The 55805-nt window shown below is 41.4% G+C and carries 62 protein-coding genes and 2 pseudogenes (2 of these 64 cut by a window edge); 56 read left to right on the top strand and 8 right to left on the bottom strand.

Annotation, left to right across the window (positions count from 1 at the left end; translation table 11 throughout):
- Window positions 1-183: the start of an MFS transporter gene (locus ACVC7Q_RS04165; RefSeq protein ID WP_447264949.1), read on the bottom strand. The gene continues 1212 nt to the left of window position 1, outside the view; only the first 183 of its 1395 coding nucleotides appear in the window; its start codon is at window positions 181-183; the stop codon falls past the left edge of the window.
- A 311-nt stretch (window positions 184-494) separates the two neighbouring features.
- Here ACVC7Q_RS04165 and ACVC7Q_RS04160 point away from each other — a divergent pair, with 311 nt between their 5' ends.
- From ACVC7Q_RS04160 to ACVC7Q_RS04135, 6 genes are all read left to right on the top strand, one after another.
- Window positions 495-1787, top strand: coding sequence for a PTS transporter subunit EIIC (locus ACVC7Q_RS04160; protein WP_447264948.1), 1293 nt, complete (start codon window positions 495-497; stop codon window positions 1785-1787).
- Window positions 1774-2631, top strand: coding sequence for an alpha/beta hydrolase (locus tag ACVC7Q_RS04155; protein WP_447264947.1), 858 nt, complete (start codon window positions 1774-1776; stop codon window positions 2629-2631). The genes ACVC7Q_RS04160 and ACVC7Q_RS04155 overlap by 14 nt, the downstream gene beginning before the upstream one ends.
- A gap of 83 nt (window positions 2632-2714) precedes the next feature.
- Window positions 2715-3833, top strand: a complete 1119-nt coding sequence (locus ACVC7Q_RS04150) for a DUF4767 domain-containing protein (RefSeq protein WP_447264946.1) — start codon at window positions 2715-2717, stop codon at window positions 3831-3833.
- 214 nt (window positions 3834-4047) lie between these two features.
- A complete protein-coding gene (locus ACVC7Q_RS04145; RefSeq protein ID WP_447264945.1) occupies window positions 4048-4608 on the top strand; it encodes a hypothetical protein in 561 nt (186 codons plus the stop codon).
- 328 nt (window positions 4609-4936) lie between these two features.
- A complete protein-coding gene (locus ACVC7Q_RS04140) occupies window positions 4937-5704 on the top strand; it encodes an ABC transporter ATP-binding protein (RefSeq protein WP_049489044.1) in 768 nt (255 codons plus the stop codon).
- Window positions 5697-7700, top strand: coding sequence for an FtsX-like permease family protein (locus ACVC7Q_RS04135; protein WP_447265036.1), 2004 nt, complete (start codon window positions 5697-5699; stop codon window positions 7698-7700). The genes ACVC7Q_RS04140 and ACVC7Q_RS04135 overlap by 8 nt, the downstream gene beginning before the upstream one ends.
- Window positions 7701-8032: 332 nt before the next feature.
- On the opposite strand, the gene ACVC7Q_RS04130 is transcribed toward ACVC7Q_RS04135, so the two are convergent.
- The gene (locus ACVC7Q_RS04130; RefSeq protein ID WP_447264944.1) at window positions 8033-9997 is read right to left on the bottom strand and encodes a peptide ABC transporter substrate-binding protein; all 1965 of its coding nucleotides are present in this window, start codon (window positions 9995-9997) and stop codon (window positions 8033-8035) included.
- Window positions 9998-10256: 259 nt separating this feature from the next.
- Between ACVC7Q_RS04130 and ACVC7Q_RS04125 the strand changes: the two genes are divergently transcribed.
- The 34 genes and pseudogenes from ACVC7Q_RS04125 (at window position 10257) to ACVC7Q_RS03960 (ending at window position 33904) form a co-directional block, all read left to right on the top strand.
- A complete protein-coding gene (locus ACVC7Q_RS04125; RefSeq protein WP_023917534.1) occupies window positions 10257-10586 on the top strand; it encodes a PadR family transcriptional regulator in 330 nt (109 codons plus the stop codon).
- Window positions 10580-11380: a hypothetical protein gene (locus ACVC7Q_RS04120; protein ID WP_447264943.1), complete on the top strand. Its 801-nt coding sequence runs from the start codon at window positions 10580-10582 to the stop codon at window positions 11378-11380. Before ACVC7Q_RS04125 ends, ACVC7Q_RS04120 begins: the two co-directional genes overlap by 7 nt.
- Entirely contained in the window at window positions 11377-12207 is an 831-nt protein-coding gene (locus ACVC7Q_RS04115; protein ID WP_447264942.1) for a hypothetical protein, read from the top strand. Before ACVC7Q_RS04120 ends, ACVC7Q_RS04115 begins: the two co-directional genes overlap by 4 nt.
- A gap of 221 nt (window positions 12208-12428) precedes the next feature.
- On the top strand, window positions 12429-13820 hold the full coding sequence (locus ACVC7Q_RS04110) for an amino acid permease (protein ID WP_447264941.1): 1392 nt from the start codon (window positions 12429-12431) through the stop codon (window positions 13818-13820).
- A 104-nt stretch (window positions 13821-13924) separates the two neighbouring features.
- Entirely contained in the window at window positions 13925-14161 is a 237-nt protein-coding gene (locus tag ACVC7Q_RS04105; protein ID WP_000141913.1) for a DUF2829 domain-containing protein, read from the top strand.
- Window positions 14154-14852 carry a 3-oxoacyl-ACP reductase gene (locus ACVC7Q_RS04100; RefSeq protein WP_447264940.1) on the top strand — a complete coding sequence of 233 codons (699 nt, stop codon included), beginning with the start codon at window positions 14154-14156 and terminating at the stop codon, window positions 14850-14852. The genes ACVC7Q_RS04105 and ACVC7Q_RS04100 overlap by 8 nt, the downstream gene beginning before the upstream one ends.
- A 36-nt stretch (window positions 14853-14888) precedes the next feature.
- A complete protein-coding gene (locus ACVC7Q_RS04095; RefSeq protein WP_447264939.1) occupies window positions 14889-15224 on the top strand; it encodes a hypothetical protein in 336 nt (111 codons plus the stop codon).
- A gap of 18 nt (window positions 15225-15242) precedes the next feature.
- On the top strand, window positions 15243-15662 hold the full coding sequence (locus tag ACVC7Q_RS04090; protein ID WP_447264938.1) for an SMI1/KNR4 family protein: 420 nt from the start codon (window positions 15243-15245) through the stop codon (window positions 15660-15662).
- Window positions 15663-15680: 18 nt separating this feature from the next.
- The gene (locus ACVC7Q_RS04085; RefSeq protein WP_447264937.1) at window positions 15681-16019 is read left to right on the top strand and encodes a DUF7716 domain-containing protein; all 339 of its coding nucleotides are present in this window, start codon (window positions 15681-15683) and stop codon (window positions 16017-16019) included.
- 133 nt (window positions 16020-16152) lie between these two features.
- Window positions 16153-16713, top strand: coding sequence for an immunity protein (locus ACVC7Q_RS04080; protein WP_447264936.1), 561 nt, complete (start codon window positions 16153-16155; stop codon window positions 16711-16713).
- A gap of 31 nt (window positions 16714-16744) precedes the next feature.
- Window positions 16745-17371 carry a hypothetical protein gene (locus tag ACVC7Q_RS04075; protein ID WP_447264935.1) on the top strand — a complete coding sequence of 209 codons (627 nt, stop codon included), beginning with the start codon at window positions 16745-16747 and terminating at the stop codon, window positions 17369-17371.
- 66 nt (window positions 17372-17437) lie between these two features.
- On the top strand, window positions 17438-17575 hold the full coding sequence (locus ACVC7Q_RS04070) for a hypothetical protein (protein ID WP_447264934.1): 138 nt from the start codon (window positions 17438-17440) through the stop codon (window positions 17573-17575).
- A gap of 329 nt (window positions 17576-17904) precedes the next feature.
- The gene (locus ACVC7Q_RS04065) at window positions 17905-18453 is read left to right on the top strand and encodes a hypothetical protein (RefSeq protein WP_447264933.1); all 549 of its coding nucleotides are present in this window, start codon (window positions 17905-17907) and stop codon (window positions 18451-18453) included.
- Window positions 18454-19003: 550 nt separating this feature from the next.
- The gene (locus ACVC7Q_RS04060) at window positions 19004-19288 is read left to right on the top strand and encodes a hypothetical protein (protein WP_447264932.1); all 285 of its coding nucleotides are present in this window, start codon (window positions 19004-19006) and stop codon (window positions 19286-19288) included.
- Window positions 19289-19342: 54 nt separating this feature from the next.
- Window positions 19343-19906 (top strand): hypothetical protein, encoded by a 564-nt coding sequence (locus ACVC7Q_RS04055; RefSeq protein ID WP_447264931.1) that lies wholly within the window; start codon window positions 19343-19345, stop codon window positions 19904-19906.
- A 33-nt stretch (window positions 19907-19939) separates the two neighbouring features.
- Window positions 19940-20629: an SMI1/KNR4 family protein gene (locus ACVC7Q_RS04050; RefSeq protein WP_447264930.1), complete on the top strand. Its 690-nt coding sequence runs from the start codon at window positions 19940-19942 to the stop codon at window positions 20627-20629.
- Between the two features lie 48 nt (window positions 20630-20677).
- The gene (locus ACVC7Q_RS04045; protein WP_447264929.1) at window positions 20678-21370 is read left to right on the top strand and encodes a hypothetical protein; all 693 of its coding nucleotides are present in this window, start codon (window positions 20678-20680) and stop codon (window positions 21368-21370) included.
- Window positions 21371-21559: 189 nt separating this feature from the next.
- The gene (locus tag ACVC7Q_RS04040; RefSeq protein WP_447264928.1) at window positions 21560-21829 is read left to right on the top strand and encodes a hypothetical protein; all 270 of its coding nucleotides are present in this window, start codon (window positions 21560-21562) and stop codon (window positions 21827-21829) included.
- Window positions 21830-21900: 71 nt separating this feature from the next.
- Window positions 21901-22221 carry a hypothetical protein gene (locus ACVC7Q_RS04035; RefSeq protein WP_447264927.1) on the top strand — a complete coding sequence of 107 codons (321 nt, stop codon included), beginning with the start codon at window positions 21901-21903 and terminating at the stop codon, window positions 22219-22221.
- Window positions 22222-22261: 40 nt separating this feature from the next.
- Entirely contained in the window at window positions 22262-22807 is a 546-nt protein-coding gene (locus tag ACVC7Q_RS04030) for a DUF4304 domain-containing protein (protein WP_447264926.1), read from the top strand.
- 170 nt (window positions 22808-22977) lie between these two features.
- Window positions 22978-23289: a hypothetical protein gene (locus ACVC7Q_RS04025; RefSeq protein ID WP_447264925.1), complete on the top strand. Its 312-nt coding sequence runs from the start codon at window positions 22978-22980 to the stop codon at window positions 23287-23289.
- Window positions 23290-23497: 208 nt separating this feature from the next.
- A complete protein-coding gene (locus tag ACVC7Q_RS04020) occupies window positions 23498-23857 on the top strand; it encodes a hypothetical protein (RefSeq protein WP_447264924.1) in 360 nt (119 codons plus the stop codon).
- Between the two features lie 33 nt (window positions 23858-23890).
- Window positions 23891-24496, top strand: a complete 606-nt coding sequence (locus ACVC7Q_RS04015) for a DUF6707 family protein (RefSeq protein ID WP_447264923.1) — start codon at window positions 23891-23893, stop codon at window positions 24494-24496.
- Between the two features lie 40 nt (window positions 24497-24536).
- Entirely contained in the window at window positions 24537-25016 is a 480-nt protein-coding gene (locus tag ACVC7Q_RS04010) for an NUDIX hydrolase (RefSeq protein ID WP_447264922.1), read from the top strand.
- A gap of 7 nt (window positions 25017-25023) precedes the next feature.
- Window positions 25024-25752: a GNAT family N-acetyltransferase gene (locus tag ACVC7Q_RS04005; protein ID WP_447264921.1), complete on the top strand. Its 729-nt coding sequence runs from the start codon at window positions 25024-25026 to the stop codon at window positions 25750-25752.
- A 41-nt stretch (window positions 25753-25793) separates the two neighbouring features.
- Window positions 25794-26697, top strand: a pseudogene (locus ACVC7Q_RS04000) (putative PEP-binding protein).
- The gene (locus tag ACVC7Q_RS03995) at window positions 26639-27079 is read left to right on the top strand and encodes an ASCH domain-containing protein (RefSeq protein ID WP_447264920.1); all 441 of its coding nucleotides are present in this window, start codon (window positions 26639-26641) and stop codon (window positions 27077-27079) included. The pseudogene ACVC7Q_RS04000 and the gene ACVC7Q_RS03995 overlap by 59 nt, the downstream one beginning before the upstream one ends.
- 382 nt (window positions 27080-27461) lie before the next feature.
- Window positions 27462-28841: a bifunctional UDP-N-acetylglucosamine diphosphorylase/glucosamine-1-phosphate N-acetyltransferase GlmU gene (gene glmU, locus ACVC7Q_RS03990; protein ID WP_447264919.1), complete on the top strand. Its 1380-nt coding sequence runs from the start codon at window positions 27462-27464 to the stop codon at window positions 28839-28841.
- Between the two features lie 9 nt (window positions 28842-28850).
- Entirely contained in the window at window positions 28851-29396 is a 546-nt protein-coding gene (locus ACVC7Q_RS03985) for an NUDIX hydrolase (RefSeq protein WP_447264918.1), read from the top strand.
- 11 nt (window positions 29397-29407) lie between these two features.
- Window positions 29408-29743, top strand: coding sequence for a cell wall synthase accessory phosphoprotein MacP (gene macP / locus ACVC7Q_RS03980; RefSeq protein ID WP_155171489.1), 336 nt, complete (start codon window positions 29408-29410; stop codon window positions 29741-29743).
- Window positions 29744-29767: 24 nt separating this feature from the next.
- Window positions 29768-30460 carry a 5'-methylthioadenosine/adenosylhomocysteine nucleosidase gene (locus ACVC7Q_RS03975; RefSeq protein WP_447264917.1) on the top strand — a complete coding sequence of 231 codons (693 nt, stop codon included), beginning with the start codon at window positions 29768-29770 and terminating at the stop codon, window positions 30458-30460.
- A gap of 21 nt (window positions 30461-30481) precedes the next feature.
- Complete coding sequence (locus ACVC7Q_RS03970; RefSeq protein ID WP_447264916.1) at window positions 30482-30790, top strand: hypothetical protein; 309 nt, start codon at window positions 30482-30484, stop codon at window positions 30788-30790.
- Window positions 30791-31047: 257 nt separating this feature from the next.
- Entirely contained in the window at window positions 31048-31671 is a 624-nt protein-coding gene (gene nth / locus ACVC7Q_RS03965) for an endonuclease III (protein ID WP_049506625.1), read from the top strand.
- 265 nt (window positions 31672-31936) lie between these two features.
- The gene (locus ACVC7Q_RS03960; protein WP_447264915.1) at window positions 31937-33904 is read left to right on the top strand and encodes a peptide ABC transporter substrate-binding protein; all 1968 of its coding nucleotides are present in this window, start codon (window positions 31937-31939) and stop codon (window positions 33902-33904) included.
- 91 nt (window positions 33905-33995) lie between these two features.
- Here the strand turns inward: ACVC7Q_RS03960 and ACVC7Q_RS03955 are convergent.
- Window positions 33996-34088: pseudogene (locus ACVC7Q_RS03955) on the bottom strand (bleomycin resistance protein); the annotation flags it as partial.
- Between the two features lie 98 nt (window positions 34089-34186).
- Between ACVC7Q_RS03955 and ACVC7Q_RS03950 the strand changes: the two are divergent.
- Window positions 34187-34843 (top strand): hypothetical protein, encoded by a 657-nt coding sequence (locus ACVC7Q_RS03950; protein WP_447264914.1) that lies wholly within the window; start codon window positions 34187-34189, stop codon window positions 34841-34843.
- A 234-nt stretch (window positions 34844-35077) separates the two neighbouring features.
- Here ACVC7Q_RS03950 and ACVC7Q_RS03945 read toward each other — a convergent pair whose 3' ends face one another.
- On the bottom strand, window positions 35078-35464 hold the full coding sequence (locus ACVC7Q_RS03945) for a bleomycin resistance protein (RefSeq protein WP_447264913.1): 387 nt from the start codon (window positions 35462-35464) through the stop codon (window positions 35078-35080).
- 11 nt (window positions 35465-35475) lie between these two features.
- Window positions 35476-36303 (bottom strand): exodeoxyribonuclease III, encoded by an 828-nt coding sequence (locus ACVC7Q_RS03940; protein WP_447264912.1) that lies wholly within the window; start codon window positions 36301-36303, stop codon window positions 35476-35478.
- A gap of 135 nt (window positions 36304-36438) precedes the next feature.
- Here ACVC7Q_RS03940 and ACVC7Q_RS03935 point away from each other — a divergent pair, with 135 nt between their 5' ends.
- From ACVC7Q_RS03935 to ACVC7Q_RS03865, 15 genes are all read left to right on the top strand, one after another.
- Window positions 36439-36891, top strand: coding sequence for a DUF3290 family protein (locus ACVC7Q_RS03935; RefSeq protein WP_447264911.1), 453 nt, complete (start codon window positions 36439-36441; stop codon window positions 36889-36891).
- Complete coding sequence (locus ACVC7Q_RS03930) at window positions 36888-37520, top strand: DUF421 domain-containing protein (RefSeq protein ID WP_447264910.1); 633 nt, start codon at window positions 36888-36890, stop codon at window positions 37518-37520. Before ACVC7Q_RS03935 ends, ACVC7Q_RS03930 begins: the two co-directional genes overlap by 4 nt.
- A gap of 140 nt (window positions 37521-37660) precedes the next feature.
- Window positions 37661-39712, top strand: coding sequence for a penicillin-binding protein PBP2B (gene pbp2b / locus ACVC7Q_RS03925; RefSeq protein WP_447264909.1), 2052 nt, complete (start codon window positions 37661-37663; stop codon window positions 39710-39712).
- Window positions 39713-39722: 10 nt separating this feature from the next.
- The gene (recR, locus tag ACVC7Q_RS03920; protein ID WP_021152853.1) at window positions 39723-40319 is read left to right on the top strand and encodes a recombination mediator RecR; all 597 of its coding nucleotides are present in this window, start codon (window positions 39723-39725) and stop codon (window positions 40317-40319) included.
- 76 nt (window positions 40320-40395) lie between these two features.
- On the top strand, window positions 40396-41442 hold the full coding sequence (locus tag ACVC7Q_RS03915; RefSeq protein WP_014713057.1) for a D-alanine--D-alanine ligase: 1047 nt from the start codon (window positions 40396-40398) through the stop codon (window positions 41440-41442).
- Between the two features lie 274 nt (window positions 41443-41716).
- Window positions 41717-43087 (top strand): UDP-N-acetylmuramoyl-tripeptide--D-alanyl-D-alanine ligase, encoded by a 1371-nt coding sequence (locus ACVC7Q_RS03910; protein WP_447264908.1) that lies wholly within the window; start codon window positions 41717-41719, stop codon window positions 43085-43087.
- Complete coding sequence (locus ACVC7Q_RS03905) at window positions 43077-43688, top strand: NUDIX hydrolase (RefSeq protein ID WP_003015213.1); 612 nt, start codon at window positions 43077-43079, stop codon at window positions 43686-43688. The genes ACVC7Q_RS03910 and ACVC7Q_RS03905 overlap by 11 nt, the downstream gene beginning before the upstream one ends.
- A 30-nt stretch (window positions 43689-43718) precedes the next feature.
- Window positions 43719-44414: a YwaF family protein gene (locus tag ACVC7Q_RS03900; RefSeq protein ID WP_447264907.1), complete on the top strand. Its 696-nt coding sequence runs from the start codon at window positions 43719-43721 to the stop codon at window positions 44412-44414.
- 28 nt (window positions 44415-44442) lie between these two features.
- A complete protein-coding gene (locus tag ACVC7Q_RS03895) occupies window positions 44443-45129 on the top strand; it encodes a YwaF family protein (protein ID WP_447264906.1) in 687 nt (228 codons plus the stop codon).
- A 13-nt stretch (window positions 45130-45142) separates the two neighbouring features.
- Complete coding sequence (locus ACVC7Q_RS03890) at window positions 45143-45823, top strand: YwaF family protein (protein ID WP_447264905.1); 681 nt, start codon at window positions 45143-45145, stop codon at window positions 45821-45823.
- Between the two features lie 183 nt (window positions 45824-46006).
- Window positions 46007-47554 carry a peptide chain release factor 3 gene (locus ACVC7Q_RS03885; RefSeq protein WP_070450462.1) on the top strand — a complete coding sequence of 516 codons (1548 nt, stop codon included), beginning with the start codon at window positions 46007-46009 and terminating at the stop codon, window positions 47552-47554.
- 79 nt (window positions 47555-47633) lie between these two features.
- Window positions 47634-48014, top strand: a complete 381-nt coding sequence (locus ACVC7Q_RS03880) for a PH domain-containing protein (protein WP_447264904.1) — start codon at window positions 47634-47636, stop codon at window positions 48012-48014.
- Window positions 48015-48055: 41 nt separating this feature from the next.
- Window positions 48056-48964, top strand: a complete 909-nt coding sequence (locus ACVC7Q_RS03875; RefSeq protein ID WP_447264903.1) for a magnesium transporter CorA family protein — start codon at window positions 48056-48058, stop codon at window positions 48962-48964.
- A gap of 796 nt (window positions 48965-49760) precedes the next feature.
- Window positions 49761-51332, top strand: a complete 1572-nt coding sequence (locus ACVC7Q_RS03870) for a DEAD/DEAH box helicase (protein WP_447264902.1) — start codon at window positions 49761-49763, stop codon at window positions 51330-51332.
- A 353-nt stretch (window positions 51333-51685) separates the two neighbouring features.
- Window positions 51686-52579: an aldose 1-epimerase family protein gene (locus ACVC7Q_RS03865; protein ID WP_447264901.1), complete on the top strand. Its 894-nt coding sequence runs from the start codon at window positions 51686-51688 to the stop codon at window positions 52577-52579.
- A 16-nt stretch (window positions 52580-52595) separates the two neighbouring features.
- Here ACVC7Q_RS03865 and ACVC7Q_RS03860 read toward each other — a convergent pair whose 3' ends face one another.
- The 3 genes from ACVC7Q_RS03860 to ACVC7Q_RS03850 form a co-directional block, all read right to left on the bottom strand.
- On the bottom strand, window positions 52596-52859 hold the full coding sequence (locus ACVC7Q_RS03860; RefSeq protein WP_447264900.1) for a GIY-YIG nuclease family protein: 264 nt from the start codon (window positions 52857-52859) through the stop codon (window positions 52596-52598).
- Window positions 52849-53595 (bottom strand): tRNA1(Val) (adenine(37)-N6)-methyltransferase, encoded by a 747-nt coding sequence (locus ACVC7Q_RS03855; RefSeq protein WP_070465559.1) that lies wholly within the window; start codon window positions 53593-53595, stop codon window positions 52849-52851. The genes ACVC7Q_RS03860 and ACVC7Q_RS03855 overlap by 11 nt, the downstream gene beginning before the upstream one ends.
- 80 nt (window positions 53596-53675) lie before the next feature.
- Window positions 53676-55805 carry the 3' portion of a cation-translocating P-type ATPase gene (locus ACVC7Q_RS03850; protein WP_447264899.1) on the bottom strand. Its footprint extends 210 nt past the window's final position, so only the last 2130 of its 2340 coding nucleotides appear in the window; the start codon falls outside the window, past its right edge; the stop codon is at window positions 53676-53678.

The raw sequence follows: 55805 nt of genomic DNA, 5'->3' as shown, positions 1-55805 counted from the left end.
GGCAACCACTAGAAGATAGATGGTCGTAACCCACTGGACGGTTGCGGTATTGATCTCAAATTCCTTCATCAATATCGGGAAGGTGATATTCATGGCAGTCTCTCCAGCCACCCCGCAAAAGGAAAGGATCCCTGTCGCAAAGATCGCGAACAAGACCTTGGCTGAAATTTTTTCTTGTGACATAGACGTCTGATTCCTCCTAAATCTTCCTATCATGTTGTAAAATGGAATGAAAATTCATCGTAGCGATCTGATTTTCTGTCAGACTCAATTGCTAACAGTAGAGCAAGTCCGACATCAAAATGAGTCATCATTTTACTAGCTAAGAAATAGTATAGTGGAAATGAAGAACCCTGTCAAAGAGTTTTTCAAAAATTATGAAAATTTTAAAAGTATTCTCAAAATATGATGCTTCTCCAAATGAAAGGGATTGCTCACCACTATGATATAATAAGAAGAAAGCAAGCAATGTGAACACACCAATAGGGGGCGCCATGACCAAGTATTTAGTCCAGAAGTTTTTCTGGTTACGAGAAAAAAGTTTTATTCAGATTTCCCAGAAAACCCTGGTTTCCTTATTTCCTTTTTTCTTATTTTCAGGAATCATTCGAGTGATTGCCTTATCGGTCTTTTCTGATCGAGGCTATATCCATCAGCTCTTTTCGATGGACAGTTGGTTGCCATGGAATCAAGCTATCAGCCAGGTTCTTATTAATTTTTCCAACTTTCTAGGAGGTCTAGCAGGGCCTTTAGCAACCTACTTCGCTGGGAAATATACAGCTGGGCACTATGGTCGAAGTACGGGGACAGCCGGCGTGACTGCTCTTTTGGTCAGCTTGATTGTAGGGTCTCAGGAATTGTTGGTGGGACCACTCAATGATGGGCAACTGACAAGAATTAACTTACCTGCGACGACAAATATCCTCTTAGCCATTGTTTTAGGCTATCTAATCGGACAAATCTTTCGACTATCCAAGGCTAGTGACGACCAGATTGTGGACAAAGACTTTATCTATCAGCCCAAGACTGTGCGTCCCATTTTCTTGTCCTTGGTTCTAGGGGTTAGCCTGAATATTTTCCTCCTTCTTGGCAATCAGTACCGTATTTTTCAAATGATCGGTCAATTCTTTAGTTCTCTGACTATAAGCAGTCATCATCTCCTGTCCACCTTTGTCATGGGACTCTTCAGTGGCTTATCAGCTTGGGTCGGCAACAGTCAGGCTTTTGCCCTAAACTCAATTGCGGATGACAGTTTTGCTTTAGAAAATCTGAATTACGCTGTGACCCATCATACAACGACGGGGATTCCTCATCTCTATACTTTGACCAATTTGTATCGGAGTTTTGGCATGGTAGCTGGAATTGGCGCTGTCCTAGCACTTTTGGTAGCGATCTTACTGGTCTCCCACAGTCGAAAGGACAAGAAAGTGAGTCTCCTCAGTATTTTTCCAGGCCTCTTTAATAACGGTGCCCCCTTCATGGTAGGGATTCCAGTCCTGCTCAATCTTCTATATGTGATTCCCTTCTTATTGATCCCCTTGGTCAATATGGCCATCGCTGCTGTGGCTTTGTGCTTTAAGCTTATGCCAGCAGCCGTCTATCCAGTGGCAGATGGGACTCCTAGCCTTCTCTATGCTTTCATTGGAACGGGAGGAAGTCTGAGAGCCTTAGCTGTGAGTATACTTTGTTTTGCGATAGACGTGCTCCTTTATCTACCATTTGTCCGCATGGGAAATCGTATTCGAAAAGATCTAAAAGTGAAAGGAGAAAGCGATGAAAGTCTCTAAAAAAACAGCCATCGTCCTCACTTTGGTCTGTCTTTTCTTGATCGGTTTAGCCATTCCTTCTTATAGCTGGACTCGAACCAATGTTTCAAAAATCGAGAAATTTTATAATTCCAAACTGTCGCCCATCATTATGATTCCAGGAAGCTCAGCAACAGAGAACCGCTTTGATGGTTTGGTGACCAAGCTCAACCAAGGCCGCCAAGGCACCAAGCACAGTCTTCTCAAGGTCAAGGTATGGAATGATGGGAATATCACCTATAGCGGTAGTATTGATGCCAAGGACAATGAACCAGTGATTGTGGTTGGTTTTGAAAACAACAAAGATGGCTATAGCAATATTAAAAAGCAGGCTAAACTATTCAATCAAGCCTTTGAAGCCCTTCAAGAAAAATACAATTTTAATAATTTCAAGGGCTTGGGTCATTCTAACGGGGGCTTGATTTATACAGCCTTTATCGAAAAATATCTAGAAGATTATGATGTGGATCTCAAGACACTCATGACCATCGGAACTCCCTATAATTTCACGGAAACCAATATTAAAAATAAATCTGAGATGTTGGCCGATTTTATCAAGGGAAAAAAAGCCATCCCTAATACACTTTATATGTATTCAGTAGCAGGAACCATCACCTATGATTCCGATGAGTTGGTCCCAGATGCCAGTGTTTCTGCTGGGAAATATATCTACCAAAACCAAGCTGCTAGTTATACGGAGATCACAGTGACGGGGGAAGATGCTCAGCACTCGGATCTTCCAACCAATGATGAGGTGGTTGCCTTGGTGAAAGAGCATATTGAAAGTCAAACGGATCGTAGAACCAAACCAAATAAAGAAAACTAAGTGTGAAGAAGGGATTCCTTCCTCACTCTTTTTTTAGTATAATAAAGTTCAGTATGAAAACACGGGAGACTAAAGGAGATTAGATGAAAAGAAAACAATGGATGCAGTTGGGATTAGCGGCTTCGAGTATGGTCTTGTTAACAGGATGTTACCAAAGATACCAACGCCAGTCTAGTCCCAAAAAAGAGGCTGCAACGAGCCAGACAAGCACAAAAAAACAGACGAAAAAAGCAGATAACAAACAATTATACCAGTCTGTTTTTTCAGACTATCAAAAGATTTTTGCCACTTCAAATGATGTGGATGCTATTTCAAAATTGAATGATGAATTAGCCAAAGAAGATCGGATGATCAATAGCTGGGTGATCGAGACTGTCATCAATCAGCCAGCAGCTGTTCGCTATGCCTTTAAGGACTTAAATAGCGATGGGGTAGATGAGATGATCATCGCCAACCAGCAAACCGATGGGAGCTACTTTGCGACAGGAGTCTACTACCTCAAGGACCAAAAGCCGACCTTGCTTGCAGAAGGTTTCGTCGCTGGACACGGAGGAGCGCGCAATGCGACAACTCTCTATAAGGGTGGAGATGTCTTAGAAGTCAGCTGGTTGTCGGGAACTGGCCGTGGTGTAGCCGTGCTTTCACGAATAGAAAAGACACCTCAAACCGCGACAAAAGTCCAGGAAGAAGAAGTTCAGGTACCTGGGTCAGATATGAATGCCCTTTTTGGAAAATCTGATGAGGATAAACTGGACCTCAAGAGTTTTGACTGGCAAACCTTTGACAGCACACCATCAGCGGGAAATAGCCAAAGTCAGGATAAAACACCATGGAATGCTGAAAAATCAGCAAAATTAGCAGAATTTATGAAGACCTGGGGCGAAAAGATGGGGCAACCCAACTACCAAAAAGGCATTGCTGGCGGTGATGTAGGACCAGACAACCTCTACACTCTAGGGGACAATAGCAAGATGGATGCTATTTATACAGATACTGGCCAAGGAAATGCAAAATACCGAATCGTAGAACGCTATAGCAATTGGGACAAGTATCCAGATGTGCATAGTTATTTCTTTGCCATTACAGATACGGGAGAAGCCATTGTCTTTCATTCTCCAACGACCAATGGTGGAAAGATGTATCTAAAACCAACGGACAACAAGGAACTTCAAGAAGCATTTACTCAAATCCTTCATCAGTAAGAAGGAAGAATAGACCAGAAAATAATTGTTTTCTGGTTTTCATTTATTCATAAAATGAATAAAAAACCAAATTATAAAAAGATATTTAGGAAAGAAAATATGTTAAAAGGTAGTAATAAATGCCGTTGTAAAAGTATTTAAAAACAGAAAACATTTGACAATAAAAGGGAAATCATTTAAAATATATTCAAACTTTATTTATAGGAGAATAACGATGAAAAAACTTCTTACAGCCGGTGTGGCTCTCTTGTCAGTTGCAACCTTAGCAGCATGTTCTGGTAAAACTGCTTCGGAATCATCAAGCAAAGATGCAAAGGCTTCTTCTAGCAAAGTAGAAAAATCATCTACTTCAAAAAGCAAATCAAAAAGCTCATCTAAATCATCAAAAACTTCAGTTGAAATTCCAGAAGTTGTCTTGTTGACTGATGAAGAAATCGATAATGCCAAAACAATTGGTGATATGAAAACTCTTTATAGTAAATTAGTAGATAACTATAAAAAATATGCTCAAGAGCTAGGCGATCAAATTCCAGAATCAGTGAGATCTAACTATACTCAACAAGTAGAGCCAGCTCTCAAGACATTGGACGAATCAAAAACTCAATTTGATACAGCACTTTCAACTGGTGGTTCAGATGATACAGTTGTTCCTGAACAAGGGCGTACTGCTTTTTCACAACAATTGAAATCTACACGTGACACAATGGAACAAGCTCTTAAAAATGCATATAAGATGATTGCACCCTTTATCTCTTCATCTTCATCAGATGAATAATTCATAAATGAAAATGAGAGTGGGACAGAAATCGGTAATTGGTTAGAATTCGATTTCGTCGTCCCACCTCCGCACAGTTTAGTAGGGCTGTAAAAGCTGATGAAATCAGCGTAGTAAAGCCCACTCAACCACTGCGTCTTGCTCGACAATCCAAAAACAATTAAGAGGCTAGGACTTTTGTCCCAGCCTGTTTTTTTGCTTTCTTACAAAAATGTAAGAAATAAAAGGGAAAATGTAAGGTTATGTTATGGTGAAAGCGCTTCAGTTTTAGTACAATAGACTTGTAAAAATGGATTGAAGCTTTTATCGAGCTAGAAAGGAACGGACCATGACCCTACTAGATGTTCAACATATCAAAAAAATCTACAAAACCCGCTTTCAAGGAACGCAAGTCGAAGCCTTAAAGGATATTCACTTCACTGTGGAAAAGGGCGAATACGTCGCTATCATGGGGGAATCAGGATCCGGGAAATCGACCCTCCTCAATATCCTAGCCATGCTGGATCAGCCGACCGAAGGACGGGTCTACCTCAACGGCACCGATACCTCGACCATCAAGAACAAGGATGCTTCCAGCTTCCGTCGCGAAAAACTAGGCTTTGTCTTTCAAGATTTCAACCTACTGGATACCTTGTCTGTCAAGGACAATATCCTACTGCCTCTCGTCCTCTCACGGAGACCCGTCAAGGAAATGATGAGCAAGGTGGATAGCGTGAGTCGAGAGTTGGGGATCCATCAGCTCTTAGAAAAATACCCTTATGAAATCTCTGGTGGGCAAAAACAACGGGTGGCTGTAGCACGGGCTATTATCACCTCACCTGAAATCCTCCTTGCCGATGAGCCAACAGGGGCGCTGGATTCCAAGTCTTCAGCTGCTTTGCTCGACGTCTTTGAAGATATCAATAGCATGGGCCAAACCATCCTCATGGTGACCCACTCGACTGCCGCGGCAGCTCGGGCCAAGCGCGTGCTCTTTATCAAGGACGGAATTCTTTACAACCAGATTTTCCGTGGGGAAAAAACGGAGCGTCAGATGTTCCAAGAAATCTCAGATACCTTGACGGTCATGGCGGGTAAGGAGGATCATGATGTTTAAATTAACGAGTAAATTAGCTCTTTCTAACCTCAAACAAAATCGCAAGCTCTATTATCCCTTTGCCTTGGCCGTCATTTTAACGACCATGATCCTCTATAGCTTTATCGCCCTGGCAACGACCCCTCATTTAGAGGCTTCTTACGGAGGACGAACGGCGAGATCTGTCCTTGGTTTTGGTAGTTTCGTCGTCCAGTTGGTCGTCATCATTTTAGTGGCTTATGCCAATGGCTATGTCATGAAAAATCGTTCCAAAGAACTGGGCTTGTACAGTGTTTTGGGGATGGAGAAGAAGCACCTCCTCGTCATGACCTTATGGGAATTGCTTTTCTTCTATATCCTCACGGTTGGCGCAGGACTGGGCTTGGGACTCTTGTTTGATCGCTTGATTTTTGCCCTCCTCTTAAAATGTATGGGGCTTCCAGTCGTCATTCAATCAACCTTCCAGATAGGGGCTGTGTTTAAGACTTTGTTAGGATTAGCTATTGCTTTTGCCCTCATTCTTTTGCTGAATTCTTTCCGCCTCTTGCGCTACAGTTCCCTCCACCTCATGCAGCAGAAAAAAGCAGGAGAGAAGAAGGGACGCTTCTTACTGGTCCAAACTCTTTTAGGACTAGGGCTCTTAGGAATTGCTTTCTATCTGGCGCTAACCGCAGAGCGTCCGGTTGCGGCGGTTCAAGGATTCTTTATTGCCGTCATCTTGGTCATTCTAGCGACTTATCTCTTATTCAACGCAGGATCTATTACCTTCTTAAGATTTCTCAAAGGTCGGAAATCCTACTATTACAAGCCGGAGAATTTTATATCCCTCTCTAACTTAATAGCTCGGATGCGAAAAAATGCAGCGGGCCTTGCGACCATTAGTATTCTTTCCACCATGGTCTTGGTCACCTTAACAGGGTCGCTCAATCTCTTTATTGGAGGGCAGAATTACCTAGATACTATGTACCCTTCGGACTACAATATTAGTGTGGGGCATATGACTTCAGAAGCTGAAACAGAACCGGTTATTGAGGAGGTTCAAGCACAAATTAAGAAAGTGGCCGATGCGACACATCTGTCTGATTATCAGGTGGCACAGACAACATACTGGTCAGCTGAAATTCGAAAGATTGATGGAAAGGTGTTAGAGGTTTATGACCAGTCCGATCAAGAAACTGGTCAGGAATTGAAGACAGAAGGAGTGGTCTACTTTTTTGATCAGGCAACTTATGAGCAACTGACGGGTCAAAAAGTTGAGCTTGGGGAAAATGAAATCCTAGCTTATGGGTATCAGTATCCTGGAAGACTAGACTCGCAATTAGAAATCAATGGAAAGAGCTTCGCGATTAAGCAAAAACTAGACTCCAATTTTATCCAAGGAAAACTCCCTCAAGCCGACCTGTTTCATCACCAAATGGGCTTGTACCTTGTCCTCCCTGACTTGAACCAACTGGGATTAAAAATTGATAAAAATTTGGAATTCTCTATTAGTGCTAAAAATAAAGAAAACCAAGATTTTATAGCTGGAATGGCCAAAGAGCTTTATTCGACAGACAAAATGAGTCAATATGGTGCGACTTTGTTTGGTGGGGTTGATCGATACAGCATGGAGAAGGAGTGGCGTGAATCAGCAGGGACAATCCTCTTTATTGGGATTTTCCTATCGGTGATCTTTCTATTGGCTACGGTTCTCGTGATTTACTACAAGCAGATTTCAGAGGGCTATGAGGACCGGGATAATTTTGTGATCATGCAACAAGTAGGATTGGACCAAAAGCAAACGGCCACCACCATTCGCAAACAGATTGTCACCGTCTTTTTCCTTCCATTATTCTTCTCCTTCCTCTACCTAGGAGTAGCCTACAAGATGATTGCAAAAATCGTTGCTCTCTTAGGAGCGACCAATGCTGAATTGGTCCTTCAAACAACCTTAGCCATCTGCGCTGTCTTTTTCATCTCCTATGTCCTCGTCTTTCTTCTGACTTCTAGAAGTTATCGGAAGATTGTAGTGAGATAGCGTTTGAATCTATATAAGATTAGAAATGAAAAAGACGATAAATAGACAAACTGTTTTTTACATAGGATAAGCCAAGTGTTGCGGAAAGAATTATAATAATCTATATTATTAGGCTTATTTAAATAGATACCGAAACTTTCCGCCGTGAGAAAAGTGCTAGAAATAATAGTATTTCTAGCACTCGGGAGTTTTGGAACCTTAGGTCCAAAACTAAGTTATGGAACTTCGGAGAAAGTTCGCTAACGTCCGTACTCACCTAAGGAAAGTTTCAAGGATAGGTTTTTCCTTAATCAAAAACACCGAGGATCAAATCCTCGGTGTTTTTATCGTGATTATTTCACGTGTTTTGCAAGTTCTTCTTGCGCTTTTTTGTTTGATTCTTCTTTTTCTTTCAACCAATTCTTATACGCTTTTTCGTAGTCAGCAGTTGTGACGGTCTTGTCTTGAACTTTTTGGTATTTGAAGAAGCTTGTTTCCCCTTTAATACCAATTGCAGAATTTGCTGCTGAGAATGGCGTCACCTTGGTGATAGATGGAACCCCACCCTTAGAGTAGATTGGAAGAACCATAGCATTTTCTGTCAACCAAGCTTGGGCAGCAGCGTATTTTTCATAACGTGCATTGGTATCCAATTTTTCATCATTGGCAGCATCTAGCAAGGCTTTGTATTCGTTCAAACCAATTTTCTCGATAAGCGCTTGGTCTTTCTTAGGATCAAGTCCCATACCAGTCAAGGTTGGGCCATCTGTTGGGTTTAAGATATCCAAGTAAGTGGATGGGTCTTGGAAGTCAGGTCCCCAACCAGTGATATCCATATCAAAGTCTTTTTGGTCTGGTGATTGGGCGAAGTAAGTAGCGTTGTCTGCATCGTCTGTAGACAATTTTTGTACATCGATCACGACATTGTCTTTACCAAGGGACGCTTCGATTGAGCTCTTCATAGAGTCTGCTTGTTGGACAAGAGCATTAGAAGATTGGTCTACAACATAGTCGATATGGATTGGGAATTGAACACCTTGCGATTGCAATTCAGCTTTAGCTTTTTCAAGTTCTGCTTTGGCTTTATCTGCATTATGCAAGCTATCTTGAGCATCAGCGAAGCTAACACCTTTCCACTCATCTCCTGTTGCGGCAAGTTTTTCTTCAACGAGAGTACCGAAGTCTTTCCCGTCTGCTTGCACAAATGTCGGTGGAACTAGAAGGGTACGAAGAGTTTTTGTTGCTCCGTCTTTTCCGTTAACTTGAGCGCTGTAGGAAGTTCTATCTAAAGCAAAGTTCAAAGCTTGACGGAAGTTTTTGTTTTGAAGGGCTGTCTTGGTGTTGTTCTTTTGCTCATCAGATGTCTTCTTCGTATGGCCGTAGTTTTGACGGTTGACGTTGAAGTAAGCGTAGTAAACAGTAGAATCTTGTGGGGTATAAACGATGTTATCCTTGAATTTCTTCTCAATCGTACTGTAGGTTGAGCTTGTTGGGAAGAGACGAGCAGTAGATAGGTTACCATCTGAGAAGTTACGAGCAAGATAGTCTTGGTCAGATCCATCGAAGTACGTTAATTTAACAGTATCGATGTGAACATTTTTCTTGTCGTAGTATTCAGGGTTTTTATCCAACTCAATTTGTGATTTTGAAGTGAAGGATTTCAAAATGTATGGACCGTTGTAGAGGATACCATTTGGTTTCACGCTACCAAAGTCTTTACCAGCTGATTCCAAGAATTTTTCATTGACCGGCATCATGGTAGAAGTGGTCAATTTAGAATTCCAGAAAGATTCTGGTTGGTTCAAAGTATATTGAAGAGTATGATCATCAACAGCTTTGACTCCAACAGTTGAGAAGTCTTTAGTTTTCCCGTTTACATAATCATCCAAGCCTTTGACTGAGTTTTGAACCAAGTAAAGAGCATCGGATTTTTTATCGGCTACATATTTCAGAGCTGTCACGAAATCTTTTGCAGTGACGTCAGCGTATTCGTTTCCTTCTGAATCATACCACTTCGCATCTTTTCGAAGCTTGTAGGTATATGTGAGACCGTCTTTTGAAACAGACCAGTCCTCAGCAAGAGCAGGCACTAAGTTACCGTATTGGTCGTTTTCAAACAAACCATCGACCAAGTTGGTTGTAATGTCGCTTGTAGTTGAACGATTTGAAGTCAAATAGTTCAAGGAATCAGGGTCTGTACCATACACGTATTTGTAGGTTGTTCCCTTTGATGAGTTAGAAGATGAACCACATGCAGCAAGGAAAAGCGTTGAAGCAGCGGCTACACCAGCTAAAAGAGCAAGCTTCGATTTTTTCATATTCGTGTCTCCTTTTGTATAATTTTAATTATTATACTCCAATCAATCTATAAAATAAAGTGTTTTTTGAACTTTTTTTGCATATTTACACACCAGTATACAGTGAAAGCATTGATTTTAAGGGATTTTTAAGGAATAAAATTTTTTTTAAAAAATTTACTATTTTGCTTTACATACTAGTTGAGAAAGAGTATACTGATAGTGAATAAACTAGTATGTAAAACAAACTAGTGCATATGTGAAGAAAGAGGTGAGAAGGATGAAAGAGTCCCAATTACTAAAGGGGGTCTTGGAGGGCTGTGTGCTGGAGATTATTTCCAAAAAGGCCATCTATGGCTACGAATTGATTCAAAGTCTCAAAGAGATGGGATTTGATAAGATTGTCGCTGGGACCATTTATCCCCTACTTCAAAAATTAGAAAAACAAGGAATTATTCATGGGGAAATGAGGCCGTCTCCAGATGGTCCTGATCGTAAGTATTTTTCACTCAGTGATGCTGGAAAAGAGCGTTTAGGGGAATTTTGGGACCAGTGGCAGGAGCTAGTCACAAAAGTAGAACGTATCAAGAAGGAGGGGGAAGAATGGTAGAAAGTTATACAGAAAAAATGTCAGATGAATTGATTCATTTAAATAAAGAGGATCAAGCCTATGTAAAAAAAATGGTCGCTTATATTGGGGCTAAGTCCTATTTTTATGATGATGAAGCACTCGGTGAACAACTCTACAATATGGTTTGCGACCTAAAAGTTGCTGAGAAAGAAGGCATTCGTGCAGTGGATTATTTTGGAAAGGATCCACGGGCTATGGTGGACCAAGTTCTTTCAGATTTGCCTAAACGCTCTCTAGGATCTTATGTGGGACCCGTCTTCCTACTTGGAGTGATCTTAGTTGGCATGCGTTATTTAATGGATTTTACCTGGATGACGCCACTGAAAATCGAACCCCTGACCTATGTTGTTATTTTATTCAATTTCTTGGTGTTTAGCCAGTTCATCACGTGGATATGGTCCAAACAGAGCTATGGTGAAATGAAGTGGCCTTGGGCTATTTTTATCAGTGTGATCTGCCTGATGGTATTTCTAAACATCGTACGACTATTTTCGATTTATTTTGGCCACATTGGGAGTCTCTTCTTATCAGATGGTTGGGCGGTTGTTCTTGCTGTCCTAGTCCTACTTGGGTTTGCGGTTATGGCTTATAGAAGCAGGGAGCGTTTGATGACGAGTCTACTAGTACTGGGGCTGACTTTCCTAGTTACTGGATGCTGGATTCGTCTTGTGAATCAGGAAACTGCTCATTTAATAGGCTGGCTACTTCCTCTCATAGGACTAGTCCTGACCTTCGTTGTATTTCGTCTCCAAAGAAAGGGGGAAGAAAGATGACATCAGTTATTTATTATGAAGAAACGCAGGCTTTGGTTCAAACCTTTAGCCAGGAGGACCAAGCTTATTTCCAAGATCTCTGGGATTATTTCAATTTTGCTGGTTTCTTATATGAGGAGAAAGCTTTAAGAGAGCAGGTCTATAATCTAGCGCTAGATTTTTCGCAAGCAAGCGGAGATGGATTGACGGCCAAGGACTATTTTGGACAGGATCCAAAGGGAATGGCAGACCAAATCATCGAAAATATACCCAAAGAATCGACACGGTCTGTTCTGAAATATGGGGCGATCATTTCGGGAATTGTGATTTTCTATCGCCTCTTAAGTGATTTTGCTTCGCAAGCAGTCCTGGTTCTCAAGCCACTCGTCTATCTAACGGATGGTATTTTAGGGTTTTTGGCTGTTGGGCTATTATTCTATCTCCTTCGTCGCCTCATTTTTGCAGAAGAGAAGTCAAAAAAAGCAATTTATGTAGCAGTCGTTTTCGTTCTAGGAGTCTATTTCGCTAGTGAGATAGTGGGGGTCCGTTTCTTGCCAGCTTTTGCTTGGTTGACAGTGCCGAATCCATGGGATACTCTCCTTATGACAGGAGCTAGTGGCGCCCTCATATTGTGGCAATGGAAAGATGAGATTGGCCGAGCTTTTGTCTTTCCTATTTTAGCCTTTTTAGTGGTTGGATTCTTGCATCGCTGGACCTTGGCTCAAGGAATTCAGGATCCTACAACGACCATCATTTTGCCTACGGTGATCATTGTTATAGGATTGATGATTTACTATTGGTTCACGATTCGCGCCTTGAAAAAGAATAAGACAGAAAATGGTGAATAGAATGAAAAAGAAGCTGGGCAAAAACTATCCAGCTCTTTATAGTGAATAGAAATAACTGCATGATGCAGTGGATGATTGCTCAAAGCCCTGCTTTGAGGGGGTAGATGGACTAAGTCTTGGTTCGCTTTTTAAGCTCCAAAGATGACCGATGGTAACGGAAACGATGTTTTCTTTTCTCTTCCAAGTATGATAGAATAAATTCAATAGATGGGAGAATATGCATGAATCTATTTCGAAAAAAAAGCCTTGGGCAAGTACACCCGGGCCTGAACCGTCATTTACGATTGTGGGATTTAATTATTTTAGGAATCGGTGCCATGGTGGGGACAGGGATCTTCACGATCACGGGGACTGCAGCAGCGAATTTAGCTGGCCCAGCCTTGATTGTTTCCATTGTGATTGCAGCATTTTGCGTTGGCTTATCTGCTCTCTTTTTTGCAGAATTTGCTTCGCGGATCCCTGCAACTGGAGGAGCCTATAGTTATCTCTATGCCATCTTTGGAGAGTTTCCAGCCTGGATTGCAGGTTGGTTGACCGTGATGGAATTCATGACCGCCGTATCAGGGGTAGCCTCAGGTTGGGCTGCTTATTTCAAGGGGTTGTTGGCCAATCTTGGCTGGCGTCTGCCGACGGCTTTAAATGGGACTTTTGATCCAGCTGCGGGAACTTATGTGGATCTCTTACCTATTTTGGTCATGGTCCTCGTCACAGCCTTGGTCCTTATGAATGCAAAAGCTGTCTTACGCTTCAATTCCTTGCTGGTCTTACTCAAGTTCTCAGCTCTTGCCTTGTTTATTCTTGTCGGGATTTTTCACCTAAATCCTGGCAACTGGGGAAACTTTGCCCCTTATGGCTTTGGCGAAATTTATGGTGGTCAAACAGGGGTTATAGCTGGTGCTTCGCTCATGTTCTTTGCCTTTCTTGGTTTTGAGTCCATTTCAATGGCGGTCGATGAAATCAAGGAACCACAAAAGAACGTTCCTCGCGGCATTGTCCTTAGTCTTTTGATCACAACGGTTCTTTATATCTTGGTTGCCCTGGTTTTGACCGGCATGATTCCTTTTAAGAACTTAAATGTAGATGATGCGGTTGCCTTTGCCCTCCGTCAGGTAGGAGCCGGCTGGGCAGGGAATTATGTATCGCTGGTCGCTATTTTGACCCTGATTACCGTCTGCATTTCGATGACCTTTGCCCTCTCACGGATGATTTACAGTTTGGCGCGAGATGGCCTCTTGCCAAAAGCTATGAAACAGCTCGATCCTAAAACCAGAATCCCCAAAAATGCGACCCTGGTCGCTGGATTGATGGCTGCCATTGCTGGTGGAGTTTTTCCGCTAGCTAGTATCGCTTCCTTTTTAAATATCTGTACCTTGGCTTACCTGGTTATGTTGGCCTTCGCCCTCTTGAAATTGCGCAAGGAACACGGTGCTCCTGGACCTGGTGAATTTAAAACGCCTTTGGTTCCGGTCTTGCCAATCCTATCGATTGTGGTCTGTATGTCCTTTATGACCCAGTATTCTCTATCGACCTGGCTGGCCTTTGGGGTTGCTCTCTTGATTGGGATAGGAATCTATTTTGGCTATGGGTTTCGCCATTCAGAAGAAAATAAATAAAAGATGAAAGCTAGAGTAGAAGAACTCTGGCTTTTTGTATAGGGAAAGTTCTTTTTTTGGTATAATAAAGGGAGAAAGTTAAATAGATAACAAAGGAGAACACCATGACATTTGAAGAGATTTTACCAGGCTTAAAGGCCAAGAAAAAATATGTACGAACAGGATGGGGTGGAGCAGAAAACTATGTCCAATTGTTTGATACCATCGAGCAAAATGGAGTGGCTCTGGAAGTGACACCTTATTTCCTCATTAACGTGTCTGGTGAAGGTGAAGGCTTTTCCATGTGGAGTCCAACTCCCTGTGATGTTCTAGCGACAGATTGGGTGGAAGTACATGACTAAAGTGGTCTTGATTACAGGCGTGAGCTCCGGGATTGGTCTGGCGCAAGCTCGTTTTTTTTTAGAAAAAGGTTATCAGGTTTTTGGAGTGGACCAAGGAGCGGATCCTCAGTTGCCAGGCGATTTTCACTTCTTACAGCGAGACTTAACCTTGGATTTGACACCAATCTTCGACTGGTGTCCTGAGGTCGATGTCTTGTGCAATACAGCGGGAGTATTGGACGATTATAAACCGCTTCTTGAGCAAAGCGCTCAGGAGATTCAGGAGATTTTTGAGATCAACTATGTGACTCCGGTAGAGCTGACACGACACTATCTGACTCAAATGATGGAGAAGAAGCAAGGGATCATCATCAATATGTGCTCCATTGCTTCTAGCCTGGCAGGAGGTGGCGGTCACGCTTATACTTCCTCCAAGCATGCCCTTGCGGGATTTACCAAGCAGCTGGCCCTGAATTATGCAGAAGCTGGCATTCAAGTCTTTGGCATTGCACCAGGGGCCGTTAAAACAGGCATGACCGCAGCAGACTTTGAGCCAGGAGGCTTGGCTGACTGGGTAGCCAGTGAAACGCCCATCAAACGCTGGATTGAGCCAGAAGAAGTGGCAGAAGTTAGCCTCTTTTTGGCTAGTGGGAAGGCGTCTGCTATGCAGGGACAACTCCTGACCATTGATGGTGGTTGGTCTTTGAAGTAACATAGTTGATACTCAGTGAATATGTGGAGGTGAACTATGAAAAGAGATGAGTTTGGATTTGTCTTGCCCAATCTCTACTATCAGTTTTTAACGGAGTGGAAAGAGATTGACCCCTATGAAATTGGTGATACTGGTATCTGTTTGTATGCCAAGGAGGATCTAAAAGAGCGTAATGAAACTTATCAGATTGAGGAAGTGGAGCCAGATTACTTTATGATTGGACAGGAAGGAGATTTGGCTTACTTTATCAAGAAAAATGCAGATGATTGCATTTATGAAAATGACTTGGGTGCTTTAGGGTCCTTAGAAATGCAAAAAGTAGCTACAAACGTCTATGACTTTATTGATAAGGTATTGGAAGAAGAATTGTAAAAAAGGAAGAAATTAATCATGTTTAGAGTGCTAGATGCAGATTCACCGATTTCAAGAGAAGACCTGTTACAATTTGAGGAGATTCTTGGGAAGAAATTGCCGGAAGCTATGAAGGATTTTTATCTCCAGTACAACGGTGGCCAGCCCCAAGTAAGGGGTGTTCACGATGATTATCATCTCTTTCCTTTCAATTCCTTTGATTCACTTGAAGAGATGAGGAAGTCTATAAAATGGTTTGACGATGAGGCTGTGCCTGCTGGATTTAAGGCTACAGACCTTCTCCATTTTGCCTATGATCCTGGATCGGGCAACTATGCTCTTTCTTTAAGGGCAGAAGATTATGGCAAGGTGTACTTCTATGTTTTAGAAGAAAAAGCTGAGTTGTATGGTCAATGGCCATCTTTTGAGGATTTTTTGAATTCCTTTGTTGAAGAGTGAGACTAAAAAGGAGAAGAAATGCGGAAACATCAAGAACTTTCACTAGAGCAGATCATCGAGCAGGTGCGCGTGGACAAGTTGGTATCAGATGATTTTTGCCTCTATGGCAAGGAGGATGGAGAACTGAGACTTAATAGCCTCTATTGGGTATCAGATTATCCAGATGTTGTTGAAGACCGTGATGTCTACCCGACAGAAGTGGCGGAACAAAACCTTCAGCTAGTCTACTATGGAGAGCAGTTGATTGATGTTCTCAACGTAGCGCTTGAAGAAAAGCCAGAGGCTAGTCTCCAAGACTTGGTTGATGCTTTGAATTATTATAATCAGCACGATAACTTTATGCCCTTTAATGATTAGCTAGGTTGATTAGAGAAAAAGAGGAAGCATTAACCTTATCAAGCCTCTTTATAGGACTCCGAAAAGATGCGGCTATCAAGCTTTGGAAGTTAAAAAAATTGGGTGAAAAGAATCTAGGAGATCGGATAGAAAAATGACAGTCAATATCGATGAATTCGTGAAGGAGCACGGCTTTTGTGTGCTATCTTCAGAGGAGAAACAATTTCGTCTTGATGAGATTCGTTTCAACCTCTTTGCTTATTTAGAAGATTATTCCAAAATGGGATTTTCTTTTGTTAAAGCAGGTGACGAACTAGTCGAACTAAGGAAAAATCAGGAGAGCTATAGGCTTGTTGGCCAGTGTTTTTTAGGATTTTTTGTGATTGGAGAAGAGGAGCAAATCTTTTTACTTTGCAATCAAGAAGGAAGGGAAGTTTTTCAAGAAGAGAGGATTTATGTCAACTCTTCCTTGCAAGCTTTTGTTTCCTCTTATTCACTTTTTCTATCAGGCATCTTTCTTTTGAAAGCAAAGTTTTATGAGATTGAGCAAGATGAAGTCGAAGAGATTGCAGCAAACTTGAAGGATCAAGTACTTGCCTTGGAAAAGCCCATTGAACAGGAAGTTCCTTTCTGGGATCACATGGCCTATTTGATAGAAGATGATGGAATTGTTCTAAGAGATGATCTCTTTCATATCCTGAACAAAGAACAGTAAATTCAACTGGAAATATAAAGAGGATTTAAAAATGGACTATGTAGATGAGTTAACTTCAGGACGTACGCCCCTGGTAAAAAAGGCAGCGAAAAAAATTTTAAAGGGTAAACTAAAAGGATATGGACCATTTTTGCATCAAGCCTTGGAAGGCGAGATGGAAAAACCTAAATCATGGGAATCACAAATGTACTTACTCTACGCCATAGCCGCAACGGATTGCACAGAAGAAGTCCCCTATCTCAAGTCATTGCTGCTGAGAGATATTCCAACACCCGTAACCTACCGCTCTCTAGCAGTAGCGATTGCTTATCTAGAAAATTCAGAAACAGAGAACTTGTCTTTCGTTTATGAGTCCTTGGAATCGAATAACTTCTCGCAAGTTGCAGGTGCTTGTGCTGCTATTTATATGAAAAAGATAGTACTTAAAGATGATGATTTTAACAAAATTATGTCTTATGTAACTCAGCCTAAATACCTTGAGCATATTGGCAAAGTCACAAATCCATTTTTATTTATTTTAGCAGCATCTTATTTATATCCAGAACAGAATCGCCAGAAAATTGTAGACTTTTCTCGTCAGTTCGATATATCTATCGTCAAGGACTTAATCAATGACGTTACAAAAGGAAAGGACGGCAGGAGGGTCAGTCTATTCTAAAATCTCCTTAAAGAGCGAAACAATAACTCTTAAAAACAAGACTTTTATTCCAAGGGGATTCATAAGGTGAATGGTCAACTGGAACTGCTTTTTTTAGAGAATAAGGTTGAATTCAATTTTAAAAACCAAAATGATGTGATGTTATCAGGAGCTTCTGACCTTATTAGAATTGCTGAGATTGGTCCTGTGAAGATTGATACTTAAAGATGTATTCCTAGCTTATTTGAGGAGATTCTGGATGATCAAAGAATCCCCCATTACCAGGAGGGACACCACGACTATGGGAAAAAATGAAGGAAGAGCACAAACATTAGACCTTGACCTAAGGATAAACCCTTCAACAAGAAAAACACTGCGAGACCACGAATATGAAGTTACAGTATTTTGAATTAGATAAGCCCTATGTGGAAAAACAACAGAGGATTGAGGAGCTGATGGACTCAGCTGCGCTAACTTACGAGGAAGCTAGAATTAAGGACTATCGACAGAATTGGAAAGACCTGCGAAGAGCGTTCATATATGAATCCAAATGTATGACCTCTATGGTAGAGCGCCTCTTTAAACCAGTTGTGACCAAGGATTGTTGGAAAATCATCGTAGAATGTGTAGATACGATTAGCAATCCAGCTATCATGAACCTACTAGGTGTCTATACTGTTCAGGTCTTATTTGATTTTTCTAGCTATAAAACCTTGAGTCCATTGGAACAGAAAAAGCTGCTCTTAGAGGCCTTGCTAAAAGGGGTAAAGCGCGTGTTTCAGGAGCTCTCCATTCCTTGCTCCTTGATAGAGGATGTAGTCAATGAAATAGAGAAAAACGATTATGAAAATAGCTGGGAGTGGAAAAGGATGAAGATCCAATCCACGACCTATTCCATTCAAGTGGAGCATCAGCTGGATAAGGTGAATTTGTTTTGGAAGATAGAGCACAAGGATAAGAGCATCCGTCAGTTAATTCAATCCTGCCCTGCTCATGAGATGGACTATGGGGCTAAGCTTGGTAAACTGGAAATAAAAGGGAACTTCCTTTATCTGTTGGATAAACAGAATGAGGTTGTGAGTAGAATTTCTGTTTTAGAATGATGGAGCAAGAACAATGAGTGACGTAAAAAAGAAATTATCCTTATTAAAAGTTGAAAGACGAATCAAGATTTGAAGGGGATAAAGGATGTCCGTTTTCTGACCACTAAACCGAGAGAAATTGCTTGGTATGCTGGGGAGTTGAATCCTATAGACTCTCCGATTCCTTGCCTTTATGAGTTTTCTGCCAATCTTACTACTAAAGATCTAAGTAGATCAATTCAAAGTCTAGTTGGAAATAGAAGGCAGTTTATCCTAGTTTTGTGGGAGTTTTTACCAGTTTACGTCTTGTTTCAAATGGAGTCTTTGGATAATCTTTTGTCCTCTTATTTTACTGAATTCTCTACCAGAGATTTGACGCTTTTCTTTCAAGAACAGGAAAAAGTACTGGATCTCCATTTAGCGGAGGATAAAGTAGAAGTGAGAGTCTTGGAGAATAAATCTAAGAGCCCGTAGATTCTATAAATTGAAAATGAATATAGAATTAGTCGATGAAAGAGGCAAAGAGGAAAGAATGCTATTCTTGGAGAGACAAATGGTAAAGGTGGTTCTAATGTGTAATAAAGAATATTATTATTATGGCAATAGTGAGTTTATGTCAGGCCTAGGAGTTATTTATACAGAGTTTACTGGTCAGCGTGCAAGTCGACAAATTAACGTTTTGAATGGGCACTCTTATGCTTCCTCTTGCCTACAGGATTATGTTCCAGAAGTAGGGTTTCTACTCTATGATGGTCGAAAAGATGAGTTGGATCTATCAGACTCCATCAAGATTAGTCAAGAGGAATTTGAACGAATTTGGGCTCAGGCTGTCACTAGCGGTCAGAATGATGCGTAATCGCCAGTTGAAAATAGCCAAATATAATCCCAAAAATATGAGAGGAGTCCAATAATGATGCTCAATTTGTTGAAGGAATTCGTAGAAGTCTATCATAGAAACAAAGGCTTAGGAGAGCTTGTATTTACTAGTGACTGTCTCCATGTCGAAAAGCCAGACTTATCTGGTCAATTGAAAGAGTTCTACCAGCATTTAGACTTTGATGAAGAAGCTTATTTTAGAGGAGCTCCCTATGATCTTGCTCTAATTCCTCTCCCTCTATGTGAAGCTGCATCAGAAGGATGGCAGGATCCTAGCTGGAAAGAGAGTTATGTGATTTTTGCCCATATGATGGGCGATGAGCCAATCTTTTGTGATCTAACTAGCGAGCTTAGTCCTGTATTTGGCAAGATTCCTGGAAATTCCAAGCTCTATAGCTTAAGCCCCTCTTTATCTACTTTCTTGTCTACCTATAGTCAGATGAAAGAGCTAGAAATCACCAAGTTTGAGAACAATATCTATATCGATGAGGATTTATTGGACTATAAAGAGGGATTCTTGGAGGGGATTATGGCTATTATCGAAAAGCACCTTCCTGAAGACTATCGAAATGATTTTATAGCATTTATGCTGGGTTAAAACCAAATAGGGAGAAATGAGAAGCAAATGGGAATGAAGAATTTTTTAAAATGTTGTGAGGATCTGGTTATACAAGAAAGTGGGGCCTCAGCTCTTGAACTAGAAAAACTCAAAGCCAGACAGTTTCCGCAAGCTCACTTGGATTTGCTCTCCATAACCAACGGTTTGGAATTTTATGGTGGCTATTATCGCTTGTTTGGGACGGATTCTACTCAAGCCATCACGCTGGACTCTTGGAATTCGGATAGGCTATGGAAAGATGTCTGGAGAGATTATGCATCAGACTACTATTTTTTGGGTATGTCTGCTATTGGAGATCAATTCGCTTATAGAATGAAGGATGGGAACATTCAAAGTCATCAAGTTTATTATTTAGATGGGATTACTATGGATGTCATCGAGATCTACGACAGTTTTGAAGCATTTTTCGAGAGAGAATTTATTCTGAAAGCCCAAGGTGGGATGGAATCTATTTTTGTGTCTGCTAGGGAGCGATTTGGGAATCTAGACCTCTCCACAAGCTGTATTTATTCCCCTTCCTTAATGATTGTGAATGATCCAAGCGTTGAGAATCTCATGCTTTTACCGACAAAGGATGTCATGACTATCAATGGGGATTTGCTTGTTCAATTATCTGATTCGGAGGAGTCGATTACGAAACTGGAGCAATATCTAGACGCTTTGGGTAGAGCTAGAGTCAAGGTTATCTTTGATCGAGATTGAGCAAGCAGGATAAAGTTTTGTTAGCTATAAAATTGATAGGAGAAAACTATGAAGTACTACTTTGTGATGGATGATAAAGCAAATAAGTCCTTTAATTTTGATGTTGAATACGGACGAGTGGATTTTGAGATTCAAACGAAACCCTACGAAGAAGAATGGAGTAAATCGATAGATTATATCTATGATCCAAATTGTCCCGATGTGATCTATTATAATTTTGTGAATAAAAAACAATACATAAATAAAATAAATTTTGATTATGATTTTTATTGGTACACCCATGGTTTTATCCTTTCTAAAAAGTTAGCAACCATTTTTAAACAATTCAAGATTCAAGGTCATGTTTGGAAAAAGCTTAAATTTACAGTGAATGGCGATGTCATGGAATCTCCTGACTTTTATCTATTAAAATTTAATACCTATACCAAAGATAATCCTGCTCCTGATTTTATTGATTATGAGAAAACAGAATTATTGCCTTCTAAAACGATGTATACAGTATCCAGAAAACTGGTCTTAAAAGAGGATATTGATGATGATATTTTCAAGCCTGGAAGGGTTGAATTACTTGCAGCGGCTGGCTTTGTCGTTACGGAGGAAGTAAAAGAAGCCATCGAAGAGAATCATTGTGGTCGAGGCATTCGTTTTTTACCGATTGAAACAGCTCAAGAAGAATATTGTAAGAATAGTTTTAAGGATTTTACTAGTTTATTAAAAAGAGCAAAGCCTAAATTACCCTAACATTAAGTATTCCTTTAAAAAATAAGACTCTAGTCTACATCATTCGAGATTTCAGGCAGAAAATATTTGATTTTAAATCTCTTTCTAGCTTAGTTAAAAACATTAGTATGTTAGAAATTTGTATTAATTTGAAAAAAATATGAACTTGAGAAATTTACAAATGAAAACCTAACTTTATTAAATGAAATAATGGCTAATGACTACAAAGAAAAAATTATTCATATGCTTAGGTCATCTGCTTATTGGTATGAGTTAGCTGAAAAACGAATCTTTTCGGAACTATCCATGATGGGGCAGTTAATGGCGATCTATCTGCTCCCCGAACAGACCTCATCCGATTTTATTTTTGGCTTATTATTTAGAGTGGACGCTGAAGTAGAGCATGGAAGAGGAATGAAGGTTTCACTCGAAGAGATGACCATCATTGACTACGGAGACGCTGATAGAGCATTTTGTTAGATTAGAAATGTGTACCAGTGAGGCTAACGAATTGCGAATAATCCTCCCGTTAATATCAAAGGAGAATGAAGATGAAAAAGACCTACTTTCTTTATCGAGATAGTGAAGCCTTGGAAAGGCAAAGTGATGGAGCTGAGTTCTGTAAAATACCGGAGTTTTGTGATGATCAGATCTATTTTTATTGCGATGAATATATGCTTTTTTGGACATCTATTGAAGATGTAGGTGATTTGAATAAAGCTAGAGATTTTAAACTAAAAGACAACATAGTACCAGCAACGCTAGAAGAGATTAGTGATGAAGGATTGATTGGCTACATAGATACAGTGAAACAATACAATATTGAGAATGGAAAAGTTGTAGGAATGATCTATATCCATTTAGACTCCTAGTAAACTGTAACGAACATCCTATGAAAGAGCAGGTAATGAAATGAAAGAGGCCAAAGAACTCTTCGTAAAAAATGGCTTTTCGCGACTAAGGCGAAGCAATAACTATTATAAAAGCAATCATGATTTTTACACGGTGATCTATTTTCAACGAAAATCAGATGGGACTGCCTATTTCGTGAATGTTGGCATTCATCCCCTCTTCCTGGACTCGGGACTGTTAGAAGAAGTGGATTGTGCTTTAAGGACTCGATTAGGTTCTATCGATCATAGAAATGGCATGGATCAAGCTGAATTGGAAAAGGCTGCCCAACAGGCCATCGATTTTACTACTCAGTATTCATCGTACCCTACCGTATTTTCGAGCATAAATCCCGAGAAGGATCTTGAGAAGGATTGGTTGCTAAAAGAATTCTCTATCACCAAAGTGAACTTATGCAGATTGTATGTTGAGTATTATGATGCAATCGATTCTAAGAAGGTAGCTTTAGATTTTGCCAACTATGGCTTATCCATTACACCTAAGATTGCCTCTGTTCCCAAAAACTTCTTTAAAACCTATATTCGTTCGGGAGAAGTTTTAAAATAATATTACCAGTAATTTGAGATTAGGAAGGGATGATGGTCAAAGAAGAGAGTTTCTCAATAAAGTAAGTAATAGTCAAGATGTTAGTTTAAACCTGTTCAGTAAAGGATGTGTCGCAAAAATTGAAAAGTAGAGATAATTTTCATAGACACTATTTAGTATTGTGGAACCTAATGATGTCCATAGAAAGTAATGTTGTAACCAGTGAAGAGGTTGAGTTTCTGTATCCTTTTGATATGAGTAAAAAGGAAGATGTCCTTAAAGTTTTTGATGTATTTGTGAAAGAGGATTTCTTGAGCCTAGAAGAAGAGAAGCAGAAGCAAGTGCTTGAGACCATTGAGGATGTTATACGGGCTGGAGATAAAGTGGTTGAGCATTTTTTTGAATATGAATTTGGTTTTGCTTCAAAAGAGCCAAGAAATAAAGTTGCCTTTCTAGAAATGGTTAAGGATATATTAGTCTCTTATTTGTCCATCTCAGACTAGTCATCTATTTTCCTTTAAATTTTAAGAATGAAATTTATGGACTTCGAGGTCGCGTATTTTAAGAGTAGTTGACAGCCTCAACCCAAGACTTAGCTGAGTGAGGATGATCTATTTAAGGTTTATAATCCTCACATGGGAAGAGTGCTTACGCAAAATAGCGGATAGGCAAGAAAGAATGGTTTGATGATTCTAAAAGGAGAAATAAGAAATGAAAAACTATTTACTGGATGAAAGGATATTTCAGTATCCTGAATCATTTAAAAAATTGATCGAACTTAATTTAGTTGATTTTGATATTTGGTATCTGTTGGATTCAGAATGGGCCCTGTCTTTGTATAAGGGATTGCAGGAAAGGTACCCAACCCGAAAGTTGATTCCATTTGCTAAAAGAGGAGATTGTGATGATACAGCTTGTTTTGAAATAGGAAAGGGCAATAAGGTCCAACTCATTCATGATTTTGCTGCCGAAGGATGGGAGCAACGAAAAGAGTTTAACAATTTTTGGGAATGGGTAGAATACGCAATCAAATGCATGATAGAGTATAACAAGGAGGATGGGATAGAGTAAAGGTCTATTGTAAGTGTTAAAAGGAGTAGATACATGAATGTGAAAGAACTAATCGAAGAGGTTGAAAATGATGTTGACTTAGCATCCTATATCAGTCTTGTGCCAAAAAAGAATAAGAAGCCCCAAGCTAGCTATCTCGAATCGCTTAATCATCTGGCCTATTTACTTTATCTGGATGGTCAAGGGGAAATGGCTAAGGAATTATTAGATAGGATCATACAAGTTCCGTTTGAAGGGAATTATAACACCTGGACCTTTGTTGATAGCTCTCTGGTTTTAGTGGCTTATCTGGAAAGAGAAAAAGAAAATCAGGTATTCGTCTATAAAAAACTCCTTTTATCTCCATTAGAACAAGGGGAGGAATCCACTCAAAACATAAGAAGGAGAGTTCATCAGAGATTTTTGAATGGCGATAGCCTGGAGCAAAAGCTTGCAAAAATCGAAAAGGCTCCAAGCCCTGAATCAGAAATGGAACGTCGTCTGCTATACTTGGCAGATTTGTTGAAGATTCACCTCTTTATTGCTGAGTCAACTTGTGAAGAGACAGATATCCAAGCAAAAATCGAAGAGAATATGGAGATACTAAAGAAGTATATCAAGGAGCATGAAATTTATAGCCTCTTTCCTTTTAAGGGATAAGGTAAGTTATTGATCTTGGATTGTTAGAAAAGAGTAGAATATGGAAATCAAACATCACTTTGGCGTCTATGGCGTTTGCTTTGAAAATGGAAAATTACTCTGCATTGAGAAAACGAGAGGACCTTATCAGTATCGTTTTGATTTACCGGGTGGTAGTCAGGAAATCAGTGAGGGACTGACAGAAACCCTCAAGAGAGAAGTTCTGGAAGAGACGGGATATGCGATAAGCTCTTATTCAAAACCTAGGATTTATGATGTGCTGGTTCAGGAAGAAGGGCAAGATTTCGCAGTACACCATATCATGGCCTTTTATGACATCGTACTCGATTTCGAACGCTCTCAACAATCCCTTCCTCAAGAGGTTCTTGGCGGAAGCAATGATTCAGCAAATGCAATTTGGGTCCCTATTGAGCAGATGACCCAAGAAAATGCCTCGCCTTTAGTATTGAAGGCGAAGGCAGAGTTAGAAGGATTTCCAGAATTGGACATGACAGGATATAGAAATTGGAAAGTAAAATAGAGGGATAATGGAACTATTTAAAACATGGAAGAAATGTATGGTTCTCTATGGTCTTAAATCTCAAATCGGGACTGTTTATCGAAACAGTGATAGGACAACGATTTTTTATGATATTGGGAATTTTCTATACCTAGCAGGGGAGTTAGATTCCAGATTTTGGGAAGATTTTGTTAGGCAATATGGTTTAGATTATAAGATTATTATTTCAGAAGACACTAAGTGGCAAGATTTTCTGCATCGGCAAGTTGGGTTAATTTCTTTTACTCGCTATTCTTTTAAAGATAAGGCAAATTTTCAAGTTAAATTTCTAAATGATCTAGTTAGTCAGTTAGAGAAAGGTTGCAATATTGTACCTATTGATAATCTTATTTATAACTGCCTTTCTGAGGAAGAATGGTCACAAGATTTACAGGGGGATTTTGAGTCCTACCAGGATTTTGCTTTAAAAGGTGGATTTGGCTTTGTGATTCTTAAAAATAATGAAGTGATTGCTGGGATTTCCTCAGGGTTAGTTTACCGTGAAGCAGTTGAAGTGGAAGTTGCAACTAGACCAAACGAACAAGGAAATGGATTTGCCAAAAAGCTTGGTGCTGCAATGATTCTAGAGAGTTTAAATAGAGATATGTTTCCACTTTGGGATGCTCATAACGAGGCTTCCAAAAAAGTAGCAGAATTTTTAGGATATGAGTTAGTTGAACCTTATGAAGCTTTTGAACTAAAGGAAAGTGTCGTATAATGATAGCTGATAGTGTATCTTTTAAGACGAGGTGAATGGACATGCAAAATCAACTGGCTCTTAGTGGAGAAAAAATTATTGAAAAAGTTTATCTTCAACTATTTCACCACATTGGTATGATTCGTGGGGAATACTTGCTAAGAGAGCTCAATCAAAACATCCTGTTACCAAATTGTCAGCAATTTGTAAAAGATTATCTAGACACTATTTGTCATTTGTACTCAGATGAAGAAGTCTGGTATCGCTTTTCAGAGTTAACAAATGCAGAAGCAAATAGTCTGGACGGAACTAAAGAGTATTTTGATGAACGCCACCCCTTATTTGGATACAGAGGTATCAGGCGTTTGTTGGCGTGTCCAGATGAATTTCAGGCTGAGGCAAATGTCGTTACAGATGTTTATCAAAATAATCCCAATTTGTCAGTTATTTTTCCTTTTGTGAATGGTGCCGACCAATTAAAACAAGCTATTACAGTGTTACGTCAGCATGGTTTTACTGGTAAAGTTGGCACGATGATTGAATTACCATCAGCTTATTTTGACTTAGACAGGATACTGGAAACGGGCATTTCAAAGATTATAGTTGGAATGAATGATTTGACTTCTTTTGTTTTTGCGACTGTGAGGAACAGTCAATGGCATGATTTGGAAAATCCAATTATGTTAGATATGCTGAGACAGATGCAGGAAAAAGCAAAGACTAAAAAGATTGATTTCGCTGTAGCAGGCTATCTGAATCTTTCTTTCATACAAAAAATGAATCAGATGGGTATCGAATGTATTCTCCATTACAGCTCTATTCCAGAGATTTTTGATTTAGAAATTGACCATCCAGATCACCTTAAACACATAAAAGAAAAAAGTAAAAAATTACAAAGGAGCAACCTATGACACCTCAAGAAATGTGGAATGCCTACAAGAAAATCAATCCCTCTATCGGAGATGAAATCGATGCCTGGGCTTTTGGAGTAGAAGCTGATCTCTTGGCAGATTTAGTTTTAAAAGGGGAAAAGACGGCAACTGCATCAGCCTATGATCTTTATGCAGTTGATAACGATCCCCTGCCACAAGAAGGGACCTTTGACATCATTTTAGATAGCCACGATCGGGCTGTCTGCATTATCGAAATTATCAAGGTTTCTGTTCAGTCCTTCCATCAAGTGTCTGCTGACCATGCCTATAAGGAAGGTGAGGGAGACAAATCTCTGGCCTATTGGCGTCAGGTTCATGAGGAGTTTTTCACGGAGTGGCTGGAGGAAGCAGGTCTGACGTTTACACCTGACAGCAAGGTGGTTTTAGAAGAATTTCGCAAGGTTTATCCATTATAGAACGAGGCTGGGCAAAAACTGTCTAGCCTTCGATGTTTTAATAGGAATAACTGTATGAGCAGTGGTTGATTGCTCAAAGCACTGCTTTTAGGTGGTGGATAGGACTTGCGAAGCAAGGTTCCTAAGTATTTGTTCGCTACTTAGCTCCAAAGATGACCTATGAAGATGGAAAACAATGTTTTCTTTATCTGTAACCTCCAATAGTCTCCCAGACTGTTGGAGCTGTGCGGGGGTGGGAAAATTGAAAAGGTTTGGGGAACCTTTTCAATTTTTGTTTAATTAGTCGAAGTTCTTTCCCACTCCCTTTAGTTCGGGTCTTATTTTCCAAAAGGGGTGAAAAATGGTATAATAAGTACGATATTGTACAGAAAAGAGAAATGTTATGCCAAATTATGCCATTATTTTAGCAGCGGGGAAAGGTACCCGTATGAAATCAGATCTGCCCAAGGTTCTTCATAAGGTTGCAGGGATCTCTATGTTGGAGCATGTCTTCCGTAGTGTTGGAGCCATCTCACCTGAAAAGACTGTAACAGTTGTCGGCCACAAGGCGGAATTGGTAGAGCAAGTTTTAGCGGGACAAACAGAATTTGTCAAGCAAACGGAGCAGTTAGGAACTGGTCATGCGGTAATGATGGCAGAGCCAGTCTTGAAAGGTCTTGAAGGGCATACCCTCGTCATTGCAGGAGACACTCCTTTGATTACGGGTGACAGTCTCAAACACTTGATCGACTTCCATATCAACCACAAGAATGTGGCAACGATTTTGACAGCCGAAGCAGCCAATCCATTTGGCTATGGTCGGATTGTCCGTAATGACAATGCGGAAGTGCTTCGCATCGTCGAGCAAAAAGATGCAACAGATTTTGAAAAACAAATCAAAGAAATCAATACAGGGACTTATGTCTTTGACAATGCGCGCCTTTTTGAAGCTTTGAAGAATATCAATACCAACAATGCCCAAGGTGAATACTATATCACAGATGTGATTGGGATCTTCCGAGAAGCAGGCGAAAAAGTCGGAGCCTATACGCTCAAAGACTTTGATGAAAGCCTCGGGGTTAACGACCGCGTAGCCCTTGCGACAGCAGAAAGCATCATGCGTCGTCGCATTAACCAAGCCCACATGGTCAATGGAGTGAGCTTTGTCAATCCTGACGCGACCTATATCGATATCGATGTTGAGATTGCACCAGAAGTGCAAATCGAAGCCAATGTTACCCTAAAAGGCCACACAAAAATTGGGGCTGAGACAGTTTTAACCAATGGAACCTATATCGTGGACAGTGAAATTGGTGCAGGTGCTGTCATCACCAACTCTATGATTGAAGAGAGCACGGTAGCCGATGGCGTAACGGTAGGACCATATGCCCACATTCGTCCAGGTTCTAGCTTGGCCAAAGATGTCCATATCGGAAACTTCGTCGAAGTCAAAGGTTCGTCTATCGGAGAGAATACCAAAGCAGGTCATCTGACATACATTGGCAACTGCCAAGTTGGTAGCAATGTCAACTTTGGTGCTGGAACTATCACGGTGAATTACGATGGCCAACACAAGTTTAAAACAACAATTGGCAACAATGTCTTTGTTGGTTCAAATTCGACCATCATTGCACCCGTCGAGCTCGGAGATAATTCCCTAGTCGGGGCTGGATCCACCATTACCAAAGATGTGCCAGCAGATGCGATTGCGATCGGTCGTGGCCGTCAAGTGAATAAAGAAGAGTATGCTCTTCGCTTGCCACACCATCCTAAAAATAAATAGGAGAATCTCATGCAATTTGAAGAAAAAACCATTGAGCGCAAGGAAATTTATCAGGGACCAATTTTCCAAGTGGTGACTGATCAAGTAGAACTACCCGCTGGGAAAGGTCAAGCTCAGCGTGATTTAATTTTTCATAATGGAGCAGTAGCGGTTTTACCGATCACAGATGATGGCAAGACTATTTTGGTCAAGCAGTACCGCAAGGCGATCGAGAGGACTTCAGTAGAGATCCCTGCAGGGAAGTTGGAAAAGGGTGAAAATGCGGATCCTCAAGCAGCTGCTCTGCGTGAATTGGAAGAAGAAATTGGTTACACAGCGGAACTAGAGTTGTTGTATGATTTTTATTCTGCCATTGGATTTTGTAATGAGCGGATTAAACTCTATGCTGCGACCAATTTGAAAAAAGTGGAACATCCACGCCCACAAGATGAAGATGAGACCTTAGAGCTGCTAGAAGTGACCTTGAAGGAGGCTAAAGACTTGATTCAAGCTGGCGAAATCTGTGATGCCAAGACCATCATGGCAATCCAATACTGGGACTTAATCAATAAATAGAGGAGGATCCGATGGGAAAACCTTTATTAACCGATGAAATGATTGAACGAGCGAGGCGAGGTGAGGACATTTCGAGTCCTAAAATGGTCGATGCTGAAGAGACGAAGATTATTCGGACAGACCACAGGGGATTTGGCTACGAACGTCCTATGAGAGAAAGCCGTATGGAGCGCCCGCAGGAGAGCTATTCACAGGATACCTTGCAGATCCAAGTGGAGCCCACTGTGACCAAGAGTCGTCGCATTGAAGAGCGTAAACAAAGTGTGGTCCAATCCAAACTCAATAAGATTTTGTTCTGGATCATTGTGCTCCTCATTGTTTTGATCATTGCTATTTGGCGTCTGTAAGGTCGTCACAAGGAGAGAATGGATATGAAAATTGGAATTATCGCGGCCATGCCCCAGGAGTTAAAGATTCTGGTTGAAGCCCTTGAAAATGGGGAAAAGCATCTGCGTCTTGGAAAAGTCTACTATACAGGATCGATTGGTCGGCATGAAGTCGTTTTGGTTGAAAGTGGCATCGGAAAAGTCATGTCTGCCATGAGTGTAGCGGTCCTAGCCAATGATTTCAAAGTGGAAGCCATTATCAATACCGGATCTGCAGGAGCAGTTGCACCGGGAATGGCTGTTGGGGATATTGTCCTTGCCGACAAACTGGCCTATCATGATGTGGATGTGACAGCCTTTGGCTACAAGTATGGTCAAATGGCAGGTCAACCGCTTTACTTTGAATCCAGTCGCTATTTCGTATCAGAAATGAAAAAAGTTCTGGAAGAAGAAGCTACAACCACACATGTGGGCCTGATTACAACAGGAGATAGCTTTATCGCGAGTGAAGAAAAAGTTGCAGCGATTCGGGAGCAGTTTCCAGAAGTATTGGCAGTTGAGATGGAAGGAGCAGCCATTGCCCAAGCCGCTCATGCAGCTGGACGTCCCTTCATGGTCATTCGCGCCATGAGTGATACAGCAGATCACGCAGCCAATCTCTCTTTTGATGAATTTATCGTTCAGGCTGGTGAGCGCTCTGCTCAAACCTTGATGACTTTCTTGAAGAGACTAGTATAAAAAAAGATAGGGAGATGGAACATGTATCGTGAATCGTATTTTGATGGAGGCCTATTTTCATATATTGGCCATGTTTTATTAGCAACCTTCATTACAGTATTTACTTTCGGTATTTGTGCTCCTTGGGGCGTGTGCTTGTTGTATAACTGGAAGGTCAAACATACGGTGATTGATGGTCATCGTCAGTACTTTGACGGCACAGCCATGCAATTGTTTGGAAATTGGATTAAGTGGTGGTTCTTTACCATCATTACATTTGGGATCTATGGATTCTGGTTAAATATCAAGGTTACTCAATGGATTACCAAGCATACCCATTTTGTAGATTAAGAGAGGGAGGCTGGGACAAAAGTCCTGGCCTCTCAATTGTCTTTGGATTGTCGAGCAAGACGCAGTGGTTGAGTGGGCTCTACTACGCTGATTGTATCAGCTTTTATAGCCCTACTCAACTGTGCGGAGGTGGGACGACGAAATCGAATTCTAACGAATGACCGATTTCTGTCCCACTCTCTTTTTTCGAAGCTGATTCTTTCAGAAATAGGGTGCGTTCATGCTATAATAAGGACTAGTAGTGGAAAGGAGAAATGATGGTTTTATCAAAGAAACGGGCACGTCATGTGATTGAAGAAATTATCGCCCTTTTTCCAGATGCTAAACCGAGTCTGGATTTTCGTAATCATTTTGAATTATTAGTGGCAGTCATGCTCTCTGCTCAGACGACTGATGCGGCTGTTAATAAAGCGACACCAGGTTTGTTTGCGGCTTTTCCAACCCCACAAGCCATGGCAGCAGCCAGTGAAGCAGCTATCGCCAAGCATATTTCTAAATTAGGTCTCTATCGAAATAAGGCCAAATTTCTCAAAAAATGTGCTCAACAATTGCTAGACAACTTTGATGGGCAGGTGCCTCAGACTCGTGAAGAGTTAGAAAGCCTGGCAGGAGTAGGACGTAAGACAGCAAATGTCGTCATGAGTGTAGGATTTGGGATTCCAGCCTTTGCTGTCGATACCCATGTGGAGCGGATCTGCAAGCACCATGACATTGTCAAGAAATCAGCGACGCCCTTGGAAGTGGAAAAGAGAGTCATGGATGTTCTACCAAAAAGCGAATGGCTAGCAGCCCATCAAGCCATGATCTATTTTGGACGGGCTATCTGCCATCCTAAAAATCCTGAATGTGATCAGTACCCACAACTCTATCATTTTGATTAGCAATCAGTTCCTCTGCTAGAAAGTGCAGAGGTTCTTTTTTGTGCTGAAACGTATATTTATTAAAAGGATCGAAAACTGAGGCTTTGTGATCTGTGAGGGGAGATGCCTAGACTCGCTTATCCAGCTTCTTTGAGATTGATTTCAAGATGAATTTTCTTGACATCTTATTATATTCATTCAGAAATAACGAACTTTTTTAAAATAAATTTGGTTTTTTTTAAGAAATAGTGTATAATGGTAGAAAATCTAACATAAGGAGATAGTGATGAAAGCAAAAAAACTGTTAGCTCTTGCAGGAGTTTCTGTTGCAGGTGCCTTTCTCTTAGCAGCGTGTAGCGGAGGTAGTAGCAACCAAGCAACTTACTCATTCGTTTATTCAGCAGATCCAAATACCTTGGATTACATCGCTGCAACTCGTACAACGACTTCAGATGTCACAAGTAACCTTGTAGATGGTCTTCTTGAAAATGACCAATACGGAAACTTTGTGCCAAGTCTAGCAGAAGATTGGACTGTCTCTGAAGATGGATTAACCTATACTTACAAACTTCGTAAGGATGCCAAATGGTATACGAGTGAGGGTGAGGAATATGGTGATGTAACGGCTCAAGACTTTGTTACAGGGATCAAACACGCGGTTGAGTCAAAATCAGAAGGTCTCTTCTTGATTCAAAATTCGATCAAAGGTTTGGATGCCTACGTAAAAGGGGAAACCAAAGACTTTAACACGGTTGGAGTCAAAGCTTTAGATGACCACACCATCCAATATACCTTGGTCCGTCCAGAAAGCTTCTGGAACTCCAAAACAACTTCAGGTGTTCTTTTCCCAGTCAATGCTAAGTTCTTGGAATCTCAAGGAAAAGATTTTGGTTCTTTGAAACCTAGCAGCATCTTATACAATGGTCCATATTACTTGAAATCATTGACTTCAAAATCTGAGATTGAATTGGTCAAGAACAAAGACTATTACGATGCGAAAAATGTTCATATCGACAATGTCAAATTGACCTTTAATGATGGATCAAACCCAGATGCAATCATTAAAAACTTTGAAAAAGGTCAATACTCCTTTGCCTCTGTTATGCCAAACAGTTCGACGTATAAGAGCGTCAAGAAAAACTTTGGCGACAACATTGTCTACGGGTTGCAATTGGGAACATCTTACTACCTTGGATTCAACTTGGACCGTCAAAAGTATGACCACACAGCCAAAACAACGGATGAACAAAAAGCTTCTACTAAGAAAGCAATCTTGAACAAGGACTTCCGTCAAGCGGTGAACTTTGCCTTTGACCGCAAATCTTATGCGGCACAAGTATCAGGAACTGATGCTGCTGAAAATACCCTTCGAAGCACCTTGGTGCCACCAACTTATGTCCAAATCAATGGAGAAGATTTTGGTAAAGTTGTTGAAAAACAATTGGTTACTTATGGCGATCAATGGAAGGGTGTGAATTTGGACGATGGCCAAACAAGCCTCTACAATCCAGAAAAAGCTAAAGCTTCATTTGCGAAAGCCAAAGCTGAATTGCAAAAACAAGGGGTTCAATTCCCAATTCATTTGGACTACATTGTCAGCCAAGTGGACAATAGTATGGTCCAACAAGCAAGCTCCTTCAAACAATCTGTAGAGTCAGCTCTTGGTGCAGATAATGTCGTTGTGGACCTTCAAAAGGTATCGGATGACGATTTCCAAAATATTACCTACTTCAGTGATACAGCTGCTGCGAGAGATTACGATATCTCAGGTGGTGGTTGGGCCCCTGACTACCAAGATCCATCGACTTACCTTGAAAGTATCAGCTCAGTCAATGGTTCAGTATCTTACTATTTTGGTATAGATGCGGGAACAAACAACCCAGCCATTGCAGCAGTTGGTTTGGATCAATACGCCAACATGTTGAAAGATGCCGATGCTGAATTGTTGGATCAAGGAAAACGCTATGAAAAATATGCAGCAGCGCAAGCATGGTTGACAGATAGCTCGATTACGCTTCCAACCGTTTCAAACGGTGGTGCTCCAATGCTTCAACGGACCGTACCATACAGCCGTGCTGCTTCATGGGTTGGTACAAAAGGAACAGGAACATTCTACAAATACCTTGAAATGTCTAAAGATGTTGTCACCACAAAAGACTTTAACAAGGCTAAAGAAGAATGGTTGAAGAAAAAAGCCGAATCCAATAAAAAAGCTCAAGAAGATCTCAAAGATCATATTGAGAAGAAAAAATAAGATCTCTTTCTCATTGAAGACGATCAACAAAAGTCGGACCCTTTGGATGGGGTCCGGCTTTTTTATGTCTTGAAAGTCAGTCTGTCTCATTCTATTCACTAAATCTTAAAAAATAGCCATCTGGATCTAGAATTGCAAATTCATGAAGGTAGATATAATGGTCGCCAACCAGAAATTTTCTTTTGTTATACCCTATGCTTTTTATCGAAAGCGTTTCCTATTTAAATAAACTATAAAAAATGATATTATATTTGTGAGTCAACCACTTTAAGGAGAACAATCATGATGAAAAACAAAATAATATTAAGCTCTGTAACGCTTCTATCTGCATTTATACTAGCAGCATGCGGAAACGGAGAAAAGAAAGCAACAGAAACTGTTGCAGCACCAACAACTAAAGTCGCTAAAGAAACTACGACTGCACCAACGACAACACTTCAAACAACAACTCCTGGGTCTTCTTCTGGGGCAAAAGAAATATCCCTTGCAGATACTCAACGTATCGGAAATGAAAAATTTGGTTATATCAATATCCCTAAAGATTGGGTCGTACGCACTACTCGAAGTAGCAAAGCGCTCGAATATTTATCACCAGACAAAAACAATGCGTTAATAATGGACTCAAACACTAAAGATACTGTTAAACTTGGCCCCAACGAAACCTTTGACTCACAGTTACTTGCGGACCGTTTATATAGCCTCTGGGGAAAAAACAAAAATCGAACTAGTATAGAAGGTGTAAAAGCTGTATTTGCCAGTGAGGACGCTTTCTTAATAAAAGTAACATTTACAAATGGGAACACTTTGTACGAATGGGTATTCCAAAAAGGCGATAAAGTATACACAATCACAATCATGGGTTCAGAAGATATGATTAAAGCCTTAAGACCTGTTCTCGAGCACTCTTGGGGCTTAGATCCGAATACTCCGGGTAAATAATCCCTAAAAGACTAAAAGAGAGTGGGACAGAAATCGGTAATTCGTTAGAATTCGATTTCGTCGTCCCACCTCTGCACAGTTGAGTAGGGCTGTAAAAGCTGATGAAATCAGCGTAGTAGAGCCCACTCAACCACTGCGTCTTGCTCGACAATCCAAAAACAATTGAGAGGCTAGGACTTTTGTCCCAGTCTCTTTCTTTTTTTGTTTCTTTTTCTACTCTAGTGATCTATTATCTTATTCACTAAATCTTAAAAAATAGCCATCTGGGTCTAAAACTGCAAATTCATGGGGATAGATATACTTCTCACCAACACGAAATTCTCTTTTGGTCAATGGACGATGAATAGGATAGTTGGCCTCAATTACTTTTTGATAAAGTGAAGGGACATCCTTTATTCCAAAGGAGATGTTAATTCCTTGGCCAAATGGGTAGCTCAGTTCAGCTAATTCTTCATCTGTCCCCTCCTCTAGCATTAGCTGGCAATCTTCAAGCGATAAGAAGAGGAAGTTTTCTTCTAGTCGCTCGTATTCGATCGTAAAACCCAGCAAATCGCAGTAGAAGGAACGGGACTGTTCTATATTTGAGACCATAAACTCGGGAATAACTGCATTGTAGTCCATTAAGAAACTCCTTACAATTCAATCTCCAAGACAATCGGTGTATGGTCTTGGCGTGCGCCTGAGTCAATCATGTCTGACTTGGTAACTTTGTCTGCTACACGGTTACTTGTGAGCCAGTAGTCGATTCTCCAGCCTGTATTGTTGATTTTTGAGGTTTTACTGCGTTGTGCCCACCAAGTGTAACGCTCCGGTACTTCACCGTGAAGGTGGCGGAAGGTATCTGTAAAGCCTGTTGCTAGAAGGTTGGTAAAGCCTGCACGTTCTTCGTCTGTGAATCCAGGTGAACGACGGTTGCTGGCAGGGTTGGCAAGGTCGATTTCCTTGTGGGCCACGTTGTAGTCTCCAGTAGCAAGGACAGGTTTTTGCTTATCAAGTTCAGCCAAGTACTCCGCATATTTGACATCCCAGACTTGACGTTCTGCTAGGCGTTTGAGGCCATCACCAGCGTTAGGTGTGTAGACCTGCGTCACGAAAAAATTATCAAATTCCAGAGTAATGATCCGACCTTCCAAGTCCATGGTTGAAGGAGCACCGATCTCTGGGAAAGTCACAACGGGAGTAAGCTCTTTTTTATAGAGGAACATGGTTCCAGCATAGCCTTTGCGAGCTGGTTCTTGAGAAGAGCGCCAGGTATTTTCGTAGCCAGGGAAGAGTTCCTCAAGAATTTCGAGGTGTTTTTTAGTAGGTCCTTTGGCGGATAACTTGGTTTCTTGAATGGCAATGATATCTGCATCCTCAGCGACCAAGGTTTGAAGGACTTCTTGAGAGAGTTTAGCGCGTGCTGAATCGCTGGTCAATGCAGCGTTGAGCGAGTCGATATTCCATGAAATGAGTTTCATTGTGTTTCCTTTTCTTGACATAATAGATAATTTTATTATAACAAAATTTTAATGATTTCCTGATCACAATGCCTTGAAAACTCTTGTAAAATCCATTATAATAGCTTGAATTCATTTGGAGAAAGGGAGTTCTTTATGAAATTTTACTCTTATGACTATGTATTGAGTCAGATCAGCCAGCAAAACTGGGTGACCATTGGGATATCTGGCTTGCTCATTCTTCTGACTGGTTTTTTTGCGGCGAAAGCCTATCGGAATAAGCACGATAGCAAATTCCGCGAATTGTCCATTATCTCCATTTTAACTCTGGTGGTAGTGGTCTTGATCAGTATCAGCAATTTTCAAAATAGCCAAAGTAATAATGACCAGTTCCAACGCTCACTCCATTTTATTGAAGTCATCTCAAAGGAGTTGGATGTTCAAAAAGAAGACGTCTATGTCAATACTTCAGCGGCCACAGATGGAGCGATTCTGAAAGTTGGAGAGGTTTATTACCGAGCTATCGCAGGCTCTGACCCGGATAACTACCTATTAGAAAAGATGGATCTATATAAAACAGACGTAGAACTTGTGGAGGTGAACAAATGACAGTAAATTTTATAACCATTTTGATTAAATTAGCTCTTGGCTTGATTTCCTTGGTATTTGTGATCAATGTGACCGGGAAAGGAAACTTAGCACCAAGTTCTGCAGTAGACCAGATACAGAACTTTGTTCTGGGGGGGATTATTGGTGGGGTGATTTACAATAGCTCCATTACCATTCTTGAATATATTGTTATTCTCTTGATGTGGACTATTTTGATCTTGCTCTTAAAATGGCTCAATACCAATGTCCGTTTTATGAAGCACTTGATCGATGGCAAACCAACTGTCATTATCAAAAATGGGAAGCTTGATCCGGAAGCTTGTCGATCCAAGGGACTTTCTGCTTCAGACGTTGCCTTGAAATTGCGTTCACAAGGAATTTTCCAATTAAAGGAAGTGAAACGAGCTGTCATTGAACAAAACGGTCAAATGATCGTTGTCCGTGCGGGGGATGAAAATCCTAAATACCCGATCATTACTGATGGTGTGGTTCAGCTTGAAATTTTGGAAACAATTGGGAAAAGTGAAGAGTGGTTGCTGGCTGAATTGGAAAAAGAAGGCTATGATAACGTGTTGGATATTTTCATAGCTGAGTATGACAAAGGAAAAATCAATGTTGTAACTTATTAGAAAAAGAGATTGGGCGAACAGGTCCAATCTTTTTTCCTTGTAAAAAAGGAGAAAAGGGACCTTCCTTTTCTTGAGATACTCTTAGAAAAATAGTAAAATGGAATGTAAGTGTTCATTAGAAAAGAAGGATAAACCATTTCATGAAGAAAAAAATAAGGAAGTTTGAAAATCATTCGATTACACGCAGACTGTACTTGCTGTTTAGTTTGATTTGCCTTCTTTTTTTGGCTCTCATTGCCAGGCTTGGCTATATGCAGATCACTCACCAAGCCTACTATACAGATAAGTTGGCAAAGGCTACGAAAAAGACAGTCAAACAGGGGAGTGTGCGAGGGCAAATCTATGATGCTACTGGTAAGCCTCTGGTTGAAAATGTTGGCAAACAGGTCTTGACCTTTACGCGTGATCGCAAAATGACAGCCCAAGAAATGCGAGAGACCGCAGGGAAACTCTTGCAGTATGTGGATGTAGAAAATCCTCAAGTAACCGAACGGCAAGAAGTAGATTACTATCTAGCCAATACCAAAGTCTACCAAGAAGTTGTCGGCCACTTACCTGAGAAAAAGAAATTTGATACAGATGGCAACCGCCTACCGGAAGCCAAGATCTATCAAGCAGCAGTAGAGAGTGTTGATCCTTCCAAACTTGGGTACACAGAAGATGAGAAAAAGATCATCTATCTCTATAGTCAGATGAATGCTGTAGAGAATTTTGCCACTGGCATCATTACAACAAAAGCGCTGGGGGCTGAGCAAATCGCGACCATCGCTGCCGATACTCAAGATCTTCCTGGAATTGCGATCACGACCAGCTGGGACCGCAAGGTTCTGGATACTCCTTTAGCTTCTATCATCGGAACGGTTTCAACTGAGCAAGCAGGACTTCCAGCAGAAGAAGTCGAGGAATATGTCAAAAAAGGTTATGCCCTCAATGACCGGGTTGGAACGTCTTATCTCGAAAAGGAATATGAAAACGTCCTTCAAGGAAAACGCAGTGAAAAAGAAATTCTCCTGGATAAAAATGGCAACATGGATAAAGTGGTAGACATTTCAAAAGGAGCTAAGGGGGAAAACCTCAAGCTCTCGATTGACTTGGATTTCCAAAAAGGGGTGGAGGATATTCTCCGTTCTGCCTTTAGCGCAGAGTTGCAAGCTGGAAATGCGACCTACTCCGAAGGTGTCTATGCTGTAGCTCTTGAGCCTGATACAGGGAAAGTCCTTGCCATGGCAGGGATCAAACACCAGGCTGGTAGTCAAGATTTATCAACCGATGCTTTGGGAACAGTCACCAATGTCTTTGTTCCAGGATCCGTTGTCAAAGGAGCAACATTGACTGCAGGATGGGAAAATGGTGCTATTTCCGGCAATCAGGTACTGACCGATCAGCCCATTGTTTTTGCAGGATCGACGCCGATTAACTCTTGGTTTACCCAATACGGCAGTCGTTCCATCAATGCAGTAGAAGCTTTGGAATATTCTTCCAATACCTACATGGTCCAAATTGCCCTTAAGATGATGGGGCAACCCTACACTCCAAACATGACCTTACAAGTGGATCAAGTGGACCCTGCTATGAAAAAACTGCGTTCTACTTTTGCAGAGTATGGTCTTGGAACGTCAACGGGGATTGACCTTCCCAATGAATCGACCGGTTTTATCCCGAAAGAGTATACAGTCGGTAATTATTTGACCAATGCCTTTGGCCAGTTTGACAACTACACCCCTATGCAATTGGCTCAGTATGCGGCAACTGTCGCCAACGACGGCAAGCGGGTGAGCCCTCACATTGTCGAAGGCATCTATGACAATAATGATCAAGGTGGCCTCGGTCAGTTGAAAAAAGCGATCGAAGCCAAGGAGCTCAATCAAGTCCATATCTCAGCGGAGGACATGGCTTTGATCAAGCAAGGGTTTTACCAAGTGGCCAATGGTACGAGTGGGTTGACGACAGGAAAAACCGTTGGTCGTGGGGCCAGTGTGCCCATCAGTGCCAAGACTGGTACAGCTGAAACCACTGTCGATGGAGGCAAACAAGCCATTAATACCAATGTGGTGGCGTATGCACCATCGAATAATCCAAAGATTGCAGTAGCGGTGGTCTTTCCACATAATACCAATCTACAAGCGACGGTTAGTCATTCCATTACGCGTGACATTATTAACTTATACAATCAGAAACACCCCATGAATTAGAAAGGAAACTATGCTTTATCCAGCACCTATTGCAAAATTAATTGACAGCTATTCGAAGTTGCCAGGAATTGGGATCAAAACAGCGACCCGTCTGGCTTTTTACACTATTGGCATGTCAGATGATGATGTTAATGAATTTGCCAAGAACTTACTGAATGCCAAGCGTGAGCTAGGGTATTGCAGTATTTGTGGCAATTTGACTGATGAAGAAACCTGCGAGATTTGTCGAGATGAAACGCGGGATCCATCCCTCATTCTTGTTGTAGAAGATAGCCGGGATGTCTCTGCTATGGAAAATATCCAGGAATACCACGGTCGCTACCATGTCTTGCATGGCTTGATCTCACCCATGAATGGCGTGGGACCCGATGATATCAATCTCAAGAGTTTGCTCAGTCGCTTGATGGATGGAACAGTTACTGAGGTCATTGTTGCGACCAATGCGACGGCAGACGGGGAAGCGACATCTATGTATATCTCACGCGTGCTCAAACCAGCAGGGATCAAAGTGACCCGTTTGGCACGAGGCCTAGCAGTTGGAGCCGATATCGAGTATGCGGACGAAGTGACCCTTCTTCGCGCGATTGAAAATCGGACAGAATTATAAGAGAAGTTCTTTCGAAAGGGCTATCATTGTGGTATACTATCAAGTAAGAAATCAAGGGAACAATTAGGGAGAAACTATGAGTAAACAAGACTTAATCCTGTTGTATGGTGGACGTAGTGCAGAACGTGAAGTATCTGTTCTTTCAGCAGAAAGCGTGATGCGCGCGATTGATTACCAAGCATTTTCGGTTCAAACCTACTTTATTACGCAGTCAGGAGACTTCATCCAGACGCAAGCTTTTGAAGAGAAACCAGCGGATGATGAGAAATTGATGACCAATGAGACAGTGGACTGGTCTAAAAAAGTGGCTCCATCTGCGATTTACAAGGAAGGAGCAGTAGTCTTTCCAGTGCTTCATGGACCAATGGGAGAAGATGGTTCCATTCAAGGCTTCTTAGAAGTCTTGAAGATGCCTTATGTCGGTTGTGGTATCCTGGCTTCTAGTGTTGCGATGGACAAGATCACGACCAAACGGGTCTTGGAGTCTGCAGGAATTCCGCAAGTTCCTTATGTAGCTGTAGTGGAAGGAGATGACTTGGAAGAGAAAATTGCTGCAATTGAAGCCAATCTCTCTTATCCTGTCTTTACCAAACCATCCAATATGGGTTCAAGTGTGGGGATTTCAAAATCTGAAAACCAAACAGAACTTCGGACTGCTCTCGAATTGGCCTTCAAATACGATAGCCGTGTCTTGGTAGAACAAGGAGTCAATGCGCGTGAGATTGAAGTTGGACTGCTTGGAAACTATGATGTGAAGAGTACCTTGCCAGGTGAAGTTGTGAAAGATGTGGCCTTCTATGATTATGATGCCAAATACATCGACAATAAAATTACCATGGCGATTCCAGCTCAATTGGACCCTGAGGTTGTGAAAACCATGCGGACCAACGCAGAAAAAGCCTTTCGTGCGATCGGTGGTCTAGGCTTGGCGCGTTGTGATTTCTTCTATACAGATAAAGGAGAGATCTTCTTAAACGAACTCAATACCATGCCAGGATTTACCCAATGGTCTATGTATCCTCTGCTTTGGGACAATATGGGACTCAACTATACAGATTTGATTACCAAGTTAGTAGAGCTTGGAAAAGAAGTCTTCCAAAAACACGAGGCGCATTTGTTGTAAGAAAAGAGAGAGTGGGACAGAAATCGGTAATTCGTTAGAATTCGATTTCGTCGTCCCACCTCCGCACAGTTGAGTAGGGCTGTAAAAGCTGATGAAATCAGCGTAGTAGAGCCCACTCAACCACTGCGTCTTGCTCGACAATCCAAAAACAATCAAGAGGCTAGGACTTCTGTCCCAGCCACTTTTTTTGTGGTCTAGAATATGGTATAATGAGAAGAATTTGATAGGAGCGTCCAAATTTTTGAAGACGCTACGGAGAACTGAGGAGTCGGATATGAATCTCACATTACATGAAGTTGCTCATCTAGTACATGCAAAAAATGATATCAGCCAATTTGAAGATGTGGCCCTCGTCAAGCCGGAATTTGACAGCCGTTTGATTGGGCCTGGAGACCTTTTTGTTCCGTTAAAGGGAGCGCGTGATGGTCATGATTTCATCGAGACCGCTTTTGAAAATGGAGCCGTAGCCACTTTTTCAGAGAAAGTGGTAGAAGGCCACCCTTATATTTTGGTGGAAGATGTATTGAGTGCTTTTCAAACCCTGGCTGCAGCCTATCTTCAAAAGACAAAAGTGGATGTTTATGCTGTGACAGGGTCAAATGGTAAAACAACCACAAAAGATATGTTGGCACAGCTTTTGTCCACTACCTACCTGACCTATAAAACACAGGGAAACTATAATAATGAAATTGGTCTTCCTTATACGGTTCTCCATATGCCAGAAGGGACAGACAAACTCGTCCTTGAAATGGGGCAAGACCATCTAGGAGATATCCATCTCTTGTCAGAACTGGCGCATCCCAAGGCTGCTATTGTCACCTTAATTGGGGAAGCCCATTTGGAATTTTTCAAAGATCGAAGCGAGATCGCAAAAGGAAAACTACAAATTGCGGATGGCATGCCAGAAGGTGGCCTTCTGGTGGTTCCAGCTGATCCGATAGTGAATGCCTACCTCCCTGAAAAACAAAAAGTGGTCCGCTTTGGTCCAGACGAGGAGATTTTTATTACCGAGTTGATAGAGCGAAAGGATAGCTTAACCTTCCGAACGAATTTCTTAAATGAAGCCATTGATCTTCCTGTAACCGGGAAATACAATGCGACCAATGCCATGATTGCAGCTTATGTTGCCCTGCGAGAAGGAGTGAGTGAAGCTGCGATTCGGGATAGTTTTGCGACCTTGCAATTAACGCGCAACCGGACGGAGTGGAAGAAGGCTAGTAACGGAGCGGATATCTTATCCGATGTCTACAATGCCAATCCGACGGCTATGCGCCTGATTTTAGAAACCTTCTCGACTATTCCTGCTAATCAAAATGGCCGGAAGTTGGCAGTTCTCGCAGATATGAAAGAACTGGGGGAGCAATCTGTAGATCTGCACAACCAAATGATTCTTAGCCTCTCGCCGGATGTTTTGGATACGGTTATTTTCTATGGCCAAGACATTGCAGGATTGGCTCAGTTAGCGAGTCAGATGTTCCCACTCGGACATGTCTATTATTTCAAGAAGACAGCTGAGGAAGACCAGTTTGAGGATATGGTCAAACAAGTCAAGGAAAGCTTGAAAGAGCAAGACCAAATCCTTATCAAGGGAAGCAATTCCATGAATTTGGCAAAATTGGTAGAGGAATTGGAGAATGGTAAGTAATAATGTACTGAAGGACATTCAGCGCTTGATTTCAATCACCAATACAGGCTTAGCATTCTCAAAAGATCCATTTGATCAAGAGCGCTACCAGGATATTCGTGAAATTTTACAGGATCTTGTGAGAGAAACGACTGATCTGAATTCACAAGAATTATCGGATTTGTTTCGACCGACAAACTATTATGACACCCCCTTAATTGATGTTAGGGCTTGGATTGTCAAAGATAGAAAACTTTGTCTGGTGAAAGGTCAGGGAGAAGAGACCTGGGCTTTGCCGGGTGGTTTTGGTGAGGTTGGCTATTCTCCTAAAGAAAATATTTTAAAGGAAATTCAAGAAGAAACGGGCTATGTAGCACGTGTCAATCGGTTGTTGGCAGTATTTGATACCAATCGCTACCAATTGCAAAGCCGCCAATATGTGAAATTGGTATTTGAATGTGAATTGCTGGATGGAAGTTTTCAACAGAATCAGGAAATTTCCGATCTTGCATTTTTTGAGAGAGAGAAAATGCCTGCTCTTTCTACCAAGCGCAATACAGAAGAACAATTGAATTTCCTTTGGGAGGTTTATGACGGGAAACGAGATTTGTATTGTGATTAAAAACGATCTATAAATTAAAGGAATAGAAAAATGACACTTTGGGATTTATTGTTTACGAACCAAAAATCAGCCCCGCCTGAGTTTGGACTCTGGTATGTTTTCCTACCAGCTTCCTTGTTGGTGGTTGGCTACTTTTCCATCAAATATGCACAGTCTAAAAGCTACCAACGTTTTTGGTATTGGGCACAATTGATTCAAGTCTTGACCATCAATGCTTGGTATATTCTAGCCCACATGCCTTTGACGGATAATTTGCCCTTTTATCATTGCCGCTTGGCTATGCTTGCGATCCTCTTTGCGCCTAGAGGGACCTATATCAAGCAATACTTTGCCTTGTTGGGAGTTCTAGGATCCATTGCGGCTTTGGTTTATCCGGCCTTTGACCCCTTCCCATTCCCCCATATTACTGTACTCAATCTGATTTTTAGTCACTGGGCCTTGTTTGCCAATAGTTTGATTTACCTGCAAGATTTTTATCAGTCGGAAAAACAAGACAGCTTACGAATTGTTAAGATCACTTTTGGAATGAATGCAGTCATCTTTTTGGTCAATCTCTTGACCAGTGGAGATTACGGCTTCTTAAAGCGTCCACCAATCATTGGAGACCACGGTGCTCTTTTGAACTACCTCTTGGTCAGCATCGTGATGGTGGCTGGTATTTGCTTGGTCAACCAGCGCTACAAATACAAGATGGTTGAAGAGACTGTCGTTTCGCGTTCGGAATAGAAAAAAGAGTAGATGAGGGAAAGAAATCATGGCACTTTGGGACTTATTTTTCACTAGTCAACCAACATCCCCTCCTCAATTGGGGGTCTGGTATTTCTTATTGCCGACTTCTTTGGTAGTGGTGGGAGTTCTGTCCGTTCGATTTGCTCACTCCAAAAGCTACCAAAACTTTTGGTATTGGGGACAGTTGATCCAGTTGCTCATCATCAACTCTTGGTATTTAGCAGCTCGCTTGCCTTTTTCAGAGAGTCTTCCCTTCTATCATAGCCGAATGGCCATGTGGATGATTCTTTTGGCCCCCAAGGGAAGCTTCAAGCAATATTTTGCCCTCGTGGGAGTCTTTGGCTCCATTATGGCCTTGGTTCATCCTGTTTTTTATCCCTACCCTTTTCCTCACGTTTCCTCGATCAACAATGTCTTTGGTCACTGGGCCCTCTTGGCCAACTGCCTAATCTATCTGGTTCAATCCTACCAGGTGGAAGAAGGGGCTGTTTGGAAGATCTGTCAGATGACCTTTGGGGTCAACGCTATTATTCAGCTTGCTAATCTGGCGACGGGTGGAAATTATGGCTTTATGCGTCGTCCTCCTGTAATTGGCGACCATGGGCTCGTGCTCAATTACTTGATCGTGACTATCTTGATGACAGGAATGCTTGTCCTCATCAATTTCATTCTTCAGTATAGTAAGAAAAAAAGAATACCTGAATCTGTTTAAACAAGGAGACCTTATGCATCGTTTTTTCACTACAGAATCTACAACACCACCAGCAATCTCAGCGCTTTGGTATAGTGTGATGGTCTTGTTCATTGTGACAGCGATCATGATGTCACTTCGCTATTATCAGAATGAGCAATTTCGCAAATGCTTTCAATACTTACAGGGCTTCCAGTTAATTTGCTTGTATCTTTGGTATTTTTCCTACCACATTCCTTGGTCCAACAGTTTACCTTTTTATCATTGTCGCTTGGCCATGTTTGCGGTCTTGTTTTTGCCAGACAGATGGAAAAGCAAACAGTTCTTTGCCTTGATGGGAGTGAGTGGAGCCATCTTTGCTTTGGGCTATCCAGTCTTTGACCCCTACACTTTCCCTCATATTACGAGCTTTTCTTTCCTCCTCGGACATTACTGTCTCCTGATCAATTCCTTGATTTATCTCTTAAGATGGTATGATCGAAACCTCTTAAAAAATAGTCAGATTGTTCTCTATACCTTTGTTTTAGATTTATTTCTGGTTGGAGTCAATCAATTGACGGGAGGTAATTATGGTTTGATGGCCCGCCCTCCGATTATGAGAGGGGATAAGGTGTGGCTCAACTACCTGGTTGTATCCAGTATTTTAGCCCTTGCTTTATTACTCTTTAATCAGATCTTCAGTCGCAGAAGTGAGCGGGTGAAAGTGAGAAAATAACCATGATTGAAGCAGACTAGAATCTACGGATTTTAGTCTTTTTTTGAGTCCCCAAAAAGAACTATCATTGAAAAAAGTGCCTCTTTTCGCTATAATAGAAAAGATAGAGAAATTGAGGAGAAATCCGATGTAGAGATGAATTTGTAAATTTATCAGAAAATAAAAAGAGAAAGAATTAGGAATATGAACGTACAAGAAGAAATTAAAAAACGCCGTACCTTTGCCATTATCTCCCACCCGGATGCTGGTAAAACGACGATTACAGAGCAGTTGCTCTACTTTGGGGGAGAGATTCGGGAAGCCGGTACCGTAAAAGGGAAGAAAACAGGAAACTTTGCTAAGTCTGACTGGATGGATATCGAGAAGCAACGTGGGATTTCGGTAACCTCATCCGTTATGCAGTTTGATTACGATGGCAAACGGGTCAATATCCTTGATACGCCAGGTCACGAGGATTTCTCAGAAGATACTTATCGGACCTTGATGGCGGTGGACGCTGCCGTCATGGTGGTGGACTCTGCCAAAGGGATTGAGGCCCAAACCAAGAAATTGTTTGAGGTTGTGAAACACCGTGGCATTCCCGTATTTACCTTTATGAATAAGCTGGACCGTGACGGTCGTGAGCCACTGGACCTCTTACAAGAATTGGAAGAAGTCTTAGGCATCGCGAGTTACCCAATGAACTGGCCGATTGGGATGGGGAAAGCCTTTGAGGGACTCTATGACCTTTATAACCAACGTTTGGAACTCTATAAAGGAGACGAGCGTTTTGCTAGTCTAGAAGACGGAGACAAGCTTTTTGCCAACAACCCTTTCTACGAGCAAGTAAAAGACGATATCGAACTCTTGCAAGAAGCAGGAAATGACTTTTCAGAAGAAGCCATCCTTGCGGGTGAATTGACTCCCGTCTTCTTCGGATCCGCTTTGACGAACTTTGGGGTGCAGACTTTCTTGGAGACCTTCCTCAAGTTTGCTCCGGAGCCTCATGGACACAAGAAAACAGACGGTGAACTTGTCGATCCTTATGACAAGGATTTCTCAGGCTTTGTCTTTAAAATCCAAGCCAATATGGATCCTCGTCACCGCGACCGGATCGCCTTTGTGCGGATCGTATCTGGCGAGTTTGAGCGTGGCATGAGCGTCAACCTGCCTCGTACTGGTAAGGGCGCTAAGTTATCTAACGTCACCCAGTTTATGGCGGAGAGCCGTGAAAATGTCAGCAATGCTGTAGCAGGAGACATCATAGGGGTTTACGATACCGGGACTTATCAGGTTGGAGATACTTTGACAGTGGGCAAAAACAAGTTTGAATTTGAACCACTGCCAACCTTTACGCCTGAAATCTTCATGAAAGTGTCAGCTAAGAACGTCATGAAGCAAAAATCCTTCCACAAAGGGATTGAGCAATTGGTGCAAGAAGGAGCGATTCAGCTCTATACCAACTACCAAACAGGTGAATACATGCTGGGTGCTGTTGGTCAACTTCAGTTTGAAGTCTTTAAGCACCGGATGGAAAATGAATACAATGCCGAAGTGGTCATGAGCCCAATGGGTAAAAAGACCGTTCGCTGGATCAAACCAGAAGACTTAGATGAGCGTATGTCTTCAAGCCGAAATATCTTGGCGAAGGACCGCTTTGACCAACCTGTCTTCCTCTTTGAAAACGACTTTGCCCTCCGCTGGTTTGCGGATAAGTATCCAGACGTTGAGCTGGAAGAAAAGATGGGGTAAGGAACTTTTCAAAACTGATCCATAACAAAAAAAATAAGAAAACGAAAATCTATCCGTTTTCGCTTTTAAAGGAGAAATGATGGGATTATTAAGTGGTTTGATGGGCAATGCCTCTCAAAAGAATGTTGATAAAGTAGAAAGAGATCTGGAAGATATCTTGGTGCCGGGAGAGCAAGTGACACTTGCTTTTAGCCTGATTCGTGACCTCATTGTCTTTACAGAATATCGCTTGATTTTGGTAGATAAACAAGGAGTGACAGGGAAGAAAACGTCCTACAAATCCCTTCCTTATCGCTCCATCTCTCGATTTTCAGTAGAAACTTCCGGTCATTTTGATTTGGATGCCGAATTAAAAATCTGGGTCTCTTCTTCAGTGGAACCTTCAGAAGTTTTACAATTCAAGAGTGACAACAGTGTCATTGAAATCCAGCAAGCATTAGCCAGTGCAGTCTTTAAATAAAAAAATCATGTTGATAGAGAACAGTTGAGAAAGGAGACGGAATGTTTATCGATAAACAATTGGGTCAAGATCGGAAATGGATCAATATCGACTCGGATTTGATTGCTGAAAATTCATATCTTTATAAAAAATACGATATTGACAAAGAAACCATTGAGTATGCGATGGATAAGAACGAACGTGCCCATATGGATTACAATCGAGAAAACGGAACGATCACCTTTATCTACAATGTATTGGATTTAGAAAAGGACAAGGAATACTACGAAACCATCCCCATGACCTTTATCGTTCAAGATACGCGACTCGTGACCATCAGCAATCAAGATAATGCCTATATCATTGAACAAATGGTTTGTTATTTGGAAAGCCATGAGGAGTTGTCGATCTATAAGTTGCTTTTTGCAGGTCTTGAGATGATCAGTAATGCTTATTATCCGATTATTGATCGCTTAGATAAGCACAAGGATGAACTCAATCGTTTGCTTCGAAAGACAACAACGACCAAGAATCTTTATGCCCTGTCTGACCTTGAGACCGGTATGGTGTATCTGGTCGCAGCTGCCAAGCAAAATCGGATGTTGCTAGAACATATCAAAGCGCATGCCATTTATCGCAGGATGAATGATGTTGAAAAAGAGCAGTTTGATGATGCCATGATCGAAGCGCGTCAGTTGGTTTCGATGACCGAGTTGATTTCCAATGTCTTGCAGCAGTTGTCTGGATCATACAATAATATCCTAAACAATAACCTGAATGACAACTTGACAACCCTAACCATCTTTGAAGCCTTGTTGGCGGTCTTAGCCGTTATCACCGGTTTCTTTGGAATGAATATCCCTCTTCCGATGACAGAGGATCCCAATGCTTGGATCTATGTATCCATATGTAGCTTTATATTGTGGCTCATTTTGGCAAAGGTTATGCGGTGGATTGTGAAAAAAAGATAAAAAAAAAGAGGCTTGGAGAAATCCGAGCCTCTTCGTATCTAGAATAATCTGAGAAATAGGAACCATCTAGACACCTGCCCTCCTCTCCAAAGAAGGGCAGTGTGAATAGTTCATCGACTGTACAAAATCTTCTTGGAAATAGTAGGAGTAGATTTAATAGTACTGAGTGGTTCTAAATAAATCAGAACTTAGAATAAATCGTTGAATCAGATAAAATGATCCTATTTCTTTATACAGAAATATTTTAGATACTACCTGTATTATACATATTTATTTGTAAAAACGCAAGAACTACCAAAAAAAGTTTTTCCGAAGTTTTTATACTCCTATGATGAAGTATCTGAAATGGTTACAAGAAGAAAACCAGTCCTGGCTAGGTTTAGGGGCACTTTTATAATCTTAAGCTATCTAGGATTTTTTCCTAAAAAATAAAATTAGTCTCCTGTGACTATCATTTGCCTCTTCATTGTGTTATACTAGATAAGTTGCAAACTTGTATGAGAGAAATGGTAGGGAGGCAGAACAGATGGAAGGCTTTTGTTCGAAAGAAGACTCCCGCAAGAAGGATCTTGTGGCCTATTTGTTTGAAAAACGATATTAGCCAACAACATCCGTTAGGACGCAAAACATTTTTCTCTAAAGAAAATGTAGTCTCAAACAGACAAACTGATTTTTTCTTTAGATGAGTCTTGCGACAGGTAACCGGGAAGGTGACTTCCTATGCAATCAGTGCGTTTTCGCATTGAAAGAAGTTTGATAAAGTGGCTTCGCACCACTTTTTAGAAAGAAGAAAGAATTGAAATTCAATGAATTTAACTTATCTGCTGAATTATTAGCAGAAATCGAAAAAGCTGGCTTTGTAGAAGCAAGCCCCATCCAAGAACAAACCATTCCTTTGGCCCTTGAAGGAAAAGATGTCATTGGTCAAGCGCAAACAGGGACCGGTAAAACGGCTGCTTTCGGTCTTCCAACTTTGGAGAAGATTGATGTCGATAACACAGTAATCCAAGCCCTTGTTATTGCCCCGACGCGTGAGTTGGCGGTTCAAAGTCAGGAAGAACTCTTCCGTTTTGGACGCAGCAAGGGTGTTAAAGTCCGCTCTGTCTATGGCGGATCAAGTATTGAAAAGCAAATCAAAGCCTTGAAGTCAGGTGCTCATATCGTTGTGGGAACCCCTGGACGCTTGCTAGATTTGATCAAGCGCAAGGCCTTGAAACTCGATCATATTGAAACCTTGATCTTGGATGAAGCAGATGAAATGCTCAACATGGGCTTTTTGGAAGATATCGAAGCTATCATTAGCCGTGTTCCAGAAACACGTCAAACCTTGCTCTTTTCAGCAACGATGCCAGAAGCCATCAAACGCATTGGTGTTCAGTTTATGAAAGAGCCCGAACACGTTAAGATCGCAGCCAAAGAATTGACAACTGACTTGGTCGATCAATACTATATTCGTGTCAAAGAAGGCGAAAAGTTTGATACCATGACTCGATTGATGGATGTCGAGCAACCGGAGCTTGCCATTGTCTTTGGTCGGACTAAACGCCGGGTCGATGAATTGACGCGTGGCTTGAAGATCCGTGGTTTCCGAGCAGAAGGGATTCACGGAGATTTGGATCAAAACAAACGTCTTCGTGTACTTCGTGACTTTAAAAATGGGAACTTGGACGTCTTGGTGGCAACGGACGTTGCAGCACGTGGTTTGGACATTTCGGGTGTGACCCATGTCTACAACTACGATATTCCACAAGATCCAGAAAGCTATGTCCACCGGATCGGACGGACTGGTCGTGCTGGGAAAACAGGGCAATCCATTACCTTTGTTTCGCCAAATGAAATGGGCTATTTGCAAATCATTGAGAACTTGACTAAAAAGCGGATGAAGGGAATGAAACCTGCAACAGCAGCAGAAGCCTTCGAAGCGAAAAAACAAGTAGCGCTGAAGAAAATTGAGCGAGACTTTGAGGATGAAAAAATCCGAACTAACTTCGAAAAGTTTGGTAAGGATGCTCGCAAATTGGCTGCAGAATTCACTCCTGAAGAATTGGCTATGTATATCTTAAGCTTGACCGTTCAAGATCCAGACAGTCTTCCAGAAGTCGAAATTGCGCGTGAAAAACCTTTACCATTTAAACCATCTGGTGGTGGCTTTGGTGGTAAGTCCAAAGGTGGTCGTGGAAATGGCCGTCGTGGGGACCAACGCCGAGATCGGAACCGCAGAGAAGACCGTGAAGGTGGTCGCCGCGATTTCAAACGCAAGTCCAATAAAAATAGCCGAGACTTTGAGGGCAAAGGTAATAAACGTCCTCATCGCACTTCCAATGAAAAGAAAAATGGCTTTGTCATCCGCAACAAAGGGGATAAATAAGTCCTAAAGACGGTCTAGCAATAGGCCGTCTTTTTAATAAAAATCAAAAATACAAGGGTTAACTAGCTGTTAACCCTTGTATATTTATAAGGAGACCTAAATGATAACTGACTCTTTTAGAAAAAATGTATCATGATAAGGAGCATCCTAAAAAAGTCAGAAAACAGAAAGAACGGATTCCTAAAACGGAATGTTTCTGTTAACATATTAAGTCTACAATTATTTATAAGCTTTGTCAAGGTTTTTTTCTTATATTTTTAAAAATTTTTAACTAAAAAGATAAAAATTGACAATCTTAGCTAAAAGGTTATAATGAATATAATAACTATATCAATTATAAAGAGGTGGCGTCCATGGTGATGGCATTAAAAAACGATGATCTAGAAGTACAATGTAAGACATTTGGAGGGGAATTGAGCTCCATTCGTAATAAAGAAGGCGTAGAATATCTCTGGCAAGGGGATCCGGAGTATTGGTCGGGACAAGCGCCTGTTTTGTTTCCAATTTGCGGAAGCGTTCGTAATGGCCAAGTACAGTATCATCTAAAAGATGGAGTGAAGACAGGTCAGCTGCCAAGACACGGTCTCATTAGGAAGAGAGAGTTTGAACTTAAAGAACAAACAGACAATCGTCTTGTCTTTGAAATCACCTCTAACGAAGAGAGCCTGCAAAATTATCCCTACCATTTTCGAGTTGAAATCGTTTATGAATTACAAGGGAAAGAAATCACCATCACCTATCGTGTACAAAATCTAGAGTCTGATCAAGTCATGCCTTATTTTATTGGAGGGCATCCAGCCTTTCATTGTCCCCTTTTAGCAGATGAAGACTATGAAGACTACGAGTTGATTTTTGAAAAAGAAGAAACCTGCAGCGTCCCTCTCTTGTTCACAGAAACTGGATTGGTCGATCGCCTGCAGCGGACGCCATTTTTCGATCATAAGCGTAGCCTACCTTTGCGACATGAACTATTTGAAAAAGATGCCATTATTTTAGATCAGTTAGCCTCTAAATCTGTGAAGCTTATCTCGAAAAAATCAGGTAAAGGTTTGGAATTTGATTTTGCAGATTTTGAAAATCTGGTCCTTTGGTCTACTAATAACAAGGGGCCCTTCATTGCCTTAGAGCCTTGGACAGGTATTTCCACATCTGCAGAAGAGGGCGATTTCTTCGAAGACAAAAAAGGTGTGATCCAGTTGGACCCTCAAGAGACGCGGAGTCATCAGTACCGTATCACCATTTTGTAAATGAAAAACCGTTGGACTAGAGTGTCCGACGGTTTTTTTTGATATAGTTTAGTTTTGCTTGGCGCGATTTCTTTTTAAAGAGAGCTTCGGCAGACATCGCAGAGGGTTTATCTGGATAGGATTCTTTGTAAAGAAGTTTAACGGGGAGGCGAGCCCGTGTGTATTTGGCCCCTTTTCCAGCATTATGAGTCTTCAGGCGTTTTTCGACATCAGTGGTATAGCCAGTGTAGAGAGAGCCATCCGCACACTCTAAAACATACATGTAAGCCTTAGTTTCCATAGTAGATCTCATGAATCTCGTCTGTATAGCTGCCATCTTCATTGTGAATAAAGAGAGGAGGCAGAATTTTTAAACCATCCAGTGAGCCATCCTTGATCGCCTCAATCAATAACATATTCGCCTCTTTGGTCACTTTTGGATAGACAAACTGGATCCGCTTAGGTGCAAGATTGTAACGCTTCATGGTTTCGATGATATCTAAAAAGCGATCTGGACGATGGACCATCGCTAAGCGACCATTTGATTTGAGAACCCGCTGGGCCACATGGCAAATCTCATCTAAATTGGTGGTAATTTCATGCCGGGCTAAGAGGTAGTGTTCACTCTCATTGAGATTGGAATGCTCATCAACCTTGAAATAAGGAGGATTGCAAAGGATAATATCCACCTTACTCCCCTTGATATGTCGAGGCAAATGCTTGAGGTCATCGGTGATCATGGACATTTGCTGGTTCAAGCCATTGAGGGCAATCGAGCGGGTAGCCATATCCGCCAAACGTTCCTGAATTTCGACACCAATGATCTGAGCCTCTGTTCGGGTACTTGCAAATAGTCCCACAGCTCCATTTCCAGCGCAGAGATCCACGATCAATCCTCGCTTGGGCAATTTTGGAAAACGCGAGAGCAGGACGCTATCCACAGAGTAACTAAAAACTTCCCGATTTTGTATGATTTTTACATCACTTGAAAAGAGTTGGTTGACGCGCTCGCCGTCTTTTAATTCGATATCTGTCATGGCTCTATTATAGCATGAAAAGAGGCTCGGGGAAAGATCGTTAGAACATAAAAAGTTGAGAGTTTTTCTCTCAACTTTTTTTAATCAAATTCATATTTTTGTAGAATCGTTGTGAGGATAAAGACTCCTGTAAAGATGGCCATCAATGCCAGATAAACTGGGAAAGTAGTGGCTGTAAGGAGTGAAATCTCGATCAAGTTTTTCAATACGACCGCAGATGCGTAGAATCCTACAACAGAGAAGAGAATGAGGAGGGCTCGCCAGATATTTAGTGGAAGGCAAGCACGGATGACGGATAGGAAACCGATGGATCCAAGTAAGTAATAGGATACAGTAGACATATCGGCTACAGACCAACCATGGCTTGCTCCCCAAAGGCGAATGAACAAGACACTAAAGACGACCATCAAGGCGCTTGGTAAGGCTAACAGAAGGGAACGTCTTAAGAAGTGTTTTTCAACCGGTTTGATATTGCGTTCAAAGGTCAACACAAATGGTGGGAACCCTTCGACAAATTGGTCAATCAAGGTGATTTGAATAGGGATGAATGGAAAAATCAGCAAATAATTGACGTTGAAGAAAAGGGCACTGGCGATACAGATAATAGCCAAGAGGAAGGAATAGATCGTTTTGATGAAGAAAATCGGAGCGATTCGTCCAATGTTATTGACCACACGACGACCTTCGAATAGAATTTCTGGAACATCATTAAAGTCAGAGTTCAAAAGAACAATATTTGCAATTTGACGGGTTGCGGGATCTCCTTCAGCCATTACGATGGAGCAGTCAGCTTCACGAAGAGCGAGGATATCATTGACCCCGTCTCCAGTCATAGCTGTCGTCCGACCAGCTGCTTTCAAGGTTTGAATGAGCAGTTTCTTTTGGTGAGGGGATACGCGCCCAAAGATAGCTGTTTCTTCTGCTTGATCCACTAATTGATCATCAGAAATTTTTGAACAATCGACGTAGTTCTCATAATTTTTGAAGCCAGCTTGTTGAGCGATATAAGAAACCGTCACAGGGTTGTCACCGGATATGATTTTAAGATCCACTCCTTGAGAGCGCAAATACTCAAGAGTATCTGAAGCTCCTTCACGAATGGGGTCTGTAATCTCAATAACCGCAATCCCTTCAAGATTTTCAGGCAGTTTCAATTCCTGCATGCTGATCCGTTCTGAACTGTGGGCTAAGACGAGAACGCGCGATCCACGGCCTTGTGCTTCGACGACGGCAGTTGGATTTTCTTGAAGGAGCATTTCAGGAGCACCGAGAAAGACGGTGCCAAGATTGGAGAGGTGCATAGCTCCCCATTTCCGATCGCTTGAGAAAGGAATAATGTTTTCCGCAGTATAAGCATGCTCCAACTCCCCATAAGCCTTGCGAATAGCTTGAGCAGTAGGATTGGTGTCCTCACTATTTTGCATGTAAGCAGAGAGGATGACCTGGATCGTTTCCTCAGAAAAATGCTCGGATAAGCTATGAAGAGCTTCGACTGTCATCTTCCCTTGAGTGATAGTCCCGGTCTTATCTAGACACAAGGTATCCACACGCGCCAGGGTTTCCACTGAATACATTTCTTGAACAAGAACCTTGCGCATGCCGAGCTTAATAACCGCCGTCAAGAGAGACGTAACCGTCAGTAGGGCAATTCCTTTTGGCAACATTCCCAAGAGAGCTGTTGAAGAATTCACAACGGAATCCTTGATCGGTAGCATCTTGATCAGCAATGCTTCAAAGAAGAGGGCAAGGCCAAATGGGATGATAATTTTACCAGTGAAGCTAGAGATTTTCGCTAAATTATAGAGAATACGCGAATTGATAGGCTTCAAGGTTTTGGCTTCCATCATCAGTTTGTTGGCATAGTTGTTTGCCCCAACTCGCTTGACACGGGCATAGACTTGACCACTGGCAATATAACTACCAGAAAGCAGTTCATCACCAACTTCTTTTAAGACCAGGTCACTCTCACCAGTCAGCATAGCCTCATTAGCTTCTGCAATACCGGACATGACTTCAGCATCACTAGGGATCTGCTCACCCGAAGACAGAAGCATTAGATCACCTAGGACAAGCTTCTCTGGTGGAATCGCATCCTTTTCCCCGTCTCGAATGACAGTCACCAGCTCACGACTCATGAGATTGAGTTTATCAATCATCCGCTTGGCGCGCATCTCGGTCATGATTCCTGTAATGGCATTGAAGCAAATAAC

It is taken from the genome of Streptococcus sp. W151 (genome assembly GCF_053010205.1).
This window is presented reverse-complemented; position numbering and strand designations above follow the sequence as displayed.

Excerpts from the sequence above, each read along its gene's own strand:
- ACVC7Q_RS04160 (WP_447264948.1), top strand. The coding sequence starts at position 495 with ATGACCAAGTATTTAGTCCAGAAGTTTTTCTGGTTACGAGAAAAAAGT.
- ACVC7Q_RS04155 (WP_447264947.1), top strand. The coding sequence starts at position 1,774 with ATGAAAGTCTCTAAAAAAACAGCCATCGTCCTCACTTTGGTCTGTCTT.
- ACVC7Q_RS04150 (WP_447264946.1), top strand. The coding sequence starts at position 2,715 with ATGAAAAGAAAACAATGGATGCAGTTGGGATTAGCGGCTTCGAGTATG.
- ACVC7Q_RS04145 (WP_447264945.1), top strand. The coding sequence starts at position 4,048 with ATGAAAAAACTTCTTACAGCCGGTGTGGCTCTCTTGTCAGTTGCAACC.
- ACVC7Q_RS04140 (WP_049489044.1), top strand. The coding sequence starts at position 4,937 with ATGACCCTACTAGATGTTCAACATATCAAAAAAATCTACAAAACCCGC.
- ACVC7Q_RS04135 (WP_447265036.1), top strand. The coding sequence starts at position 5,697 with ATGTTTAAATTAACGAGTAAATTAGCTCTTTCTAACCTCAAACAAAAT.
- ACVC7Q_RS04130 (WP_447264944.1), bottom strand. The coding sequence starts at position 9,997 with ATGAAAAAATCGAAGCTTGCTCTTTTAGCTGGTGTAGCCGCTGCTTCA.
- ACVC7Q_RS04125 (WP_023917534.1), top strand. The coding sequence starts at position 10,257 with ATGAAAGAGTCCCAATTACTAAAGGGGGTCTTGGAGGGCTGTGTGCTG.
- ACVC7Q_RS04120 (WP_447264943.1), top strand. The coding sequence starts at position 10,580 with ATGGTAGAAAGTTATACAGAAAAAATGTCAGATGAATTGATTCATTTA.
- ACVC7Q_RS04115 (WP_447264942.1), top strand. The coding sequence starts at position 11,377 with ATGACATCAGTTATTTATTATGAAGAAACGCAGGCTTTGGTTCAAACC.
- ACVC7Q_RS04110 (WP_447264941.1), top strand. The coding sequence starts at position 12,429 with ATGAATCTATTTCGAAAAAAAAGCCTTGGGCAAGTACACCCGGGCCTG.
- ACVC7Q_RS04105 (WP_000141913.1), top strand. The coding sequence starts at position 13,925 with ATGACATTTGAAGAGATTTTACCAGGCTTAAAGGCCAAGAAAAAATAT.
- ACVC7Q_RS04100 (WP_447264940.1), top strand. The coding sequence starts at position 14,154 with ATGACTAAAGTGGTCTTGATTACAGGCGTGAGCTCCGGGATTGGTCTG.
- ACVC7Q_RS04095 (WP_447264939.1), top strand. The coding sequence starts at position 14,889 with ATGAAAAGAGATGAGTTTGGATTTGTCTTGCCCAATCTCTACTATCAG.
- ACVC7Q_RS04090 (WP_447264938.1), top strand. The coding sequence starts at position 15,243 with ATGTTTAGAGTGCTAGATGCAGATTCACCGATTTCAAGAGAAGACCTG.
- ACVC7Q_RS04085 (WP_447264937.1), top strand. The coding sequence starts at position 15,681 with ATGCGGAAACATCAAGAACTTTCACTAGAGCAGATCATCGAGCAGGTG.
- ACVC7Q_RS04080 (WP_447264936.1), top strand. The coding sequence starts at position 16,153 with ATGACAGTCAATATCGATGAATTCGTGAAGGAGCACGGCTTTTGTGTG.
- ACVC7Q_RS04075 (WP_447264935.1), top strand. The coding sequence starts at position 16,745 with ATGGACTATGTAGATGAGTTAACTTCAGGACGTACGCCCCTGGTAAAA.
- ACVC7Q_RS04065 (WP_447264933.1), top strand. The coding sequence starts at position 17,905 with ATGACCTCTATGGTAGAGCGCCTCTTTAAACCAGTTGTGACCAAGGAT.
- ACVC7Q_RS04060 (WP_447264932.1), top strand. The coding sequence starts at position 19,004 with ATGTGTAATAAAGAATATTATTATTATGGCAATAGTGAGTTTATGTCA.
- ACVC7Q_RS04055 (WP_447264931.1), top strand. The coding sequence starts at position 19,343 with ATGATGCTCAATTTGTTGAAGGAATTCGTAGAAGTCTATCATAGAAAC.
- ACVC7Q_RS04050 (WP_447264930.1), top strand. The coding sequence starts at position 19,940 with ATGAAGAATTTTTTAAAATGTTGTGAGGATCTGGTTATACAAGAAAGT.
- ACVC7Q_RS04045 (WP_447264929.1), top strand. The coding sequence starts at position 20,678 with ATGAAGTACTACTTTGTGATGGATGATAAAGCAAATAAGTCCTTTAAT.
- ACVC7Q_RS04040 (WP_447264928.1), top strand. The coding sequence starts at position 21,560 with ATGGCTAATGACTACAAAGAAAAAATTATTCATATGCTTAGGTCATCT.
- ACVC7Q_RS04035 (WP_447264927.1), top strand. The coding sequence starts at position 21,901 with ATGAAAAAGACCTACTTTCTTTATCGAGATAGTGAAGCCTTGGAAAGG.
- ACVC7Q_RS04030 (WP_447264926.1), top strand. The coding sequence starts at position 22,262 with ATGAAAGAGGCCAAAGAACTCTTCGTAAAAAATGGCTTTTCGCGACTA.
- ACVC7Q_RS04025 (WP_447264925.1), top strand. The coding sequence starts at position 22,978 with ATGATGTCCATAGAAAGTAATGTTGTAACCAGTGAAGAGGTTGAGTTT.
- ACVC7Q_RS04020 (WP_447264924.1), top strand. The coding sequence starts at position 23,498 with ATGAAAAACTATTTACTGGATGAAAGGATATTTCAGTATCCTGAATCA.
- ACVC7Q_RS04015 (WP_447264923.1), top strand. The coding sequence starts at position 23,891 with ATGAATGTGAAAGAACTAATCGAAGAGGTTGAAAATGATGTTGACTTA.
- ACVC7Q_RS04010 (WP_447264922.1), top strand. The coding sequence starts at position 24,537 with ATGGAAATCAAACATCACTTTGGCGTCTATGGCGTTTGCTTTGAAAAT.
- ACVC7Q_RS04005 (WP_447264921.1), top strand. The coding sequence starts at position 25,024 with ATGGAACTATTTAAAACATGGAAGAAATGTATGGTTCTCTATGGTCTT.
- ACVC7Q_RS03995 (WP_447264920.1), top strand. The coding sequence starts at position 26,639 with ATGACACCTCAAGAAATGTGGAATGCCTACAAGAAAATCAATCCCTCT.
- glmU (WP_447264919.1), top strand. The coding sequence starts at position 27,462 with ATGCCAAATTATGCCATTATTTTAGCAGCGGGGAAAGGTACCCGTATG.
- ACVC7Q_RS03985 (WP_447264918.1), top strand. The coding sequence starts at position 28,851 with ATGCAATTTGAAGAAAAAACCATTGAGCGCAAGGAAATTTATCAGGGA.
- macP (WP_155171489.1), top strand. The coding sequence starts at position 29,408 with ATGGGAAAACCTTTATTAACCGATGAAATGATTGAACGAGCGAGGCGA.
- ACVC7Q_RS03975 (WP_447264917.1), top strand. The coding sequence starts at position 29,768 with ATGAAAATTGGAATTATCGCGGCCATGCCCCAGGAGTTAAAGATTCTG.
- ACVC7Q_RS03970 (WP_447264916.1), top strand. The coding sequence starts at position 30,482 with ATGTATCGTGAATCGTATTTTGATGGAGGCCTATTTTCATATATTGGC.
- nth (WP_049506625.1), top strand. The coding sequence starts at position 31,048 with ATGGTTTTATCAAAGAAACGGGCACGTCATGTGATTGAAGAAATTATC.
- ACVC7Q_RS03960 (WP_447264915.1), top strand. The coding sequence starts at position 31,937 with ATGAAAGCAAAAAAACTGTTAGCTCTTGCAGGAGTTTCTGTTGCAGGT.
- ACVC7Q_RS03950 (WP_447264914.1), top strand. The coding sequence starts at position 34,187 with ATGATGAAAAACAAAATAATATTAAGCTCTGTAACGCTTCTATCTGCA.
- ACVC7Q_RS03945 (WP_447264913.1), bottom strand. The coding sequence starts at position 35,464 with ATGGACTACAATGCAGTTATTCCCGAGTTTATGGTCTCAAATATAGAA.
- ACVC7Q_RS03940 (WP_447264912.1), bottom strand. The coding sequence starts at position 36,303 with ATGAAACTCATTTCATGGAATATCGACTCGCTCAACGCTGCATTGACC.
- ACVC7Q_RS03935 (WP_447264911.1), top strand. The coding sequence starts at position 36,439 with ATGAAATTTTACTCTTATGACTATGTATTGAGTCAGATCAGCCAGCAA.
- ACVC7Q_RS03930 (WP_447264910.1), top strand. The coding sequence starts at position 36,888 with ATGACAGTAAATTTTATAACCATTTTGATTAAATTAGCTCTTGGCTTG.
- pbp2b (WP_447264909.1), top strand. The coding sequence starts at position 37,661 with ATGAAGAAAAAAATAAGGAAGTTTGAAAATCATTCGATTACACGCAGA.
- recR (WP_021152853.1), top strand. The coding sequence starts at position 39,723 with ATGCTTTATCCAGCACCTATTGCAAAATTAATTGACAGCTATTCGAAG.
- ACVC7Q_RS03915 (WP_014713057.1), top strand. The coding sequence starts at position 40,396 with ATGAGTAAACAAGACTTAATCCTGTTGTATGGTGGACGTAGTGCAGAA.
- ACVC7Q_RS03910 (WP_447264908.1), top strand. The coding sequence starts at position 41,717 with ATGAATCTCACATTACATGAAGTTGCTCATCTAGTACATGCAAAAAAT.
- ACVC7Q_RS03905 (WP_003015213.1), top strand. The coding sequence starts at position 43,077 with ATGGTAAGTAATAATGTACTGAAGGACATTCAGCGCTTGATTTCAATC.
- ACVC7Q_RS03900 (WP_447264907.1), top strand. The coding sequence starts at position 43,719 with ATGACACTTTGGGATTTATTGTTTACGAACCAAAAATCAGCCCCGCCT.
- ACVC7Q_RS03895 (WP_447264906.1), top strand. The coding sequence starts at position 44,443 with ATGGCACTTTGGGACTTATTTTTCACTAGTCAACCAACATCCCCTCCT.
- ACVC7Q_RS03890 (WP_447264905.1), top strand. The coding sequence starts at position 45,143 with ATGCATCGTTTTTTCACTACAGAATCTACAACACCACCAGCAATCTCA.
- ACVC7Q_RS03885 (WP_070450462.1), top strand. The coding sequence starts at position 46,007 with ATGAACGTACAAGAAGAAATTAAAAAACGCCGTACCTTTGCCATTATC.
- ACVC7Q_RS03880 (WP_447264904.1), top strand. The coding sequence starts at position 47,634 with ATGGGATTATTAAGTGGTTTGATGGGCAATGCCTCTCAAAAGAATGTT.
- ACVC7Q_RS03875 (WP_447264903.1), top strand. The coding sequence starts at position 48,056 with ATGTTTATCGATAAACAATTGGGTCAAGATCGGAAATGGATCAATATC.
- ACVC7Q_RS03865 (WP_447264901.1), top strand. The coding sequence starts at position 51,686 with ATGGTGATGGCATTAAAAAACGATGATCTAGAAGTACAATGTAAGACA.
- ACVC7Q_RS03860 (WP_447264900.1), bottom strand. The coding sequence starts at position 52,859 with ATGGAAACTAAGGCTTACATGTATGTTTTAGAGTGTGCGGATGGCTCT.
- ACVC7Q_RS03855 (WP_070465559.1), bottom strand. The coding sequence starts at position 53,595 with ATGACAGATATCGAATTAAAAGACGGCGAGCGCGTCAACCAACTCTTT.